This is a genomic window from Alteromonas sp. CyTr2 (genome assembly GCF_947311905.1).
GTDB classification, from domain to species: Bacteria; Pseudomonadota; Gammaproteobacteria; order Enterobacterales; family Alteromonadaceae; genus Alteromonas; species Alteromonas macleodii.
In genome coordinates this window covers 1-47,775 of sequence record NZ_CAMZMZ010000035.1, presented here as the reverse complement: position 1 = coordinate 47,775, position 47,775 = coordinate 1, and the positions used below count along the sequence as shown (strand labels likewise).

Here is a 47,775-nt window from a genome sequence, read left to right as displayed (position 1 = left end):
GCCTGAGTCCGATACAATATCGAAATCAGACCTTGGTTGCCGCTTAGAAATGAGTCCAACTTAATGGGGTCACTTCATTTCGGCGGTTTTTTTAAAGCGTTATCTATCAGTAATAGTTAACTTTTCATTTTGATTAGCGTATCAGCTTCTACGGTGAAACGATTAAAGAAATCGTCTTCTAGTTCGCCAGTGATGCGTACGCGCTCGCCTTTCATTAGCGTTAGGTAACCATCCGCATCAACAGGTGCGTCCTCTAACTCATCAAGATCTACCGTGAGGGTGGTATCGCCCACGTCAATTTGTAACGCTTCTTTGCCAATTGATTTAACGGTACCTACAAGCACCATTTCTTCATCGTCAAACTCAATGTTACTTGCTGTACTTAAATAAAGGTCTGCCGAAGCCTGATTAACCGACTCAGCTAAGTAAACAGTATCCATACCATCAACAATCACACTCTGAGCAACTAACCTTTCGCTCGAAAACATGCCATCATCAAGACGCGCCGTTACCATGACTTCTTCGCCTTTAATTTTTTCATAGGCATTACTGTCAAGGTCGGTGTCTCTTAACTCAACAAAGATATTCCCGTCACCGTAATCTAACGTAAAGAATTTTGAATCTACAGCAGACACCTCACCAGTCAACGTAATCCACGTATCACCAGACTCAGATGTTCTGGACTCAGGTTGCACTGACGCTGAAGCTGCTTGCATTTGCGCAGTTTTCATCTCGTCAACGTTAGCTTGTGCCATTGCAGATGAGCCCATCATAGCGAATGAAACCAGAGTTGCTGTAATCGTTCGTTTTGAGTTAAACATCGTAACCTCCTTAAAGGCATCATTGTTATCCATTCGATAATCTCTGATGCAAACCCAATGCCGCGCATATAAATCAACAACTTAAGTGGAACACACTTAAATTATCTATTTGCTAAAAAGAAAAATATTCCGACTATTGAAGAGATTACACTGTATCCTGCATGCGTATTTGTGGGGTGCTTGTCCTTCAGATAAAAGAGTTAAAATAACACGCCTTACTGTGTAAAGTAGTGTTATGGAATTAGGTTAAGCACAGTGGACGGCAAATGTCTCACCCTCATCAACATATTGATACGCCACCTCTTAGTAGTGATGTCGAAAATAATACTGCAGATAAATTAGAAACCGTTGAAACAAAGGATATAGTCACGCCCTATGCGTTTGGCGTGGCTAGCTCGCTGTTGGGCAAGCGTCTGGCTACACCTTTTCAACGAGGGTTGGCTCAGTGTATTGACCTACTATTTGTCGTCATTTTGAGCTCACTGGATGCACTGTTTTTGGCGATTATTGCTACAGTGACGTTTTATAAAGCTAGCCGCAACGTAGCCAATCAAAGCCATAAAAAAACGACGCGTTCATTTCTTCGAATAGGTGGAGCGTTCATGCTCTTTTGGACAGTGTTGCTTACGTTAGATGCTGCCAATGAGGCTAATTACTTTCGTGACGATGCAACTGTCAGCAACGTGATCGACTCGCCTAATCGCCAAGGTGAGAAAAATGGTGCGAATGATGATATTGGAGTAAATGAGCAAGTTCAAAATAAAGGTGTGCATGAAAATGGCCTACAGGAAGCTGAAGGTATTGAAAGTGACCTAGCAGATTTCGATGACGCAACTTCAGAGCCCTCAGCAAATACATACAGCATTGTCGCGTGGATTAAAGGTTTAATTACTGAGCTTGGCTTAGGCTTTGGTTGGGCCACGCTTTATTACAGCGTGTTTACCGCATGGTTTAACGGAAAAACTCCAGGTAAACGACTGCTAAATATACAAGTACTCAAACTCGATGGTTCTGGACTGTCGCTATGGGAGAGCTTTGGTCGTTATGGAGGTTATGGTGCGGGTTTAGCAACTGGCTTGTTGGGATTTGTGCAAATTTACTGGGATCCTAACCGACAAGCTATCCAAGATAAAATTTCAGAGACTCTGGTCATCAGCACCCACGATTAGCGCGCTCTGGTACTTGCGTTTAACATTGAATGGCTGTGTGCACGTTCTACTGAAAAAACGCTTCTTTATAAGCGCATCAATCAAGATTAATGCAAAAATCAAGAAGCGCGTCTCGACACTGCAAGTACGCGCTTCGTTCTTATCTATTCGCCATCTCCACCATTAACAATGAGCGCAATATTGTATAGACGGTTTACGGCATGGTAATTGATTGAATTTTTGGGGTAACGACCTTTACTACTTATTTTACCCGCTTCCTGTTCCATCAAAATAGATAGCGCATCATCAACGGTCTCTACAGTGTAAATATGGAACAGCCCTTTTTTCACTGCGTCGATAACGGTGGCATCTAATACCAAATTAATCGCATTTGATTTAGGAATAATCACGCCCTGCGTACCGGTAAGGCCGCGGTGTTGACACAAGTCGAAAAAGCCTTCTATCTTTTCGTTCACACCGCCAACCGCTTGCACTTCACCATACTGGTTTATGGAACCCGTGATAGCCAAGGTTTGTAAGCAAGGGATTTCAGTCAACGCAGAGATAAGCGCAACCAGTTCACCAAGGGATGCACTATCGCCATCAATATGTCCGTATGACTGCTCTAGCGCTATATTTGCCGATAGGGTTAACGGGAAATGCTGGGCATACTTGTTGCCCAAGTAGCCGTTTAGCAACATAACGCCTTTTGAGTGAATAGGCTGTCCAAGCTCTACCTCACGCTCAATATCAACGACACCACTTGCGCCGGCAAATACAGTAGACGTAATGCGTGCAGGCGTACCAAATGCAGTGTCACCAATATCCAATACCGTTAACCCGTTTACTTTGCCTACCGCTTTTCCTTCAGTGGCAATAAGCACGTGCCCTTCTTTAATATCGTTTAATAGTGTTTGGCTGACACGGCCGGTACGACGCTTCTTGGCACTTAATGCTGTTTTTAAATGATCAAGTTCTAGTGTGTCGGCATTAGATTTCTGACAGAAATAATAGGCTTCATTAACTAGCTCGATAACTTCAGCGAAGTGCGCAGATAGCTTTTCTTTGTGTTCAGCCATTCTTAACGAGTACTCAACTAGCCTGCACATCGCGTTAGCGGTAATGCCTTTAAGTCCTAACTGAATAAGATGCGCACGTACTTTGCCCACGAAATCAAAAAGCGCCTGTCTGGTGACGGGAATTTCCAAATCAAAATCCACCAACACTCTAAACAGTTCATCAAACTCGTCATCGTAATCTTGCAGCGTGTAGTATAAATCACGCGAGCCTAACAGAACGATTTTCACATTTAAGTCGATGGGCTGTGGATTGAGCGTAATATTGTTCACCATACCCACATCTTGCTGGGGTAAGTCCATGCGCAAGCGCTGTGACTTGATGGCAAGCTTAAGAGTATCCCACACGAAAGGTTGTTCAATAAGTTGGTCGACATCCAACAACAAATAACCGCCATTTGCACGATGGAGCGCACCGGGCTGAATCATGCGATAGTTGGTAAACACGCTGCCGTGAATGTTGGTGTACTCTATTTTGCCAAACAAATTTTGATAAGTAGGGTTCGGCTCATAAATAACAGGGGCTGCGTCATCGAGTTTATTCGACACCAAAACGTTAGGAAGAAATTGCTCTTCTAAAAATATCTTCTTGTCGAAGTCATCACTCTTCTCTTCTTTCTGCTCTTCACTGTGAATGACTAAGATAGCGTTGACCAATGCAGTTTTAAGCTGCTTGAGGTACTTCATTACCCCTAGCTCAGACGCGTATTTGTGCTCAAGCACTTTTAGCAGCGGCTTAATTCCCTGCTCTGCGGTCTTTTTGTCAAGCTCACGAAGACGCTCAGAGTTTTCGCGTTTCCACGTAGGCAGGCTTAACAGGCCTTCGCTTAACCTATTTTCTAGTTCGTCAATAAGAGTATAAAACCCTTCCCGTTGTGCGTCAGTTAATGACGCAAACTCTGTGTCACTTATTGGCTTGCCGTTAACGATAGGTGAAAACGTAATAGAGCCCCCCTCTTCGTACAGCGCAACATCATTCGCTTGTGCGTAACGCTCTACCGCATCGATAGCCGCATCGTACTTTTGCTCGAACTCTCTGGAAATTGACGCGCGACGGCGTTGATATCCCGGGTTATCAAAGGCAATGGGCAGTGAGTCTATGACATCGTCAATAAGCGCAGCCATATCCTTGTGGAATGCCTTTCCACCACCGGGAGGAAATTTTAGCGCAACAGGTTCGCGCTCTTCGTCAAAATTGTTGATATAACAACAATCATCAGGCGCTGGTAGCTGGGCAACTTGGCGTTCAATGTAATCCTTCACTAGAGTGAAGCGCCCCGTAGCAGGCTCACCCATCACGTAAAGATTGTAGCCTTTGGTGTTAATACCTAACCCAAACGTAAGTGCTTCACGCGCGCGCTCTTGCCCAATGAAGGTCGCATTTAGCGCTTCATCATCTTTTAAGGCACTGTTTATCGCTCGGCGATTTATGGTAGGTGAAAGCGCGTCTACATCTAACGCATATAATTTACTGTCTACAGACATGTCTGTTCTATCTTTGTTTCTTTACTTAAGTGAAACCCTAATTAACATTAGTGTCAAACGCTTATCCTGAATAAGGCAGCTTTGCATCGCTAATTGCACAACAAACAACCACCTTCATGATTTTAGAAAGAAATTGGCAAGCACTACGAGCTTTTTTGGCCTTCACTAGAACTGATACCTTGCGACACAGGGTGTAGCGTTTAATTAAAGCCGAAAAGGAGTTAAGTACGAAAGAACTTACTTCAATTTAACCGCTGCATTTATTTCTGCCACATAATTTGGATCAGAGCATTAAAATCACAGCGTTAAGAGAAGCGCGCCAAGGTCAGAGCCGTAAGGACAATGTGGTCAAGACAAAGCTCTGAAGAATCCTGTAACAGTAAGGCTTTAAAGTAGGTAGCAACGCAAGCTGCTTTCAATTACCTTAGAAAACACAAAAACCGAAATTCGTTTGGCGACGAGACCAGGTTTCGCGCGCAATAACCAATGAACAAAAACAGGGTAATAACAATGACAAAAAAATTGAAAACTCGCTCAACCCTTCTGCTCACCTCCTCTTTCCTTGCTACCTTTCTGGGTACGGCATTTTCTGCAATGAGTATCGCTAACGTAAACTATGCAGATAACTCAGGGTTTTCTATTACCAATGAGAGTGAAAGCTATGCGCCAGTTGAAGTCGTGTACTCTCATTTTATTCAACATGTGGATATGTGGTGGCCGAAAGACCACACATGGTGGAAAGGTGCTTTGCGCATAGATGAGCAGGCTGGTGGCTGTTTCTGTGAAACGACAGACACGGCGAGTGCAGCGCATATGCAGGTAAGCTATGTTGAACCGAACAAAAAAGTGGTGATGACAGGTGGCTTAGGCCCGCTTCAAGAGATGGGTATGTCAGGTGCACTGACATGGGAATTCAGCACAATAGCATCGAGCACTTCATCGGATGCAAACACACAAGACGGTCGCATACCGAAAACTAAAGTCACCCTTACCTACCACGCCTCAGGCAATATTCACTTTAATGGGCAAAAAGCATCTAACGAAGACGCCGCCAATTTAGTTCGAGTAGTAGACAAAGTGCAGGCGCAACAACTAAATGCGCTAACCGCGTTTAGCGACAATAATTAGATGCGACACCGGGGCCTGTTTATCGACAAGATAAGATGGCGCTAAGAGAAAGTAAGATGAGCAAATGGGGCGTATTCTGGTGTTCAATCGACGAAAACCGTGTCATTAATGCTCACTTTTCAAGCAAGCAACAATAAATATTGCCAAGTTCGGTGTTAAGCTATTGAGGCATGGCTTAGCGCTGGGTTATTCTATTGGGCTATATGTATGTTAAGTGGGTGAATCCCACGCGCGGTTAGTTGGCGTTGCTACAAACTCGCCTTATGCCGCCCCATAAACGTTTTAACTTTTAATGCGGAAGCCTAAGTTTCATGGCCGATAATCAGTACAATCCGAAAGACATTGAACAACGCGTTCAGCAATACTGGGAAGAAAACCAATCGTTTAAAGCAAATGACGACGTAGAAAAAGAAAAGTTCTACTGCCTGTCTATGTTCCCATACCCTAGTGGCCGACTTCACATGGGCCACGTGCGCAACTACACCATTGGTGACGTGATCAGCCGTTTCCAGCGCATGCAGGGTAAAAATGTATTGCAGCCTATGGGTTGGGATGCTTTTGGTCTTCCGGCTGAAAACGCAGCAATTAACAACAACACTGCACCTGCGAAATGGACATACTCAAATATTGATTACATGAAAAACCAACTTCGCTCGTTGGGTTTCGGTTACGACTGGGATCGCGAAGTAACCACATGTAAATCAGATTACTATCGCTGGGAACAGTGGTTCTTCACACGCCTTTACGAAAAAGGTCTTGTTTACAAGAAAAACTCTACTGTCAACTGGGACCCTGTAGACCAAACTGTTTTGGCTAACGAGCAGGTAATCGATGGTCGCGGATGGCGCTCTGGTGCGCTGGTTGAGCAAAAAGAGATCCCTCAGTGGTTTATTAAAATTACTGACTACGCCGAAGAACTTTTACAAGACTTAGAACAGCTTGAAGAATGGCCAGACCAAGTACGCGCAATGCAGGCAAACTGGATTGGCCGCTCTGAAGGTGTTGAAATTACCTTCGATTTAGCGTCAGCGGTTAACGACATTGCCGATTTAACGGTGTATACGACGCGCCCAGATACCTTCTACGGCGTTACTTACGTTGCAGTGGCTGCGCAGCACCCTCTTGCCGAATTCGCAGCAAAATCGAACCCAGATTTAGCGGCCTTTATCGACGAATGTAAAAACACCAAAGTTGCTGAAGCTGAATTAGCAACCATGGAGAAGAAAGGTTTCGCCACGGGTTTTGAGGTTGTTCACCCACTAACCGGTGAAAAGCTTCCAATTTGGGTCGCTAACTTCGTGTTGATGGACTATGGTTCAGGCGCGGTAATGGCTGTTCCTGGCCACGACCAGCGCGATTGGGAGTTTGCGACTAAATACAACCTACCTATTCAACAAGTCATTGCACCAAACGCAGGTGATGAAGATAAGTGCGACCTTACCGCGTCTGCATTTACTGAAAAAGGTAGCTTGATCAATTCAGATAAGTTCGACGGTCTTGAGTTCGATGCCGCATTTAATGGTATTGCTGATGAACTTGAAAGCAAAGGCTGTGGAAAGCGCAAAGTAAATTACCGTCTTCGTGACTGGGGCGTAAGCCGTCAGCGCTACTGGGGCGCACCTATTCCAATGCTAAATTTGGAAAACGGTGAATCTGTTCCGGTTCCTGCTGACCAACTACCGGTTGTTTTGCCTGAAGACGTAGAAATGAATGGCGTTACCTCGCCAATTAAAGCTGACCCTGAGTGGGCAAAAACCACATACAATGGCGAAGCCGCGTTACGTGAAACGGATACCTTCGACACCTTTATGGAGTCATCGTGGTACTACGCGCGCTATGCCTGTGCTACTAACAACGACGCCATGCTTGATCCAACATCAGCTAACTACTGGTTACCAGTAGATCAGTACATTGGTGGTATCGAGCACGCTATCTTGCACTTACTTTACTCGCGTTTCTTCCACAAGTTGTTACGCGATGAAGGCTTGGTAAACTCTGATGAGCCGTTCAAGCGTTTGCTGTGTCAAGGCATGGTATTAGCTGACTCGTACTATCGTGAAGACGCGTCTGGTAAGAAAACCTGGTTCTCGCCTACCGAAGTAAGCACTGAAAAGGACGATAAAGGCCGTATTGTTAAAGCATGGCTAACCGCTGACGGTGAAGAAGTTATTCACGGCGGTATGACGAAAATGTCTAAGTCGAAGAATAACGGTATCGACCCTCAGGAAGTTATTGATCAGTACGGTGCCGATACGGTGCGTTTATTTACCATGTTTGCTGCGCCACCGGAGCAAACCCTTGAGTGGGTAGACTCTGGTGTTGAAGGTGCAAACCGTTTCTTACGTCGTATCTGGAAATTAGTGACCGAACACGTTGAAAAAGGCACGCCAGAAGCGATTGATGTTAAGGCACTGTCGAAAGACCAACAGGCACTTCGCCGTGAGGTACATAAGACCATTGAAAAGGTGTCTGATGACTTAGGCCGTCGTCAAACCTTTAACACTGCGGTTGCAGCAGTGATGGAATTGTTAAACCACCTTCAAAAAGCGCCACAAGACAACGCGCAGGACATCGCAATTATGCGCGAAGCCTGTGAATCTATCTTGTTGCTTCTAAATCCTATTACGCCGCACATCGCTCACGAGCTATGGAAAGTGTTGGGTCACAGTGAAGATATCGATTTAGCACCATGGCCACAGGCTGATAAAGCCGCATTGGTTGAAGACGAAAAGCTAATCATCGTTCAGGTTAACGGTAAGGTTCGCGCTAAGATGACAATTGCTGCTGATGCAAGCAAAGAGAGCATTGAAGCATCTGCGAAAGAACAGCCTAACGTTCAGCAATTCATCGAAGGTAAAACCATTCGTAAAGTGATTGTTGTGCCTGGCAAGCTTGTAAATATTGTAGCTAACTAGGTCAGATACTGATGAAAAAGCACTTACAATTCGCAGTCGCTGTGTTGGGAACCGTATTGGTTACTGGCTGTGGCTTTCATTTGCGAAGTAGCCCTAGCCTACCTGACGACATAAACACCGTTGCTATTGAAAGTGCCCGAGCACACGCGCCCTTGGCGCGTGCGCTTGATAAACGCTTAAACGTTTACGGTTTATCCAGTGTTAGCGTAGATAAAACATCGCGCTCTAACCAAAACGTAAACATCTATTTGCTTCCAGAGAAATTAGAACGTCAGCTGCTGTCGGTTTACCCTTCGGGTCAAGTTGCTGAATATGAACTGATATATGTTGTGCGTTACCGCGTGCAGTTTCCTGGTAAGGAAGCGGTAATGGTGCAATTTGAAGTAGTACGTGACTATCAAGACGACCCTGACCAAGTGTTGGCAAAGTCTCGCGAACTTGAATTGATGCTAAGTGAAATGCGCGATGAAGCCGCTGATATCATGATCAGACGCCTTTCCAGTCAGGCAGCCGCTGCACCAAATGCATCAACTTCCGTTAGTCAGTAAACATCAGAATTTTTCATGCAGATTTATCCAAACCAATTTAGCCAAGATATCACCAAGGCACTTCGCCCGTGCTATCTGGTGTTTGGAGATGAACCCCAGCAGAAGTTTGATGTCATTGAGCAAATACGCGCTAAAGCAAAAGCCAATGGCTTTGAAGAGCGTACAGTACTTGTTGCTGAAACGGGCTTTAACTGGAATCAGTTGATTGAAGCCACGCAAAGCATGTCGCTTTTCTCAAGCCAACAGTTTATTGAATTAGAGCTACCTACGGGAAAACCGGGCACTGAAGGCAGTAAAATGCTGCAAGAAGTCGCGGCATCATTAAACCCCGATATTTTGCTGCTGGTTCACGGCCCCAAAATTGGCAAAGACGTGCAGCGCGGCAAATGGTTTAAAGTGCTTGATGATTTGGGCGCGTCGGTGTTGTGTTACCCGTTGGAAGGCAAGCAGCTCAATGCATGGCTAAACCAGCAGTTAAATGCCCACCAACTCTCCGTATCAGCGTCGGGTGCTAAGATGATTGCTGATTTCTGCGAAGGGAACATGCTTGCTGCTAAGCAAGAAATTGATAAGCTCGCCCTACTCTATCCACACCAGTCTATTTCAGACGAACAAATTGAAAAGGCGATGGTCGATCAGTCGCGTTTCAACGTGTTTCAACTGGTTGACGTTATGCTTAGCGGCGACAGTACCCGCTGCATAAAAATGCTATACCGATTAGAGAGTGAGGGTCTGGAGCCTAACATCATTATTTGGGCGCTTATTCGAGAGTGGGAGCAGTTATGGAAACTAAAACTAGCGCAGCAAAGCGGTGCCCCCATTCAGTGGCAAAAATTCGGTATTTGGCGTAATAGACAAGGTTTTTATCAAAGTGCCTTGAATCGTCTGAGCGTCGCGCAGCTAGAAGACATCCAAAAAGCGTTGACTCAGTCAGATCACGCATTCAAACAAAATGTCATTGCCCGCCCTTACGTTGAAATGTGTCACCTGTGCATGATGTTCATGGGTATGGACCTTCGCGAAATTCCTTTGTTACAGGCATAATGGGCAATTCTAAGTGAGTCTTTCCGGCGCTTCTCGAGCAAACCCAACGGTGAAAGCCATTCTTGGTGGTACGTTTAATCCGCCGCATAAAGGCCATATTGGTGCGGCACTAAAAGCGGCAGATGAAATTGGCGTAAACCACGTTCATCTCATGCCTTGTAAATTAGCTCCGCATAAGTCAGTAGGTGTGTCAGAAAGCCATCGGGTAAAAATGATTGAACTTTGCGCCCAAAACAATGACAGACTTATTCCAGAGTTAATTGAACTGACGCTTCCGTCACCCTCTTATACAGTTAAAACACTGCGTGCACTTAAAGAGAAAAGCGATGACACAATCTGTTTTTTCATTGGCGCAGATTCACTGTATAATCTGGACAAATGGTACGAGTGGGAACACCTGCTCGATTATTGTCACTTAGTGGTTATGCGCAGAGACGATGAGAAATTTTCGCCTCCTCCCGCAATACAAGCTTGGTTAGATTGTCATGTGGCTAACGATAAAAGTGTTATTCACGCAAAGCCTGCAGGCCATGTAGTGTTAACCAACACACCGCTTTTTAGTGTTTCATCTACTGAAATTCGTGACGTACTAGCAAGTGCTGCCACGTCCGAGAAATCGGGTACGCCAAACAGTTCAAATGCTGACCTATCTAACTTATGGTTAGAAGAAAGCGTTTTAGATTACATAAACGAACATCAGTTATATAAAAGTTAAGTAAGTGAGGAAAACTCTTGGAGAGTCAACAGCTCAAACAGTTTGTTAAAGACAAAATTGACGATATGAAAGGCCGTGATGTTATTGAACTAGACGTTCGCGGCAAATCAAGTATTACAGATACCATGATCATTTGTTCAGGTAACTCAAAGCGCCACGTTTCATCTATTGCAGAAAATGTCATGGTAGAAGCGAAGAAAGCGGGTCACGCACCTGGAAGTGTGGAAGGTAAGGAAACCGGCGAATGGGTTCTGGTTGATTTTGGTGATGTTATTTTGCACGTTATGCAAGATGAAACCCGTGATTTCTACCAGCTAGAGAAACTGTGGTCGTAGTGGCGTAAACGCTTGCTATAAACATGCAGTAACACGGTCAATAAAGGCCATACTCAAATGTGTATGGCCTTTATTGTATAAGTGAAATACTAATTCCTGCAGTAAGGGTAAAAGAAGTGCGTATACAAATCGTCGCGGTCGGAACAAAAATGCCAAGCTGGGTAAGTACAGGCGTGGATGAGTTTATTCGTCGTTTCCCTAGCGACATGCCAGTGTCCTTTACTGAAATACCCGCCGGAAAGCGAGGCAAAAACGCCGATATTAAGCGCATTTTGGAAAAAGAAGGCGAGCAAATGCTAGCCGCTATTCCCAAAGGAAATCGCATTGTTACGTTAGAAGTAACAGGTAAACCCTGGAACACTCCCACGCTTGCTAAACAACTCGACAATTGGAAAATGGACGGGCGCGACGTAAGCCTGCTTATTGGTGGTCCAGAAGGGCTAGCACCAGAATGTATTGCTGCGTCGGAACAAAAGTGGTCCTTATCAGCCCTAACTCTACCCCATCCACTTGTTAGGATCATTCTTACAGAAAGCTTATACCGCGCGTGGTCGGTGACGCAAAATCACCCTTATCACCGTGAGTAATTGGTCGCTTTATTAATGCAAAGGAAGTCAATGCAACGAAAACGTCAAGCAATACGGGACCACTCCGCTGAAGCGAACTTGTTCGCGCGCCGAGCGACCATTGCTTTTATTATTGTTGTGGCCATGTTGGGCATTGTACTTAACAACCTCTATTCTTTGCAGGTCACCCAGTTTGAAGATTATCAAACCCGGTCTAACGGTAACCGAATTAAAGTGCTGCCCGTACCGCCTAACCGCGGTCTCATTTATGACCGTAACGGCGTGCTTTTAGCCGAGAACCGTCCAGTTTTCAGTTTGGAAGTTATTCCAGAGCAAGTGGATGATATTGAGCAAACCCTTGCAGATCTGACCGAATTAATGAGCATCACCAGCGATGAAATTGAACGCTTTCAATCTACGCTAAAAGGAACGCGAAGATTTAAACCCGTTGCGCTTCGCACTCAGCTAAGCGAAGAAGAAGTAGCGTTGTTCTCTGCCAGTAAACACAAGTTTCCGGGTGTTCAAATTGAAGCGCGTTTAGCTCGTCATTACCCTTATAAAGAAACGCTTACCCATGCACTGGGTTATGTTGCACGCATTAACAAGCGAGACTTACAAAAACTCGTTGAAGCAGGTCAAGAAGATAATTACGCCGCAACCCACGATATCGGTAAGCTAGGCATAGAGAAATATCACGAAGAGCTGCTTCATGGAAAAGTGGGTTATCAGCAGGTCGAAGTAAACAACCAAGGCCGAATTATTCGTGTACTCAGTGTTGAGCCACCAACACCGGGCAAAGACATCGTACTTAACTTGGATTTAGAGCTTCAGTTAGAAGCCCAGCGAATAATAGAAGGCATGCGCGGCGCTGTAGTGGTTACCGATGTTAAAACAGGTGGCGTACTGGCACTTTATTCTAACCCTAGTTACGACCCCAATTTATTCGTGCACGGTATCAGCAGCAAGAATTACTCTGCGCTACTGAATTCACCGGACCGCCCGCTAATTAACAGGGCGACACAAGGACAATACCCTCCCGCTTCTACCATTAAACCGCACCTTGGTTTTGTTGGACTAGAAGAAGGCATCATCACCAAAGACTACACCATTAACGATACAGGACGCTATCAATTGCCAAATGTGTCGCACGTGTGGCGCGATTGGCGTCGATGGGGACATGGCAAAGTTAACGTATCAAAAGCAATAGAAGTGTCGTGCGATACTTATTATTACGAGCTAGCGTATAAATTGGGTATCGATAAAATCAGTGAATCTATGTACGAATTCGGATTTGGAGATTTCACGGGTATCGATCTTTACGAAGAGTCAGATGCCAACATGCCTAGCCGAGGCTGGAAACGCGCTCGCTTTAATCAACCTTGGTATATTGGTGACACCATCCCCGTTGGTATAGGACAGAGCTATTGGACCACCACGCCGGTCCAGTTAAATACATCGGTTAACACGCTGATCAATGCTGGGGAACGCTATATTCCACAAATCATTCGCGGTTATATGAACACCGATAGTTCTGTCGAACTTATCCCGCTTAAGTCGCTGCGGCCTATAGAAATTAAGAACCGTAACAATTTAGATGTGGTGTTAAACGCCATGCGCGATGTTGTGAGTGGCGAAGAAGGCGGCGCGCGTCATGCATTTGCAGATACCCCTTACGACTCTGCGGGTAAGACAGGAACAGCGCAGTTGTTTACCGTTGGCCAAAATGAAAAATATGACGCTACTAAAATTGATGAGCGTCTTCGAGACAATGCCATGTATGTTGGCTTTGCCCCTTTCAATGATCCAGAGATATCTGTAACCGTGGTCCTTGAAAACGTAGGCGGAGGTAGTAAGAACGCAGCACCCGTCGCCCGTCAAATCATGGATTTCTATTTCAGGGACCGAGTTTTTGAAACTGCCGAAGCTGACTCGGCAAACACTGATAATGAATTAGGGACAAACTAGTGAAGAGAACCACCATTAACCCTAATAAAATAAGTTTTCTTCAGCGCATTCATATCGATGGCTGGCTGTTAGTCGGGCTACTCGTGCTAAGTTGTGTTGGGCTATTTACTCTGTACTCGGCGTCAGGTCAGGATATGGAGCAAATGGAGCGCCAGTTTATCAGGCTGGGATTTAGCTTTATCGTTATGTTCGGATTAGCCCAAGCCCCTTTGGGCGTGTTTAGGTTTTTCTCAACCTATGCCTATGGTGCAGGCCTGCTCATGCTAATTGCCGTATTATTATTTGGTGATATGGGCAAAGGCGCACAGCGCTGGCTAGACCTGGGCTTTATCCGTTTTCAGCCCTCTGAACTGATGAAGCTTGCCGTGCCTATGATGGTTGCATGGTATATCAGTAAATTCACTATGCCGCCGCGCACCACCCACATTATCGTTGGGTTTTGTTTGGTGGTCGTGCCCACCATTCTCATTGCAAAGCAGCCTGATTTAGGGACCTCGTTGCTCATCGCCAGTTCAGGTATCTTTGCCATATTCCTGGCAGGTATGAGCTGGCGTCTTATTTCAGTAGTGGGCGGCCTCATTGGCGCGTTTGCGCCTGTGATGTGGTTCTTTTTAATGAAGGATTATCAAAAGCAGCGGGTTCTTACTTTTTTGAACCCGGAAAGCGATCCACTAGGTTCTGGCTACCACATAATCCAATCTAAAATTGCCATTGGTTCCGGTGGTGTAGACGGCAAAGGCTGGCTGCAAGGCACGCAATCACAACTCGAGTTTTTACCCGAACGTCACACCGACTTTATCTTTTCAGTATTCAGCGAAGAGTTTGGTCTTACCGGTGTAATGTGTTTAATGGCAATATACATTTTTATAATTATGCGCGGCCTTATAATTTCTAGCCGGGCACAAGACGCCTATGCAAAATTGCTTGGTGGCAGTATTACCCTTACCTTTTTTGTTTATGTATTTGTAAACATGGGCATGGTGTCCGGATTACTTCCCGTGGTGGGTGTTCCCCTTCCTCTAGTGAGCTTTGGAGGAACATCTATGGTGACTTTAATGGCAGGTTTTGGCATTCTTATGGCCATTGCCACTCAGAAACGTTTAATGTCTAGATAACTTGTATGTTGCAACGCCTTTTTTCGGTACTTGATTTTGTAAAAGCGGGTTTAGTTAATGCGGGTCTTGTTGCCCAAAATCTGGCAAACGGACAGTTCTTTCGCTATGGCTCAGCTGTTTTTATAGTTTTGGCATTAGTGGGATGCCAAAGTGCACCTACACAATCTGGTCGTTATACTCAAAAGCAAGACTCAGCGCCTAAGCACGTTGCCAAGAAACCAGAAACACTTGATGCTGTACCAAAATACGAAGCCTACCGCATGTTTAACAGCAGGCCTTACAAGGTACTGGGCAAGCACTACACGCCAATGGATAGTGGTAAAGGCTATGAGGAGGTTGGTTATGCCAGTTGGTATGGTCAGAAGTTTCACGGTCACTTAACCTCAAATGGCGAAACTTACAATATGTTTGCCATGAGCGCGGCTCACAAAACATTGCCACTGCCCTCTTACGTGCGTGTTACTAACTTGGAAAATAACAAACAAGCGATCGTCCGCGTTAACGACCGCGGCCCTTTTCACGATGATAGAATTATCGATTTGTCGTATGCAGCCGCAGTAAAACTAGGCTACCACAGCAAAGGCACAGCGCGAGTCAAACTTGAAGTTATCCACTTTGATGAACAAAACAATGTGACGGTGGGAAACAGTCCAACCGTTACTTACGATGAATACTTGGGTATTGCAGTAGTACCCGCACCGGCCTTGGCAGCAACTTCACCCACCCCGCCATTAGCCCCCTCTTCGAACACCGCGGATACCAACACAAGCAGCAGTGAGAAAAGTACCAACGCGGTAAGTGATGCGATCTATATTCAAGTTGCTGCGCTTTCAAACGCCGAGAAGGCAAAATCTATCTCTAACGTGCTATCGGCGTTATATCAAATTCCCGCTCATCTACCAGTAGCAGATAACATTTATAAACTACAGTTAGGCCCTATCCACGATGAAGCAGTCGTCGCGGAGGTTCTTGAACAATTAAAGCAAAATGGCTATCCCAACGCTTACGCGATTACGCAGACCATGTAGTTAGTTGGGTTGTCGCACGCTCATAAAAACAACGACATTGTGGCAGCATTGTGTCATTCAGCAGGCAATATCACGGTTTCTTCGCCTAATACCTACAATCACGTAAACTTTTTTGATAAAACCTAGTCTTATAAGCAGCCTTTCGTTAAGATCTCTCGTCACCTCAGCTAATAAGTAGGTGAAACAACAGAATTCGGTTACGAACTGGACAAAAGCTAAAATTGGGTAGCCATGTTTTGCGGTCATCGTTTCGCGGTCATCGCAACAATAGGGTAAGCTTTAACTCACACGGATAAAACGGTCAAAGAAATTAGAACCATGCTCAGAATAATTCAACGCGCTAAACCGTCATTACTTTCATTTGCCTTTTTGGTGATAGGCACTTTACTACACACAGCAAATGCTGCCGTAGTCACTCCGCCTGCTCCTTCAGTTGCCGCAGAAGGTTTTCTTCTAACCGACTTTGAAACGGGTCATGTGATTGCATCTAAAAATGCGGACATGCAGCTTGCTCCTGCGAGCTTAACGAAAATAATGACTATTTATGTTATTGGCAAAGAATTACAGGCCGGTAACATCAGCTTAGACGACGAAGTGACTATCTCGGAAAACGCATGGGCGAAGAAATTCCCTGACTCGTCAAAAATGTTTATTGAAGTAGGTACACAAGTTTCAGTACGTGACTTACTGCGTGGCATTGTTGTGCAGTCAGGTAACGACGCCTGTGTTGCTATGGCAGAACACGTAGCAGGTTCAGAATCTGCTTTTGCCAGCATGATGAATGCACACACGGCATCACTTGGCATGAGTGGTTCTCACTGGGTTAATGCTCACGGTCTTCACGACCCAGACCACTACACTACCCCTCGTGACATGGCGATTCTGTCTCGCGCGCTTATCGCAGAAACGCCAGAAATGTACAAGATTTATAGCGAGAAGGAATTCACCTACAATGGCATTAAGCAATACAACCGCAATAGCCTGTTGTGGGACAAAAGCTTAAACGTTGATGGCATTAAAACTGGCCATACGTCTGATGCGGGCTACAGCCTAATCACTTCTGCAGAGCAAGGCGGTATGCGTCTAATCTCTGTAGTCATGGGGACTGATAGCGAACGTGCACGTAAAGTTGAAAACAAAAAGCTACTTAAGTATGGCTTCCGTTTTTACGAGACACTTACGCCATACCAAGCCGGTCATAGTTTCGTTGCTCACCGCATCTATATGGGTGATAGAGAGACAGTAGACCTTGGAATTAATCAATCTACCCCCATTACTATTCCACGCGGTCAGGCGGCTAATTTAGAAGCTAACTTCGAACTTGATGACAAGCTTGAAGCACCACTTGCAAAAGGTCAGGTTGTTGGAAAACTTTATCTACAACTAGACGGTGAAGATGTGGCTAGCTATCCCCTAGTTACCCTTCAAGAAGTAAAAGAAGGCAGCTTCTTTAATCGCATGAAAGACTACATTATGCTTCAGCTAGGATTTGACGACGAGTAAACACCTTTACTGAATACGTTAAAAAGCTAGTTGTGAAGCGGCCAGATTTGTTACAATCTGGCCGTTTTTTTATATGATATTTTAAGTACCAAGGATATCGCATGGATACCCGTTTCGACGAATTACTAGATTTTCCAACAAACCAAACGTTTAAAGTCATGGGCGTTGCTCATGAAGACCTACCTCAACAGGTAGTGAGCTGCCTTCAGCAACATGCGCCAGGCGATTACTCGCCTAACGTAAAACCAAGTAGTAAAGGTACTTACCACTCGGTGTCTATCAGTGTGCGTGTAACCAGCAAAGAGCACATGGAAACCATTTACACTGAACTTGCCAAATTAGAGCTGGTTAGGGTTGTACTTTAAGTGAATGAGCAGTCGATAGCGTCTGACGCAAACGGCGTTATAGTACGTCAGTTAGGGCGTCAGCCGTATGAGCCTATCTTCGAGGCAATGAAGCGCTTCACCGATGAACGCGACCAAAACACCCAGGATGAAATTTGGCTTGTTGAGCACGATGCCGTCTTTACGCAAGGACAAGCAGGCAAAGCTGAACATATACTTATGCCTGGTGATATTCCTGTTGTTCAGGTTGACCGGGGCGGCCAAGTGACCTATCACGGTCCAGGCCAACAAGTAATTTATCTGATGCTAAACATAAAGCGCAGAAAGCTAGGTGTTCGCCATTTAGTCACTGCTATGGAAGAAGCGGTGGTCGGACTACTTGGAAAATACGGCGTAACCGCGTATCCAAAGCCCGATGCGCCTGGCGTATACGTCGATGAGAAGAAAGTTTGTTCATTAGGTTTAAGAATACGTAATGGCTGCTCGTTTCATGGCTTAGCTTTAAATGTTAATATGGACTTATCACCGTTTCAGCGTATTAATCCTTGCGGTTATGCCGGTATGGAAATGATCGATACCGCGCGCCTCAATGGTCCAACTACGCTTGAGACCGCTGGTAATGAATTAACGCATTTGCTGCTAGAAGCGCTTTCCATTGCACAGCCAACATACAAAGAAGGTTTTGATGAGTAATGCACGACCTCAAGCGGGGATAAAACTCCGTGATGATGAAAAAGTAAAACACATTCCCGTCACTATTATTCCTACTGAAAAGGAAGAAATGCTGCGCAAGCCGGAGTGGATTAAAATCAAGCTTCCTCGTACTACCGAGAAAATTGATCACATCAAACAGACACTTCGCAAAAACAATCTTCACTCTGTGTGTGAAGAAGCGAGTTGTCCTAACCTTGCCGAGTGTTTCAACCACGGTACAGCCACCTTTATGATTCTAGGTGATATTTGTACTCGTCGTTGTCCTTTCTGTGACGTAGCCCACGGTAAACCTCTGCCTCCTAGTGCAGAAGAGCCTGAGAAGCTGGCTAAAACCATTGCAGAAATGAATTTGCGCTATGTGGTTATTACTTCTGTTGACCGCGATGACCTTCGCGACGGTGGCGCTCAGCATTTCGTAGATTGTATTAACGCCATTCGCGAACACAGTCCAACAACGACAATCGAAGTATTAGTACCCGATTTTCGTGGACGTATGGATCGTGCACTTGAGATTTTCAAAGACGGCGTGCCTGATGTGTTCAACCACAACTTAGAGACGATCCCGCGTTTATACCGTGAATGTCGCCCTGGCGCGAATTACCAATGGTCGTTGGATTTGCTTAAGAAGTTTAAAGCGCAACACCCTGACGTGATGACCAAATCTGGTCTGATGATGGGTATGGGCGAAGAGAACGAAGAAATTCAAGGCGTACTTGATGATCTGCGCGCTCACAATGTGGACATGCTTACGCTGGGTCAATACCTTCAGCCAAGCCGTCACCACTACCCGGTTAAGCGCTACGTACATCCTAAGGAATTCGACGCCCTTGGTGACTACGCAAAAGAAATTGGCTTCACGCATGCAGCATGTGGCCCAATGGTCCGCTCGAGCTACCATGCAGACCAACAAGCAGCGGGTAAAGAAGTTAAGTAGTACCGAACTTCAGCATAGGGCTCAGCCTAACGTTGCTAAAAAGTTGATACAGAATAAAAGCGGTGATCTTCACCGCTTTTTTGTGCCTTCGTATTTCAGGGTGACAAACCCGTGGGTATTGTTAGAATGCCCGTCAAATTACGCTATCCCCTTTTGAAAAGTATTCCCAAATTAAGGGTAAGGTCATTTCATGCGCAAACATATATATATTGCCTATACAGGTGGAACTATTGGTATGAAGCCGTCTAAACAAGGCTACGTACCCGCTGCAGGCTTCTTGTCAGACACACTGAAAAAGATGCCGGAGTTTCACCGTTCTGAAATGCCCCTTTTTACCCTGCATGAATACGATAACCTTATCGATTCATCAGACATGGACCCGTCTGACTGGCAGCGTATTGCCGATGATATCGCCGACAACTACGACAAGTACGATGGCTTCATTATTTTGCACGGTACAGACACCATGGCATACACCGCCTCGGCGTTGAGTTTCATGCTTGAGGATTTGTCAAAACCTGTCATTGTTACCGGTTCTCAAATTCCACTGGCAGAGCTTCGCTCAGATGGTCAAGTCAACCTTCTAAACGCGTTATATGTTGCCGCGAACTTCCCCATTGCCGAAGTCGGACTGTTCTTCAACAACAGACTACTTCGTGGCAACCGCAGCCGCAAAGTAGATGCAGATGGATTCAGTGCCTTTGACTCCCCTAACTTTCCTCCACTGTTAGAAGCTGGCATTAACATTCGTCTGAAAGCCGGTGAATTAGCGAAGACACCAAATAACACCTTAACGGTATCGAACGTCAAAGCCCAACCGATCGGCATGGTAAGTTTGTATCCCGGTATTGCGCCAGAGGTGATTAAAAACACGCTACAGCAACCTGTGAACGCGTTGATTTTACTGAGTTATGGTGTGGGCAATGCACCTCAGAACCCTGAGCTTATTGCACAGTTAAAATACGCAAAAGCCAGAGAAATTCCTGTTTTGAATTGTACCCAGTGTATGCGCGGTCGCGTAAACATGGGTGGCTATGCCACCGGCCATGGCCTACAAGAAGTAGGAGTTTTATCGGGTAGCGATATGACACCCGAGGCTGCCCTCGCGAAACTGCACTACTTATTAAGTAAAGGGCTTCCTTTTGAGGAAATAAGCCATCTATTAACGCAAAACTTGCGTGGCGAATTAAGCGACTAGCAGCGTTACAAATAAAGTTTTTAAGAAAAAGGTTTCAACAAGTGATAACAACATATTCGGGTATGCTTAAAAAAATGCGTACCTCCGCCGATGAAAACAATACCGTGCACTACTCGCTTCCAATTGGTGATGAGCTGGTAGATATCAATTCTCTTATCGGCAAGGAAGTAACGGTAACCTACTCTGGTGACATCAACTGTGTTCACTGCAACCGCAAAACCAAAAAAAGCTTCAACCAAGGATACTGCTACCCGTGTTTGATATCGCTGGCACAATGCGATAGCTGCATTATTAAGCCAGAAAAGTGCCATTACCACGAAGGGACGTGCAGAGAACCTCAGTGGGGTGAAGAACATTGCTTTAGTGAGCATTTTGTTTATTTGGCTAACACAGGTACGGTAAAAGTGGGCATCACTCGTCAAGTCACCGAAGGCGTGTCTACGCGGTGGATGGATCAAGGAGCTACGCAGGCTACCGTAATGCTGCGAGTTCCTGACAGGCTTACCAGTGGTTTGGTTGAAACGTTATGCAAAGATCACATTGCAGATAAAACCAATTGGCGAACAATGTTAAAGGGCAAACCTGACGAGGTTGATTTAGAACAGGTCAAAACCGAATTAATGGGTAAAATTGAAAGTGAGCTAGAAGCGCTGAAGCAAGAAAAAGGGCTTCAAGCAGTATCAGAAGTGACTACGCCTATCCATGATATTCATTACCCTGTTGAAGATTATCCGGTAAAGATAAAATCTTTAAACTTAGATAAGACACCGTCATTTACTGGTGTGTTGCAAGGTATCAAAGGGCAATACTGGATGCTAGATGGCGATCGCGTTATTAATATCAGGAAGTTCGCTGGTTATAACGTAGACCTATCTTTCTAGGTTAAATGTTAGGGTCTTATTTTAACTTACTTATAAAAATAAGACCCTTCTTACCCGCCGCTAGCTATCTAATGCGGCAGTTTATTCGAATAGGTATCAACTACTGCCAGAATTCAAAGTAGTCGTTACTATTTCTTTGCGGTTTAGGTGCAGGCTCAAACGCTGGTGTTCCTAAATATAAGAAACCTACCAGCTCGTCTTCTTCACTTAAGCCTAATCCGTTTCTTACCGTCTCACAGTGTGCGTAGCCACCGGTGCGCCACATGCCGTTAAACCCTTGTGCTACTGCTGCCATTTGCATCGCCATAACGCCACAGCTTGCCGACGCTATCTGCTCAACACGCGGTACCTTTTCATGTTCCACATGCTTTGCGATGGCTACGATAACCATAGGTGCGCGGTGAGGAAGCTGCACGGCACGTTCAATTTCTTTCTGCGACTTTTCATTTTCAATAGCGGATTGCTCATAGAGTGCACCTAGCTTATCAAGCCCTTTTCCTGTGCACACGATAAAACGCCACGGAGTAAGACAAGCATGGTCTGGGGCACGTAGTGCAGCCTGCATAATATTCTCTAAGGCATCTCCACTAGGTGCTGGCGCTTCCAATCGAGGCTGAGAACTTCTGTTGAGTAACAATGTTAATGCGTCCATTTACGTCCCTACTTTATTTTTTCGCGTTGCTGTTATCACGCTTCGATTTTCATAATCGAGAAAAGCGTGCCAACAACAATAATTTACCTAACCTGATTGCTAGATCCTACGGTTCATAAACGAAAAAGACCAGAAAATTCCGGCCTTTTGTACAGGAAATGGAGCGTCCCTAATTACTTTTAGAACGCATGGCTTTATTCACATAGTAATCGACACTAAAGAAGCGTCCACCACCATAGATAAACAAAACTAAAAGCATAATAAAATAGGTCGCAGCGAATTCGATGCCGTTGTTAAGTACCACAAAGTTACCGCTGGATGTAAGCCAGTCATAATGGCCATGCTCTTGTAACAATGATTTAGCTGCCGCAAGCTTTTCTGGCGCAGCCATAATGTTTTCATTCAGTAAGATAGTACCGTCGGCTAACCATGAAGACGCATCAGCAATAGCGAGCCATCCATTCTTAGCGTGAACACTCACCATAGCGACTATCATGGTTACCATTAATGGAATACTCACCAAGCGCGTCAATGCACCCAATAACAATAGAACACCGCCCACGAGTTCTGCGGCTGTAGCTAAGAACGCCATTACCAAAGGTATTGGTAAACCAAGCCCATAATCATCGTTACCAAACCAATCTACAATACTGTCGAAACTGGATGCTTTATTCCAACCAGCCTGTATCATCACTGGTGCTAAATACAAGCGTAATAAAAGTAAAGGAATGCCATCTGCCACTTGCAGTCGGGCTACGATTTGTTGGTAAATGTGTGTCATTGTTTTGCCTACTTTGTGTGATTAAGAAATAAGAACGGCACTTTATGAAAAAAATTTCATCGCGCGAAAATAAGCCCTCACCGTTTTTACGACTAATGAAAAAGGGCCATGGAAAAACCGGCTATAAAGCAAAGAATGGAAAATTTCTTATGACGATGAGCGAGGATAGTCACAAACGTATTGCCTCCCTCATTCGAAAGTGGCTGGAACAAGACGAAAAAAAGAACGCAGAATAAAAGTCATCGTAAGTCGCCGAAAACAAAGACACTCACAAAAAATTACAATTAAGTTCGCGATCTTACTCGATTTAGGTAACATAATAGAATGCAGTACGTGAGTAAGGTATGCCTGATCTATCTTGCTCTGGTTAGTTAATTCAAAAAAAGGTAGTGATTAAAATGGCAGCCAAAGGAAATTGGACTAAATCCTTGTTTATTGGCTTGTGGACGGTGCTTAACTTCACCCGCAAACTTTTCTTTAATTTGATATTCATTGTTATTTTTGTTGGATTGATAATCGCAATAACTGGTCAGGACGATGAACAGTTTACCGTAAACAAAGACAGTGCTTTGTTTCTTACGCTTAACGGCAAGCTAGTTATAGAAAAAGAAAGCATTGATCCTTTCGAACAGTTCTTACAAGAATCGCTAGGCAGTGAACCTGAAAACCCAGAAGTACTGGTACGCGATGTAGTGAAAGTGCTTGAAAATGCGCAAAAAGATCGCCGTATTAAAGCTTTGGTTCTTGACCTTCAAGGTCTTACCGGCGGTGGTTTAGACAAGTTACGCACCGTAGCTAATGCTATTGACGCATTTAAAGAATCTGAAAAGCCCGTTTATGCCATTGGCGATTACTTTTCCCAAGACCAATATTACTTGGCAGCACACGCTGATAGCATCTATCTGAACCCAATGGGCGGGTTAATGTTTGAAGGCTACGGCCGTTATGGCATGTACTTCAAAGACATGCTAGAAAAGTTAAAAGTAACCACGCATATCTTCCGGGTTGGTACTTATAAATCTGCTGTTGAGCCTATCATGCGAAATGATATGTCTGAAGAAGCAAAAGAAGCGGAGAAACAGTGGTTAGATGGTTACTGGGCGCAATACAAAGCGGATGTAGCAGCAGCTCGCGGTATCGATGAAGCAAACTTTGACGAGACCCTTGAAGGTTTATTAGCAAAGTTTGAAGCGGCAGGCGGCGATTTCGCACAGTATGCGCTTGAGAATAATTGGGTAGACGCATTGAAGACCCGCGAAGAAGTAAGATTGGAGCTTACTGAGTTAGTCGGTGAAGATGAAAACAATCACGGCGTTAACCTCACTTCGTTCAATACCTATCTTAAAGTTGTTAACCCGCCTATGCCGGTTATCGAGTCAGACATGGATAAAGTGGCGATTGTAGTTGCCAAGGGCACCATCTTAGACGGTAATCAAAAAGCCGGTACCATAGGTGGCGACAGCACTGCGCGTCTTCTGCGTAAGGCTCGTCTTGATGACAACGTAAAAGCAGTGGTTCTCCAGATTGATTCTCCTGGAGGCAGCGCATTCGCCTCTGAAATTATCCGTCAGGAAGTGTTGCAGCTACAACAAGCAGGTAAGCCCGTTATTGCTTCTATGAGCACCTATGCAGCTTCAGGCGGTTATTGGATTGCAGCAAGTACCGATAGAATAATTGCAAGCCCTAGCACAATTACAGGCTCGATTGGCGTGTTTGGTATGTTTATGACCTACGAGAATTCACTGGATTATTTAGGTATTCACAGTGATGGTGTGGGCTCTACAGAGCTTGCAGGCTTCTCTACTGTGCGTCCACTAGCACCAGAATTCGGTCAGATTCTTCAGCGCAACGTTGAAAACACTTACGGAAACTTCTTGTCGTTGGTTTCAAATGCTCGTGGTATGTCGGTAGAAGAAGTGGATAGTGTTGCCCAAGGACGCGTGTGGATTGGCGAAGATGCCATTGAACTTGGTCTAGTAGACCAGCTTGGTACGGTTGACGATGCTGTAGTTGCTGCAGCCGAGCTCGCCGAGCTAGAAAATTATGATACGTTCTACGTACAACGTACGCTGAGTGCCCAGGAAATTTTCTGGAAGGAATTCTTTGGCCAGGCAATGACGTTTGTGGGCAAATGGCAATTTGCCCATGCCGACTCTGCACTGGTAAATGAATTTAAGCGCGTACTTAAAGAGTTCAGTTTAGTAAACCAACTAAACGACCCTAAGGGTACCTACGTGCTATGTTTACCTTGTGACGTTAAATAATACGCGCAGCAAATAAGTAGAAACAGTAAAAAGACAGAGGCAGCAACATCGCTTCAAATGACTTAACTCAAGAACAGCGTCGCGTTATTACCGACGCTGTTTTTTATTGCTATGAGCAAGCAGAGCAATACTTCAAGCAAACGTTCAAGCGCCCTACCATCACTTTTAGACGGTCGGGGAAAAATGCGGGCACTGCGTTTTTACAGCAAAACCGCGTGAATTTTCACCCACTTCTGTTTAAAGATAATATCGATGCCTTTTTAAGTGACGTGGTACCACACGAAGTCAGCCATTTGTTGGTATGGGTTCTGTTTGGCAGAGTTCAGCCCCACGGCAAAGAATGGCAGTCGGTAATGCGCAGCGTATTTAACTGCACGCCTAGTGCTACCCATCAATTTGACGTGAAACGGGTAGCCCGCACTTTTCATTATGTGTGTGACTGTGACACTTATGCGCTAAGTACACGCAGGCACAATAATATTTTAAAAGGGGCACAATACAAATGTAGGAAGTGTCAGGCCTTGCTTCGCGCACCAGCCGTTGGCAGCCTAAAAGCCAATTGACCCAAGACGCTGTCTGACGAGCGGTATTTACAGGATACGTGCTGTTAATTAAACCAGTGTTTAGTAAATGCGTTGTCTAAATCGTTAAACGCTGTCTTAAGAAGTTGCGCTAGCTCTTTATATTTTGGTTTTGATTTAGCATTGGTCATAGCCACACCTTGCGAGCGCATTTTTGAGTGGATTTCTTGGTACCAGCTTTTCAGTTGTGGTGGAAGGTATTGGTCAGAGCGATGTCCTAGCCAAAGCAAACCTTGCATAGGCAGACTTAAGAAGAAAGCACCTATGGTAATGGTTTGAGGTAGATAATCGGCGCCTAAACTCTGATAGAGCAGCGCGCATGAAACCATAGCCACTGGCGGCATGGTTTTAATTGCAAACTTAGTCGCTGCTACAACTCTACACTCTGGGAAAAAGGCATAGAGTTCTTTTCTTACAGGCCATGTCTTCATGTACTGCTGACCGTTTTTCAACATTGTCATTATTGATTGAGACATGCCTCACCTCTTTGATAAACCTTACTATCAGCATTAATACTGATATCACTCACGTCATTATTCGATAGTTATAATTAAATTGTAATCCGCTTTTTGGCTAATACAAACTGGTTCTTCTAAATCAGTACGTAATTACAGCGATAAACTATCAACATCGATCTTATCAAATACGATTGCACTGTAGTTAATTAAGTTTCGTTGATGTGGCGGCTGCCTTATGGTCTGCTGTGAAGATCGGCGTTGTGTAACTAACACACCGTACGTTAATAATTAAAAGGTATAAGTTCAATCTATCTTTAAGTGACATTTTTCTCGCTTAAAGGCATCATATAGAGCTTAAGCCTAAACATTGTGCTGCATGGCTTTGTTGTTACTTTTGTTAAAGCAAGTGAATAACGACCTGCAGATGTTGCGCTGGCAAATTACTATAATAAAAGTAACTAGGTGTTGAGCTTGATTTACAGATTTTCGCCCCTACCTAGCTTTCTAAGAGAAATTTTATAAGTAACCCTATTGGGTGAATTATTTGGAGAGGAAAATGGCAGAAAGCAGACACGTCCGTCTACTTATCTTGGGTTCAGGCCCTGCAGGTTATTCAGCAGCGGTTTATGCTGCACGTGCAAACCTTAAACCTGTACTGTTAACTGGTATTCAACAAGGCGGACAGCTTACTACCACGACAGAAGTAGAAAACTGGCCGGGCGATCCTGAAGGCCTTACTGGTCCTGATCTAATGGTTCGTATGCAAAAGCATGCTGAAAAGTTCGATACTGAAATTATTTTCGATCACATCAATAAGACCGACTTTTCGAAGCGCCCTTTCACGCTTTACGGAGATAGCGGTACTTATACGTGTGACGCACTAATCATTGCTACAGGTGCTTCGGCTAAATACCTTGGTCTTGAATCAGAGCAAGCGTTTATGGGTAAAGGTGTATCTGCTTGTGCAACCTGTGACGGTTTCTTCTACCGCAATCAAAAAGTAGCGGTAATTGGTGGTGGTAACACCGCTGTTGAAGAGGCGCTTTACCTTTCAAACATTGCATCAGAAGTACATGTTATTCACAGAAGAGATAGCTTTAGAAGTGAAAAAATTCTTGAGCAACGCCTTCGTGATAAAGCAGAAAACGGTAACGTGGTATTACACTTAAACCGTACACTAGATGAAGTGCTCGGTGACGAAATGGGTGTAACCAAAGTCCGTATTAAAGATACGAACAGTGATGCCACTGAAGAGCTTGATGTTATGGGTCTATTCGTTGCTATCGGTCACAAACCGAATACCGATATCTTTGATGGGCAGCTTGAAATGAAAGATGGCTATATCGTTGTAAACAGCGGTACAAACGGCAATGCGACGCAAACAAGCGTTGAAGGTGTGTTTGCTGCAGGTGACGTGAGCGATCATATTTATCGTCAGGCCATTACATCAGCAGGTACAGGATGTATGGCGGCGCTAGATGCTGAAAAATACTTAGACGGTACGATGCCTGAACAAGGTTAATACTGTTTCCCAAGCCCTGCTGTTCAGTGGGGCTTTTTTCTGGCCCGATTATGATAGCGTTACATTACATCGAAGAAGGCGCGCCCTTCCCTCCAGTCGACACTGCATTAGACGAACCTAACGGCCTGCTAGCATTTGGTGGCGACCTCAGCCCTGCACGTTTATTTTCTGCCTACTCACAGGGCATTTTCCCTTGGTTCAGTGATGACGAACCCCTGTTGTGGTGGTCACCCGACCCCAGAGCCATTATTGAACTCGACAATTTTGTCGCATCGAAAAGCCTTAAGAAGCTTGCTCGAAAACAAAAATACACGGTAACGTTAAATTACGCGTTCGACCGAGTAATTGAAGCCTGTTCATCAACCCCTCGTAAAAATCCAAACACAGGTGAACTCAATAGCGAAACATGGATTACCGATGACATGATTGGGGCTTACCGGCAGCTCAATGGTTTGGGTTTAGCACACTCTGTGGAAGTTTGGGACGGCGAAACACTGGTGGGTGGACTATATGGCGTTGGAATTGGCAAGGTATATTGCGGTGAATCGATGTTTCACCGGGAAAGTAATACGTCAAAACTTGCTATGATGGCGTTGGTTGAGCACATGAAGTCTCACGATATGGCCTTTATTGATTGCCAGCTTCCTACCGATCATTTGGCATCCCTTGGTGCGAATGTGTTATCCCGTGAAAACTTTATTGAAAAACTGGAAAACAACAACCACACTTTAACTGAAGACGGTAGGCTGTCAGCAGACTACCTTAATCGTTGGAAGCCAAGAGTGATTACTCCGTGAAGTTTGGTATAACCCAATCATTTTCATGTAGCTATTTGCCCGATGAGCAAGAGCAATTATTAGTATACGCCGAAAACAATGATTTTCAGGCGTGGCGATACTCGCAACTTATTCAAGTGGGATTTCGACGAAGCGGTGAACAAATTTACCGTCCACACTGCCCAGCCTGCAAGGCGTGTAAGTCGGTGCGAATTCCGGTGAATGCTTATACCCCCTCTCGCAGTCAAAAAAGGCTGTTAAAGGCCAACCAAGGGTTTCGCGTTCAGCTAGTTAGTGAAACTAAAAGCACATACTACCCGTTGTATGAACGTTACATTACGGAGCGACATGCCGACGGTAGTATGTATCCGCCTTCACGAACCCAGTTCGACAATTTCGTTTTGTGTGATTGGATGACAACCCATTACCTAGAGGCCTATGATGGCGACAAGCTCATTGCAGTGGCTGTAACTGACGTTTTCGATGCTAACGAACATATGGGTGCACTCTCTGCGCTCTACACGTTTTTCGACCCTGACTATAGCTCTGCGTCTTTAGGTACATGGATGATACTCATGCAAATTGAGGAAGCGAGGCGTTTAAGTCACCACTATGTTTATTTGGGCTATTACGTAGAGGGTTGTCAAAAAATGTCTTATAAACACAAATTTTTGCCATTTGAGCAGTTTAGTGACAATGAATGGCATCTATTTAGCAAAAATAGTAAAATACCCACTTAATTGCTTTACACCGAACCCAAGATTGGGTAAGGTCTGCGCGGCAAAAATTTTGAATTACTGAGGTAACTGCTTTACATGGCAAAAGAAGATTGTATTGAAATGGAAGGTACTGTGTTAGACACGCTACCTAACACTATGTTCCGCGTTGAACTAGAAAACGGTCACGTAGTGACTGCACACATCTCTGGTAAAATGCGTAAGAACTATATCCGTATTCTTACTGGCGATAAGGTCACCGTTGAGATGACTCCTTACGATTTGACCAAAGGTCGTATCGTTTATCGCGCAAGATAATGAGCCATTTAAGCGGTAACGCATAAAAAAAGCCCGATTAAGATCGGGCTTTTTCGTATCTGGGTTTTAGCTATTTCATCCTCGAAGCACTATCGCTTAGAACCAAAATTGCTAACGAAGATATAGCGCTTGATAGACGACATTAGTCTTTCTACCTAGCGCTACATGCTTTCTTACATTAGCTTGGCTCTGCTTCTTCAGACGTTGCACCTACACCTGTGTACTCAAAGGTAAGTTTGTCATCAACGCAGTCTACTTTAACGTTTCCGCCTTTAGATAACTCGCCAAACAATAGCTCGTTCGCTAACTCTTTCTTCAGGTCATCTTTAATGACGCGCGCCATAGGACGTGCTCCCATTGCCTTATCATAGCCTTTCTCAGCCATGTAAGCGCAGGCTGCACTGGTGACCTCTAGCGACACGCCTTTAACGTCAAGCTGTGCCTGAAGCTCAATAATGAACTTATCTACCACCTGCAAGATGATTTCAGGATCAAGATGATTAAACCAAATAATACCATCTAGGCGGTTTCTGAATTCAGGTGTAAACACCTTATTGATTTCAGACATCGCATCGTGACTGTGATCTTGCTGCTTAAAGCCAATAGATTTACGTACGGTTTCTTGAACACCTGCGTTGGTGGTCATCACTAACACTACGTTTCTAAAGTCAACCTTACGTCCATTGTTATCAGTCAGCGTACCGTGGTCCATAACCTGAAGAAGAATATTGTAGATATCGCTATGCGCTTTCTCAATTTCATCTAACAGCACTACTGAGTACGGGTTTTTGATTACCGCATCTGTTAACAGACCGCCTTGATCAAAACCAACGTAACCAGGAGGCGCACCAATGAGGCGGCTAACTGCATGACGTTCCATGTACTCAGACATATCAAAACGTACAAGCTCAACACCCATGATTTTGGCCAGCTGTTGGGTTACTTCTGTTTTACCAACACCAGTTGGACCGGCGAATAAGAAACTACCAATTGGTTTTGCTTCAGCACCAAGTCCAGAACGTGATAGCAATATAGCGTCATTAAGCGTCTCTATCGCCTTATCCTGACCAAACACGACCATTTTAAGGTTGCGGCCAAGGTTCTTAAGCACCTCTTTGTCAGAAGCCGATACAGACTTCTCAGGGATACGCGCCATTTTTGCAATAATTTGCTCTATGTCGCCCACACCAATCGTTTTTTTGCGCTTAGAAGGCGGCAATAAGCGCTGGCTTGCGCCTGCCTCATCCATTACATCAATGGCTTTATCTGGAAGATGACGTTCGTTGATGTATTTAGCCGACAATTCCGCCGCAGCTTGAATCGCCTTTTGAGTGAAACGCACATTGTGGTGCTCTTCGTAGCGACTCTTAAGGCCAAGCAGTATCTTTGTGGTATCGCTGACGCTAGGTTCAGTAACGTCAACTTTCTGGAAACGACGTGCAAGGGCGCGGTCTTTCTCGAAAATACCTTGATATTCTTGATATGTGGTTGAGCCGATACAGCGAAGTTCACCACTTGATAGCTTAGGCTTAAGTAAATTTGACGCATCCATTACACCGCCCGACGCAGCGCCAGCACCAATAATGGTATGAATTTCATCAATAAACAAAATGGCATTCTTGTCTTTGCCAAGCTCTTTCAGAATTGCTTTCAAACGCTTCTCAAAGTCACCACGGTATTTGGTACCAGCAAGAAGGCCACCTAAATCCAGTGAATAAACGGTACTTTCAGCAATAACATCCGGCACGTCTTCGTTAACGATTCTGTATGCAAGACCTTCTGCGATCGCCGTTTTACCTACGCCCGCTTCACCCACAAGCAGCGGGTTGTTTTTGCGACGACGACATAGAATTTGAATAGTGCGCTCTACTTCCGAATCGCGGCCAATCAACGGGTCTATTTTGCCGTCTTTCGCATGACGATTTAGATCAGTTGCGTATTTGCTTAATGCTGAGCCACCTTCTTCGCCTGCTTCAGCCTCTTCCGACGCTTCAGGGTTTACAGGCTCATCATCATCCGCTTTGCTTACGCCATGGCTAATGAAGTTCACCACATCCAAGCGCGTTACATCCGCCTTTTTGAGAATATAAACGGCCTGAGACTCTTGCTCGCTGAATATAGCAACAAGTACGTTGGCGCCAGTAACTTCGTCCTTACCAGACGACTGAACGTGGAATACCGCACGCTGCAGCACGCGCTGGAAACCGAGCGTGGGCTGAGTTTCGCGTTCGTTTAACTGGTCATCTAAAATGAGAGGCGTAGTATCTTTAACAAAAGCTAACAGTTCGCTTTTAATTGCCTCAATATCGGCACCACATGCTTTGAGCGCATCGCGAGCAGCTGAGTTATCAAGCAATGCCAACAACAAGTGCTCAACCGTCATAAACTCATGACGATGCTCTCTGGCAAATACAAACGCGTTATTTAACGTTTGTTCTAATTCTTTATTTAACATATTGCTCGCCCTCTACAAAAAACCTTATGCCTGCTCCATCGTGCACATCAACGGGTGCTGATGTTTGCGTGCGTACTGATTAACCTGCATCACTTTTGTCTCTGCTATCTCAGCAGTAAAAATGCCACACACGGCTTTTCCTTGATAATGAACGGTCAGCATAAGTTGGTTGGCTTTCTCAGCGTCCATATTGAAAAACTGCATGAGTACCTCAATGACAAAATCCATCGGTGTATAGTCGTCATTGTTCAACAACACTTTATACATGGGAGGCGGCTGCGGCTTCTGTCGCTGCGCGTCTTTCTGTTTTTCCTTTTCGATACTAATAGCGTTGTCTTTACTCATAACTTAATAATAGTGGTTTAATGGCACATATGTGTACAAACTTTTGGATAAATTTATTCACATTTGCCCTTGACATAATATGGTTAAAAAATCTACATTTTGTATAGTGGTTTTGAGTATTGCACGTTAGCTACGACATAACTTACTGCGTAGCAGCTACAATCAATACTCTTTCCACCGTGTCTCCGGATCTATAATGGGGGCATATACTCGTGAGTTCAAGGATTAAGAGGAAGTCGAAGTATGGCGGTTGGCAAAGTTAAATGGTTTAACAACGCAAAGGGTTTTGGATTTATCGTTCCTGAGGACGGCGGTGAAGATATTTTCGCGCATTACTCTACGATTCAGATGGAAGGCTACCGTTCGCTAAAAGCGGGTCAAGAAGTAACGTTCGAAGTTCAGCAAGGGCCTAAAGGTCTTCACGCTGAGAACATTGGCTTCAAAGAAGAACCAGAGCGTTAAGAAAAGAATTTTCAAAGCCTGACCTTTTGCGTCGGGCTTTTGCTTTTCTTGCCATTCAAAATGTGTAGGTGCAGTAAAGCGCCTGTGCGGATAAGTGCGTTTTAATTTTCCCCACAACAATAAGCATTACGTTATCTTAACGTTGTGATTAAAGTTGCGTAATAGTTCAAATTAGACAATCAACGAGCTTTTTTCCTGTTCCTTTTATCTCCCGCTTATACATTCGTTTCCATAACATAAGGTATATCGCCCTACCCCTTATTACCCCTTATACCCGTCCGCGTAGACCATTGCCTACTCAGCTAGGTTTAAAATGTTCGTAATCGCCGCGTGTTAGCGCAGGTATAGTGGTTCTACATAAAAAAAGCCCTCTCGTTTGAAGAGAGGGCTTTTAAACCTTGTTTTGAAATAGCTTCTCAGGTTTGAGAGTACTATCCTATGCGCTAGACCTATAAGCCTAACGCATATACACAAAATACTATGCGCCTAAGATAGCTTTTAATGTCTTACTTGGAGACATGGTTGCGAAAAGCTTGTCTTCGTCAGGGTAGTAGTAACCACCAATTTCTTGCGCGCTACCTTGCGTTGCATCAATCTCAGCCAAGATGTCGTCAATTTTCGCAGACAACTCTTCATACACTGGCTTAAATTGCGCAGCTAGATCTGCGTCTTCCGTTTGGTTCGCTACTTCTTCAGCCCAGTATAGACCTAGGTAAACATGGCTACCACGGTTGTCCAACTGACCTGCTTTACGAAGCGGAGACTTACCGTTGTTTAGTAGTTTTTCCGTTGCTTTATCAAGTGCAGTAGCAATAACTTTTGCTTTGGTGTTGCTGTGCTTAATAGCAACATCTTCTAGCGATACAGCAAGTGCCAGGAATTCACCGAGTGAGTCCCAACGCAAGTGACCTTCTTCAACGAACTGTTGCACGTGCTTAGGTGCACTGCCGCCCGCGCCCGTTTCATAAAGGCCACCACCAGCCATCAACGGAACAATTGATAGCATTTTAGCACTGGTACCAAGCTCTAGGATTGGGAACAAATCAGTAAGGTAATCACGAAGTACGTTACCCGTTACTGAAATGGTATCCAGACCGCGAATTGCACGTTCCATGCTGTAGCGAATAGCGCGTACTGGAGACATAATTTGAATGTCTAGACCGTTGGTATCATGGTCTTGTAGGTACTTTTCAACTTTCTTGATAAGTTGCGCATCGTGAGCACGTTCGTCATCTAGCCAGAATACCGCAGGCATACCAGATTGACGTGAACGCGTTACCGCTAGCTTAACCCAATCTTGAATAGGTGCGTCTTTCACCTGACACATACGCCAGATATCACCTTCTTCAACATCGTGAGAGATAAGAACATTGCCGTCTTGGTCAATAATCGACACCGTACCGTCTGCTTCTAGTTCAAACGTTTTGTCGTGTGAACCGTACTCTTCTGCTTTTTGCGCCATTAGACCAACGTTAGGCACTGTACCCATCGTTGTCGGGTCGAATGCACCATGCGTTTTACAGAAGTTGATAACTTCCTGGTAAATGGTTGCATAAGTACTTTCTGGAATCACCGCTTTCGTGTCGTGCGCCTTTCCATCTGGTCCCCACATTTGACCAGAGTTACGAATCATGGCTGGCATAGAAGCATCAACGATTACATCACTTGGCACGTGAAGGTTCGAGATACCTTTGTCAGAGTTCACCATCGCCATTGGAGGGCGGTCGGCATAACATGCGTTGATATCTTTTTGAATTTCTGAGCGCTGGCTTTCAGGTAGGCTTGCAATTTTGTCGTAAACGCTACCAAGACCGTTGTTAGGGTTAACACCTAGCTCTTCAAACAGGTCACCCCATTTGTTGAATAGATCTTTGTAAAATACTTTTACACAGTGACCGAATACGATTGGGTGAGACACCTTCATCATGGTCGCTTTTACGTGTAGTGAGAAAAGAATGCCTGTGTTTTTCGCATCTTCAATTTGCTCTTCGAAGAATTCACACAGCGCTTTTTTGCTCATAAACATGCCGTCGATAACTTCGCCAGCTAGCAAATCTACACGCGGTTTAAGGGTTTTCTTGCTGCCATCTTTACCCGTAAATTCGATGCTAACGTGACCGTCTTTCTCAACTGTCACTGATTTCTCACCAGAGTAGAAATCGCCACCGCGCATGTGCGCTACGTGCGAACGAGAAGCTTGAGACCACTCACCCATTGAATGCGGGTGCTTGCGTGCATAATTTTTAACTGCAGTTGGGGCACGGCGATCTGAGTTACCTTCACGTAATACAGGGTTTACTGCACTACCTAGCACCTTACCGTAACGTTCGCGAATGTCTTCTTCTTCAGCAGTTTTTGGTGAATCAGGGAACGCTGGTACGTTAAAGCCTTTTGCGTTTAATTCTTTGATAGTTGCACGAAGCTGTGGAATTGAGGCACTGATGTTTGGAAGCTTGATGATGTTAGCGTTCGGGTCTTGGGTCATCTCACCCAGTTCAGCTAACGCGTCTGGCACTCTTTGTTCTTCTGAAAGATACTCAGGGAAATTTGCCAAAACACGTGCAGCAAGTGAAATATCGCTTAGCTCAACGTCGATATCTGCAGCCGCAGCAAACTTCTGGATGATTGGAAGAAGTGAGTAAGTCGCCAGCATTGGCGCTTCATCAGTCTTCGTGTAGATGATCTTAGACTTGGTCATTATATACCTCAATTTTCTCGACAGGGTACTGTCGTCTTTAGTCCATTAGGTCGCAACAACCCGCAACATGTTCATGTCACGCCCACAGTCATTGCGAAACGTATTTGATGTTTTCCACCTTTTGCTTTTATTAAGCACTAGGTCACTTGCTGTTTTCTTCCCTACATATTATTCAATTCCCTATGTTAGCAATATGCATCTCATGGCTTTGCACTCGACTACCTAGTCGTACGCAATTTCGAGATACGATGTATAAGCAAGCCCGCTTATCACTGCTAAAACTGTCTAATAATTATGCAGATGCGCTCTCTTATAAAAATGGGAGCGACCATTAGTATAGGGTCGAAAGTTTGAGTTACAAGTCATACCATTGTCTTAACTCATAAGATCACCGAATTTATCGACAAACTTCATTGAGCAAACCACTATTTGCGGTTGATTTTCCCATGCGAAGCATCGTCATTTGTCGTAAAATCCCCCCCGAAATTTTGAATTTAAACAAGCGGAAGTAATATGTCTTCAAACGCTAAAGTGGTGCTTTTTAATAAGCCCTTTCAAGTTCTTTCTCAATTTACTGATGCAGACGGTAGAGAAACCCTAAAGGACTATATTGATGTTCCCGGTGTGTATGCCGCAGGACGACTCGACAGAGATTCGGAAGGTCTTCTCGTACTCACCAATGACGGAAAGCTTCAGCATAAACTTGCTAACCCAAAAGCTAAAACCAGCAAAACCTATTGGGTGCAAGTTGAAGGTATTATGGACGAAAAAGCAATGCAGGCGCTGCGTGACGGCGTGGAATTAAAAGATGGAATGACTCGCCCCGCTAAAGTAAAGGCCATGGAAGCACCTAGCGTGTGGCCGCGGAATCCGCCCGTACGCTTTAGACAGTCGATCCCTACTAGCTGGGTAGAAATTACCATTACAGAAGGCAGAAACAGACAAGTGCGACGTATGACAGCGCACGTCGGCTACCCCACCCTTCGGCTCATCAGATATCGCGTGGGTAATTGGACCATTGATGGTATTGATAATGGCAGCTACGTTCACTTTTAAAGGCAATTCAATTTCTAATACTTGAAATCACCTTCCTTGACCACACTAAAAGAGGCACCGAAACGTCACGGATTTTTAGCGCTGTTAAAGGTTGCTGTTCATCTTTGCATATAGACAATTTTTTACAGCAAAGGCCAACGGCCGCTTGGCACATATTTAATTACTTAATCAGATAAGGATTAAATGTGAATTAGCTATCGGAATCTGATAAAATCCGCGACCTCGAAAACGGGCCGATTTGTAAATGGCTGATTAGTGGTACAGCCCACTAAGTGGGTAAGCGCCTTAGCATATTTATCAACATGTTAATTGGTGACTGATTTAACAAATACGGTTTCTTTTTATTAATCAAATGAGTGTGCAATCCATAGTGAGTGATATTGAATCTAACGCCAGCAAAAAAGTGATCGTCGGAATGTCCGGCGGTGTCGATTCGTCTGTTTCAGCCTACCTACTCCAACAACAGGGTTATCAGGTTGAAGGTCTCTTCATGAAAAACTGGGAAGAAGACGACAACGATGAATACTGTGCCGCAGCGGAAGATTTAAAAGATGCACAAGCGGTTGCTGACAAACTAGGCATTGAACTGCACACCATTAACTTTGCAGCAGAATACTGGGATAACGTGTTTGAGTATTTCTTAGAGGAATACAAAGCGGGCCGTACGCCAAACCCAGATATTATGTGCAACAAAGAAATTAAGTTTAAAGCGTTTCTTGAATTTGCAGCAGAAGACCTTGGCGCTGACTACATTGCTACTGGTCACTATGTTCGTCGCCGAGAAGTTGACGGTAAATGGCAAATGCTACGCGGTCTTGATAACAACAAAGACCAGAGCTACTTTCTTTACACGTTAGGCGAAGAGCATGTTGCAAAAACGCTCTTCCCTGTGGGCGACATCGAAAAGCCATTAGTTCGCAAAATTGCCGAGGAGCAAGGTCTTATCACTCACGATAAGAAAGACTCTACCGGGATTTGCTTTATTGGTGAACGCAAATTTAAAGACTTCCTTGCTCGTTACCTTCCAGCTCAGCCTGGCGTTATTGAAACAGCAGAAGGCGAAGAAATTGGCCAACACGAAGGCTTGATGTATCACACGCTAGGTCAACGTAAAGGCTTACACATTGGTGGATTAGCCAAATACGGTGACGACCCTTGGTATGTGGTAGATAAAGATGTTGCTCGCAACGTGCTTATTGTGGGCCAAGGTGCCGACCACCCTCGCCTATACTCGAAAGGCTTGGTAGCAAAGCAGCTACACTGGGTGGATAGAAAAACAATTACAGAACCTGTGCGCGCGGTAGTTAAAACCCGTTATCGTCAGGCCGATATCCCATGTACAATAACGCCAACTCAAGACGACACCATTGAAGTGATGTTTGATGAGCCGCAGAAGGCGGTAACGCCGGGGCAGTCAGCGGTGTTCTATAGTGACGAAGTTTGCCTTGGCGGCGGTATTATTGAGAGTTATATTCGCTGATGTTAGATACCGACATAGAAAATAACCTAGCACTTGCAGGTGTATGTCAAGCTGCTGCGCTGGTTCAACAGCTTGCCAGACGAGGTTCTGCCGATAACGAGGCTATAGAGGCCAGCTTATCGAGCATACTGGTTACTGACCCAGAAACACCTCAACAGGTTTTCGGCCAGCTCGCTAACTTAAAAACCGGTTACACCACACTCGCAGCACAGCTATCTGACAAACAAGCAACAAAAGATACGGAATTAACCCGCTATATAGCTAGTATTCTAGGCCTTGAAAGAAAGCTAGCGAGAAAGCCTAAAGCAATGCAGGAACTGGGCGAACGTATTTCCCATGTTCAGCGCCAGCTTGCTCACATCGATTTCCAAAACCCACAAATAGTCTCCTCTTTAGCGAGCATTTACAGCGATATCATCAGTCCGCTAGCACCGCGTATTCAGGTAGCTGGTAACCCAGATTATTTAAGCCAACCTGCTACTCAGCATAAAGTGCGTGCGCTTTTGCTTGCAGGTGTTAGGGCTGCAGTAATGTGGCGTCAGATGGGTGGAAAACGAAGAAACATTTTATTTAAACGCAAACACATTCTTAACAGTGCTGTTAAAGCACTACGATTAATAAACTAGTGAGGAGCTTAAGGTGGAACTGAGTCAGTTAACTGCAATTTCCCCTGTCGATGGTCGATATGCTGGCAAAAGCGTAGAATTACGCAGTATTTTCAGTGAGTACGGCTTATTAAAATACCGTGTAGAAGTAGAAGTACGTTGGTTACAAATGCTGTCTACTAACCCACAAATTGAAGAAGTTCCCGCTTTTACAGACACGTCAAATGCACTACTAGACAAAATAGTAGCTGAATTTAGTGTTGAAGATGCCATGCGCATCAAAGAAATCGAGCGCACAACAAACCACGATGTGAAAGCGGTTGAATACTTTCTTAAAGAGAAGGTTGCCGACAATAGTGAGCTTTCAGCAGTAAATGAGTTTATCCACTTTGCGTGTACGTCTGAAGACATCAACAACCTTTCACATGGCTTAATGCTTCGCGAAGCCCGCGAGACCGTTATTCTTCCTTACTGTGACAAATTAATTGAAGCGCTAGTAGAGCTTGCTAAGCGCTACCAGAACGTACCTATGATGGCACGTACTCACGGTCAGCCTGCTTCACCTACCACCATGGGTAAAGAAATGGCAAACGTGGCTATTCGCCTAAAGCGTCAGCGTAGCCAAATCGCAGGTGTTGAGTTACTTGGTAAGATTAACGGTGCAGTGGGTAACTACAATGCACACTTGTCAGCGTATAAAGATGTAGATTGGCACGAAGTTTCAGAGAAGTTTGTTACCTCACTAGGTCTAACCTGGAACCCGTTCACTACGCAAATAGAGCCGCATGACTATATTGCAGAAATGTTTGATGCCATTGCGCGCTTTAACACCATTCTTATCGATTTCGACCGTGACGTTTGGGGTTACATTGCACTGGGTCACTTCAAGCAAAAAACGGTAGCTGGCGAAATCGGCTCTTCTACCATGCCACACAAAGTTAACCCTATCGATTTCGAAAATTCAGAAGGTAACTTAGGTCTGGCGAACGCTATTTTTGACCATTTAGCAGCTAAGCTTCCTATCTCTCGCTGGCAACGTGACCTTACTGACTCAACCGTACTACGTAACCTTGGCGTCGGTGTAGGTTATGCGGTTATTGCGTATCAGGCTACTTTGAAAGGTATCAGCAAGTTAGAAGTTAATGAGCAAAGCTTACTTAACGAGCTAAACAACAATTGGGAACTGCTTGCAGAGCCTATTCAAACTGTTATGCGTCGTTACGGTATTGAAAAGCCATACGAGAAGCTAAAAGAACTGACCCGTGGTAAGAAAGTAAACGCTGAGGTCATTGCTGAATTTATTGATAACCTAGATATGCCAGAAGCGGCCAAAGCAGAGCTTAAGGCATTAACGCCTGCTACATACATTGGCGATGCAATCAGGCTTGTAGATCAGTTATAAGCCCTTACGCTTTCCACTACACTGAAAAACGCGGTCATTAGTACCGCGTTTTTTTTATTCCTAAATTTCTCTACATTGAATTTTCACATACCCGTGGGAGCACGCAAATGGATTTACGCAACACGAACCACACTCTTTTCTCATTGCAGGAAAAACACTGTGTTGTACTTTCTCCCACCGTTTCGAAGGTCTTAAGTACAACGCAGGAAACCAAAAGTAGTGCCACGAATTTAAAAAGCTGTATAAAAAATGCCGTCGTCATTTTTTGTGACCTATCAGGCTTCCAACAACTCTCAGTTAAATATGGCGACATTACATGCGCCAGACTTGTAGATAGCCTGTTTTCTGAATTCGATGTGCTTGCCGCTGATTTACACCTTTCGCCATTAAAAACCAACGGCGATCAATATATTGCGGTTGGTTTTAGCGGCGAACATAGCAGTACAACACACTCGCTTTTGAACGCTCTGGTGAACGCCATCGAATTCGCATTTCGCGCTCGCGAGCTTGTAAATAGCAACGACCTTTTAGCTTCATCTTCAAGCCAACTGCGAGTTGGCATTGCGACAGGCTCTATACTTGCCGGCCAATCTTCTCGCCCGCTTGCAGGCTTTGATATTTGGGGGACTACGGTAAATAGGGCTGCAATGTTAGAGCAATACACAGCACCTAATACAATTGCTATTTGTGAGAAGTCTTACAGCCTGGTTAAACGACAGATTATTCATCACTCTAGCGCGAGTGCGAATAACCCTTGTTCCTTTAATACGTATTTCACTTGTGGTTCAAATATAAACGCTAACACTGAGCTTTCAACGCGTGAACACGACAAGCGGAAACTCAGTGAGTCAAAAATGTGTAGCGAAAATTGCAAAGAAACCACATTCCTACCAAAACAGCTGCACACGAAAACAATGCTAATGAGCGCATACGTTTGCTAACTCCTGTCTAGCGCATCTGATAACCACCCATGCCATGTAAACATTGAGCTAAAAAGCACGTGATTTCTAAGTTAGATGAATTACACCTGCAGTAACTCGCCGCGAGTACGAACATGTTAAGTTTCGCTGAGTGGGTAATTATCTATGCGAACCGTTATGAATTCGGCTCTCCCTACTGAATCAGGTGAAGCAAATGCAAGGTAGCAATAAATGTTTCAATAATCGATAATGCCCCCCATAAACTTCGACCTCGCTTTTGACAAAGTGCTAACGCTTACCGCATATTTGTAACGCCACGCACAATACTTAAATCAACAGATTAAGCCCATTTAATTGGCTTACTATAAGAGACACTATGCCCACTAACGACAATTCGTACATTATTGATGCACAATCTGGAAACGGCTTTAATGCAGAAACCTTTCTAAAAAACTACTGGCAGCAAAAGCCGGTAGTCATCAAACACTTCTTTGACAACTTTGTAGATCCTATCGATGAGAACGATCTTGCCGGTCTAGCACAAGAGTCGGAAGTGGATGCACGTATTATTAGCAACGTGAAAGGCAGCTGGCATGTCGAACAAGGGCCAATTACCGATTTTGACAATGCATGTCAGGGCAAATGGACATTACTAGTTCAAGGCGTAGATAAATATGTGCCCGACGTAACCCCTCTACTAGATCCCTTTTCTTTTATCCCTAATTGGCGATTGGACGACCTGATGGTGAGCTTCGCCACCAATGGTGCAGGCGTTGGTGCTCACATCGACCAATATGATGTATTTTTAGTTCAAGGTAAGGGCCGAAGACGCTGGCGTGTGGGCAAGCCGGCGGACTATAAAGAAGTTTTTCCACATCCAAAATTAAGACAAATTGAAGGCTTCGACCCTGTTATAGATGTTGTGGTTGAGCCTGGCGATGTGGTGTACGTACCACCGGGCTGGCCTCATGATGGAGCGACAATTGAAGATAGCCTCACCTACTCTGTGGGTTATCGTGCTCCGGACAATCTGCAACTAGCGGAAAGCCTGGCGATGATGTTGGATAAAGGCGCACATAATTATCGCTTTACCGATGCAAGCCGCTCTATGCAAAGTAATCGTGCTTGGGTAAATCCAAGCGATGTTGCCATTCTTAAGCAGCAGCTCATAGATGCGATAAACGGTGAAGACTTTACTTTGGCACTTCTAGAAGCCATGAGTGAACAAGGCATTCCTGAATATCCGCTAGAAGACGAAGTATCGCTAGAGCAAATTTCAAATGAGTTTGCCGCAGGCATTAGCTTTGTTCCTGCACCGGGTGTGCGTGCATTACTATGTGACGGTAAGCGTGGTCTTCCTCGCGCGCTCTTTGTAAATGGCAGTCAGTTCGAATTTGGCAAAAGTGACCAAGAATGGTTTGAAGTGCTGGCATCAGGAGGCGTTTTGAACGCAACGTGTTGCCAAGACGCGCCTTCTTTTACATTTTTAGAAACCTTAACTACACTTATCAATAATGGTTACTGGGAATGGTTCGAAGGTTAACAGGTAAGTATGGCGTTTACGATACAAAACGTCGATTGGGAAAAGGATAAACATCGACTGAAAGCACTAAGGGAACATGTATTTGTTTTAGAGTGGCGCGTCCCCGAGGCAAGCGAGTTCGACGAACACGACAGTTCGGCGTGCCATGTGCTTATCGTCAATGATGAAAACGAACCCATTGCCACTGGGCGCTTAACCAAACGAGGCGAACTAGGCCGAATTGCTGTTAAGCGCTGCCACAGAACATTGCCTGTTTATCGCGCTTTGTTTGAAGCGCTGATTAACACGGCAAAGCAAAACAACGTCCCCATTATCAAAGTAGTCTGCAATTTAGAAAGCGTGTCCTATCACCAATCCATTGGTTTTATTCCCGACGGGCAAGTATTTATGGACGCAGGCGTTCCAAGACAGCGCCTAAAATGTCCGGCAGAGCGATTTCCTCTTCCGGACGTGACTCAACTTCATTAAGCTATGTATTTACAAAACGTCTCACTAATACAGGCTATTGCCTGGAATTAGTTCCAAAGATCTGGCGCGTTCTGCATGGCAAACAAGCTTTCAGCACGATTAATTAGTAAAGCACCAAACGCCTTTTGAGTATCGTCTGCGCCCTCTGCATTAATGAGGTTTTCTGCTTTCAACTGCCAATGCATAGCAAAGTGACGCAGTACGTCCTTGGCGTCTTTGGCGTTATCGACTGATGTGTAATCAGAAGGTAAATCACCACTAATAACCCAATAGCGTTTACTGTCCATTGCTCTAATTTTCCAAACTGCAAGGTACGGCATTAAATAACGACTTTCTTCGGTAATAACAGAATCAAACAACACGCCATTTTCCGCTAAAAATTTGTTTGCCTTTTGAAACTGTTCTCGTACCCACGTTGCGCGTTCTTCATCACTGATTGGTTGGTTTTCTGGTTGTTCTGCCATTTTTACTCTCATTATTATCGTTATCTGTTCTTACTAGTACTGCTACTTGATACCCATGTCTCAGTTACCTTCTAGGCAGTTTTGCCACTAGTTCGTAGCGTACGCCTTTTTTATCTTTGTACTTTATTTCATCCCTGCTTTCCACCGCAATTAGGGCATTGTGCCCACCGAAGGTGTTAACCGCTTACTTATTCGACAATCTTTAAGAATACCCAACACCCAGTTATTCAAAGATCGGGCACAAACATTTACATTTTTCATATTGGCAAATGTGCATCTTTGGGCAAAACTGTGAGATGAAAACTTCACCAAGCCGAGTGTTTATACATGCGAATAGTAAGACTTACCCTTGGAGCAATCTTGTTTATCGGCGGTATTGTTCTAACATTACTTCCGGGCTCTATCTTGTTAGTGATAGGCGGTTTAGTGCTCTTAAGTTACGACTGGCCAAAAGCGCGAAGCTGGCTCAAATACAGCCAAAAAACAATGACGAGTGGTGCCCGTAGAATTGATCGTTTTCTTCTTATGCGAAAGCTGCGTTAATTGTTTTTGTTCTAACAGGTGTGCTTTTAGAAAGTTGAGCACGCCATAACGCATAGTGCGTTTCGCCCCCCTCTTCATCTCTCACCACTTTGTCGCAAAGTGTTAGCAATTAAACTTATGTAAATGCGTAATGATGCAATGCGTGTTAACGTAATCTAAAGTATAAATTGCGAAGCCTTTAACAATAATAATAGTGGCAATTATCTGAGCATGCTCAGCATCTTAGATAGTTCGTATCATCAGGCAATGTAACCGTATCGATATGAATTTGTGCAATGCGTTGACCCCGCATTGCGCTGCTTGGGTAGGCCAGATTTAAACAATCTGGTCCAAGTCATATCTTTCGCTTACCTATGGAGACAAGACCATGATCACGTTTACCGTTAATGGTAACAAACACGAATTTTCTGGTGACCCATCAACACCAGTGTTGTGGTACCTTCGTGACGAATTAAATCTTACAGGACCTAAGTTTGGCTGTGGTATGGCGCAATGTGGCGCTTGTACTGTTCATATTGATGGCATGGCACAACGCTCTTGCGTATTGCCTGTATCAGCCGTTCAAGGCAGAAAAATTACTACTATTGAAGGGCTAAGCGAAAATGGCGATCACCCTGTCCAAAAAGCGTGGGTAGAACATAAAGTACCACAATGTGGTTTCTGTCAATGTGGGCAAATCATGCAAGCTGCCAGTCTATTATCAACCAACCCAACGCCAAGTGACGAAGAAATTGTTCAGAATATGTCGGGCAACATCTGTCGTTGCGGCACGTACCCTCGCATTCACAAGGCCATTAAGTCTGCGTCGAAATCAATAAGCAGCAACGCTGGCGTTAGCTACTTTGACCCAACCCAAGCGGGAGAAGAAGCATGAGTGAGAATACCTATTTTGATATGAATCGCCGCAGTTTCTTAAAATCGACAGCAGCGGCGGGTGCACTGGTTCTTGGTACCTATTTTATGGGTGGTGCACCTCGCGCCATGGCTGGCGTATTAGCAAAGCCGGCGGAAAACGCAAAGCGCGCAAACTTGTTCATTGCACTTCGCCCTGACGGCATGGTTGAAGTAACGTGTCACCGCAGCGAAATGGGTCAACAGATCCGAACCGCCATTGCGCAAATTGTAGCTGACGAGATGGAAGCGGCGTGGGACAAAGTCATTGTTATTCAAGGCAAAGGCGACCCCAAATACGGTGACCAAAACACCGATGGCTCGCGTAGTATCCGCTTCAATATGCAGCGTCTTCGAGAAATGGGCGCAAGCGTGCGTTATATGATGCAACATGCAGCAGCTAAGCGTTGGGGTGTTGAGCCAAGTACCTGTGTTGCCGAGCAGCATGTGGTAACACACACTTCAGGTAAAACGCTTGCTTATAAAGACTTAATAGACGATGCATTAACCATTACGCCGCCAGAAGCAGATAAGCTTAAGCTTAAAGAAAGGAAAGAATGGCGTTACATCAATACCGGTATGGCGCATATCGACCTTCAAGATATCGTCACCGGTAAAGCAACCTTCGCCGCCGACGTGCGCGAACCAAAAGCACTTGTTGCTATAATCGAACGCCCACCTGTAGTTGGCGGTAAGGTGAAAAGCTTTAATGCAGATAAAGCAAAAGCGGTTAATGGCGTTGTTGATGTAATTGAAATTCCAGCGCCAAAAGGTGCGCCTCAGTTCCAACCAAAAGGTGGGCTAGCCATTATAGCTAACAACACATGGGCAGCATGGCAAGGCCGCAAAGCATTAGACGTCACCTGGGACGATGGCGCAAATGGCGACTATAACTCAGCGAACTTTAAAGAGCTGTTGCTTAACACAGTAAATGCACCTCAAGCGCTTGTTAGAGAAAAAGGCGATGCGTTGAGCGTTTTAGAAAAAGCCAGCGACAAGCTGGTTGCTGACTATTACGTGCCGCATTTAGCACAAGCCCCAATGGAGCCACCATGTGCTACTGCCATGTACTATAAAGATCGCGTTGACGTATGGGCAGCAACACAAAATCCGCAGGCTGATATGGAAACCGTGGGCGCTATGGTTGGCATGGACAAAGAAAAAATCAATGTTCACGTTACCATGCTAGGTGGTGCTTTCGGGCGTAAGTCTAAGCCTGACTTTTCAGCGGAAGCAGCATTCCTATCAATGAAAACGGGCAAGCCAATTCGCGTTCAATGGACACGTGAAGATGATATTCAGCACGGTTTCTATCACGCGGTTTCTGCTCAACATGTTGAAGCTGCACTTGATGAAAACGGTAAAATTGACGCTTATCTTCACAGAACCGCGTTTTCACCTATTGCCTCTACGTTCCAAGAGGGCGCGAACGCACCCTTTAGCTTTGAGTTAGATTTGGGCTTTACGGATAACCCTATTCTTACGCCCAACATGAAGTTAGAGCGCGGTGAAGCGCCAGCCAAAGCCCGTATTGGATGGATGCGTTCAGTATCGAACATCTTCCACGCGTTTGCTGTACAGTCGTTTATTAATGAAGCAGCCCACAAAGCAGGCAAAGACGCTAAAGATTACCTATTGGAAGTAATTGGTCCTGATAGAATTATTGATGTGACGGATCAAAAAGCCGAATATCAAAACTATTGGGGTGATAAGTCGGTTTATCCTTTGGATACAGGCCGTCTTCGTAATGTAATTGAGAAAGTATCTGACATGGCAGGCTGGGGCCGCAACATGCCTAAAGGCCGCGGACTGGGTATTGCTGCGCACCGTAGCTTTTTAACTTATGTTGCTACTGTGGTTGAAGTTGAGGTGTCTGACGCTGGCGATCTTAGCGTGATTAAATCATGGGTAGCTATTGATGCAGGTACTGTAGTTAACACCGATACGGTTAAAAACCAAACCCAAGGCGGCTCGGTTTACGGTATAACAACAGCAATCAGTGACGGTATAACGTTTGATAAAGGGCGTGTACAGCAGAGTAACTTCCACAACTACCGTGTACCGCGCATGAGCGATTCACCACTAGAGGTAGAAGTTGAAGTAATTGAAAGCGATGCGCCGCCAGCAGGTGTAGGTGAACCTGCAACCCCCGTGTATGCGCCAGCGCTGTGCAATGCCATTTTTGCTGCATGCGGTAAGCGTATTCGCCAGCTACCTATTGGTAACCAGCTTAAAGCGTAAGCATTCTATAGATTCGGCTTAATCGCTGGTTTGATGAATAAATACTAACGCTATTTAAGACAAGCAATCATATCAAAAAGGGTTAACACACACTGTGTTAACCCTTTTTTTATGCATGTATTCGGTAGTGTCTCAATAGTGGCGGGGCAATTATCTTCGCGGATTAGTTCAATAGAAAAGACTATATAAGTTATAGATACTTAGGCAAAAACACGCTATCGAGATAACAACGCAAGCAACAAAAAGGTGAATAAAAACACCATAACTTGCATAGGCGAAAACTGCACATATCAGACCAATCGTGAATTCAACCAGCGCAGCTTCACAGAACGTTCTGATGTTACTGATTACAGGTTGTGCAAAAAACTTAAATTTATAAGCCATCTTAGTTTCCCTCCCTGCCTCATGCATACTGTTAGCCAAACGTTATTTACAATAGCACACTAATCCAACCGGACATAATTTAACCAAGTAATATAAGAAGGTCTTGAGTTTTGTTGCACATCAAAAAGGCGAAAAAACCTAGTCATTAGCATATTCGCCATTTCCAACTAACTAAGCCATTGCTTAAGAGCGGCAAACAACCATTAGAGACATCGAGTAGGGTGAGGCGTCACCGCCTCATCCCTCTCACAGAACCGTACATACGGGCCTCGTATACGGCTCATGTA

43 protein-coding genes and 1 pseudogene are annotated in these 47,775 nt (G+C 44.8%); 35 read left to right on the top strand and 9 right to left on the bottom strand.

The window, feature by feature from the left end; genetic code table 11:
• Positions 1 to 116: 116 nt before the first annotated feature.
• Positions 117 to 821 (bottom strand): hypothetical protein, encoded by a 705-nt coding sequence (locus tag QME20_RS16015; protein ID WP_281716251.1) that lies wholly within the window; start codon positions 819 to 821, stop codon positions 117 to 119.
• Positions 822 to 1,087: 266 nt separating this feature from the next.
• On the opposite strand from QME20_RS16015, the gene QME20_RS16010 reads away from it, so the two are divergent.
• A complete protein-coding gene (locus QME20_RS16010) occupies positions 1,088 to 1,990 on the top strand; it encodes an RDD family protein (protein WP_281716250.1) in 903 nt (300 codons plus the stop codon).
• Positions 1,991 to 2,133: 143 nt separating this feature from the next.
• On the opposite strand, the gene QME20_RS16005 is transcribed toward QME20_RS16010, so the two are convergent.
• Positions 2,134 to 4,530 (bottom strand): ATP-binding protein, encoded by a 2,397-nt coding sequence (locus tag QME20_RS16005; RefSeq protein WP_049588705.1) that lies wholly within the window; start codon positions 4,528 to 4,530, stop codon positions 2,134 to 2,136.
• A gap of 510 nt (positions 4,531 to 5,040) precedes the next feature.
• Here QME20_RS16005 and QME20_RS16000 point away from each other — a divergent pair.
• The 16 genes from QME20_RS16000 (at position 5,041) to QME20_RS15925 (ending at position 21,463) form a co-directional block, all read left to right on the top strand.
• Positions 5,041 to 5,658 carry a hypothetical protein gene (locus QME20_RS16000; RefSeq protein ID WP_281716249.1) on the top strand — a complete coding sequence of 206 codons (618 nt, stop codon included), beginning with the start codon at positions 5,041 to 5,043 and terminating at the stop codon, positions 5,656 to 5,658.
• Between the two features lie 311 nt (positions 5,659 to 5,969).
• Positions 5,970 to 8,573: a leucine--tRNA ligase gene (gene leuS / locus QME20_RS15995; RefSeq protein WP_281716248.1), complete on the top strand. Its 2,604-nt coding sequence runs from the start codon at positions 5,970 to 5,972 to the stop codon at positions 8,571 to 8,573.
• 11 nt (positions 8,574 to 8,584) lie between these two features.
• Complete coding sequence (lptE, locus tag QME20_RS15990; protein ID WP_014976413.1) at positions 8,585 to 9,121, top strand: LPS assembly lipoprotein LptE; 537 nt, start codon at positions 8,585 to 8,587, stop codon at positions 9,119 to 9,121.
• A 15-nt stretch (positions 9,122 to 9,136) separates the two neighbouring features.
• A complete protein-coding gene (gene holA, locus QME20_RS15985) occupies positions 9,137 to 10,165 on the top strand; it encodes a DNA polymerase III subunit delta (RefSeq protein WP_014949355.1) in 1,029 nt (342 codons plus the stop codon).
• A gap of 13 nt (positions 10,166 to 10,178) precedes the next feature.
• Complete coding sequence (gene nadD / locus QME20_RS15980) at positions 10,179 to 10,880, top strand: nicotinate (nicotinamide) nucleotide adenylyltransferase (RefSeq protein WP_231514279.1); 702 nt, start codon at positions 10,179 to 10,181, stop codon at positions 10,878 to 10,880.
• A gap of 17 nt (positions 10,881 to 10,897) precedes the next feature.
• The gene (gene rsfS / locus QME20_RS15975; protein WP_014949353.1) at positions 10,898 to 11,215 is read left to right on the top strand and encodes a ribosome silencing factor; all 318 of its coding nucleotides are present in this window, start codon (positions 10,898 to 10,900) and stop codon (positions 11,213 to 11,215) included.
• A gap of 116 nt (positions 11,216 to 11,331) precedes the next feature.
• A complete protein-coding gene (gene rlmH / locus QME20_RS15970) occupies positions 11,332 to 11,802 on the top strand; it encodes a 23S rRNA (pseudouridine(1915)-N(3))-methyltransferase RlmH (RefSeq protein WP_281716247.1) in 471 nt (156 codons plus the stop codon).
• A gap of 30 nt (positions 11,803 to 11,832) precedes the next feature.
• Entirely contained in the window at positions 11,833 to 13,746 is a 1,914-nt protein-coding gene (mrdA, locus tag QME20_RS15965) for a penicillin-binding protein 2 (RefSeq protein WP_281716246.1), read from the top strand.
• On the top strand, positions 13,746 to 14,861 hold the full coding sequence (gene rodA, locus QME20_RS15960; RefSeq protein WP_281716245.1) for a rod shape-determining protein RodA: 1,116 nt from the start codon (positions 13,746 to 13,748) through the stop codon (positions 14,859 to 14,861). The genes mrdA and rodA overlap by 1 nt, the downstream gene beginning before the upstream one ends.
• A gap of 5 nt (positions 14,862 to 14,866) precedes the next feature.
• Positions 14,867 to 15,889, top strand: coding sequence for a septal ring lytic transglycosylase RlpA family protein (locus QME20_RS15955; protein WP_281716244.1), 1,023 nt, complete (start codon positions 14,867 to 14,869; stop codon positions 15,887 to 15,889).
• Between the two features lie 318 nt (positions 15,890 to 16,207).
• The gene (locus QME20_RS15950) at positions 16,208 to 17,392 is read left to right on the top strand and encodes a D-alanyl-D-alanine carboxypeptidase family protein (RefSeq protein ID WP_014949348.1); all 1,185 of its coding nucleotides are present in this window, start codon (positions 16,208 to 16,210) and stop codon (positions 17,390 to 17,392) included.
• Positions 17,393 to 17,493: 101 nt separating this feature from the next.
• The gene (ybeD, locus tag QME20_RS15945) at positions 17,494 to 17,757 is read left to right on the top strand and encodes a DUF493 family protein YbeD (protein ID WP_014949347.1); all 264 of its coding nucleotides are present in this window, start codon (positions 17,494 to 17,496) and stop codon (positions 17,755 to 17,757) included.
• Positions 17,758 to 18,429 (top strand): lipoyl(octanoyl) transferase LipB, encoded by a 672-nt coding sequence (gene lipB, locus QME20_RS15940; RefSeq protein ID WP_014949346.1) that lies wholly within the window; start codon positions 17,758 to 17,760, stop codon positions 18,427 to 18,429.
• Complete coding sequence (gene lipA / locus QME20_RS15935; protein WP_049588697.1) at positions 18,422 to 19,384, top strand: lipoyl synthase; 963 nt, start codon at positions 18,422 to 18,424, stop codon at positions 19,382 to 19,384. The genes lipB and lipA overlap by 8 nt, the downstream gene beginning before the upstream one ends.
• A 190-nt stretch (positions 19,385 to 19,574) precedes the next feature.
• On the top strand, positions 19,575 to 20,582 hold the full coding sequence (ansA, locus tag QME20_RS15930) for an asparaginase (protein WP_014976407.1): 1,008 nt from the start codon (positions 19,575 to 19,577) through the stop codon (positions 20,580 to 20,582).
• Between the two features lie 41 nt (positions 20,583 to 20,623).
• A complete protein-coding gene (locus tag QME20_RS15925) occupies positions 20,624 to 21,463 on the top strand; it encodes a DUF2797 domain-containing protein (RefSeq protein ID WP_101564466.1) in 840 nt (279 codons plus the stop codon).
• Positions 21,464 to 21,563: 100 nt separating this feature from the next.
• Here QME20_RS15925 and QME20_RS15920 read toward each other — a convergent pair whose 3' ends face one another.
• Both QME20_RS15920 and QME20_RS15915 read right to left on the bottom strand, forming a co-directional pair.
• A complete protein-coding gene (locus QME20_RS15920) occupies positions 21,564 to 22,115 on the bottom strand; it encodes an NAD(P)H nitroreductase (protein ID WP_014949342.1) in 552 nt (183 codons plus the stop codon).
• Between the two features lie 169 nt (positions 22,116 to 22,284).
• Positions 22,285 to 22,896 carry a DoxX family protein gene (locus tag QME20_RS15915; protein WP_281716243.1) on the bottom strand — a complete coding sequence of 204 codons (612 nt, stop codon included), beginning with the start codon at positions 22,894 to 22,896 and terminating at the stop codon, positions 22,285 to 22,287.
• 44 nt (positions 22,897 to 22,940) lie between these two features.
• On the opposite strand from QME20_RS15915, the gene QME20_RS15910 reads away from it, so the two are divergent.
• From QME20_RS15910 to QME20_RS15900, 3 genes are all read left to right on the top strand, one after another.
• Positions 22,941 to 23,132 (top strand): hypothetical protein, encoded by a 192-nt coding sequence (locus QME20_RS15910; protein ID WP_014949340.1) that lies wholly within the window; start codon positions 22,941 to 22,943, stop codon positions 23,130 to 23,132.
• A 162-nt stretch (positions 23,133 to 23,294) separates the two neighbouring features.
• Positions 23,295 to 25,160, top strand: coding sequence for a signal peptide peptidase SppA (gene sppA, locus QME20_RS15905; RefSeq protein WP_014949339.1), 1,866 nt, complete (start codon positions 23,295 to 23,297; stop codon positions 25,158 to 25,160).
• Between the two features lie 47 nt (positions 25,161 to 25,207).
• Positions 25,208 to 25,723 (top strand): SprT family zinc-dependent metalloprotease, encoded by a 516-nt coding sequence (locus QME20_RS15900; protein ID WP_348648759.1) that lies wholly within the window; start codon positions 25,208 to 25,210, stop codon positions 25,721 to 25,723.
• Positions 25,724 to 25,767: 44 nt separating this feature from the next.
• Here the strand turns inward: QME20_RS15900 and yfbV are convergent, their stop codons facing one another.
• Positions 25,768 to 26,217 carry a terminus macrodomain insulation protein YfbV gene (gene yfbV / locus QME20_RS15895; RefSeq protein WP_014979203.1) on the bottom strand — a complete coding sequence of 150 codons (450 nt, stop codon included), beginning with the start codon at positions 26,215 to 26,217 and terminating at the stop codon, positions 25,768 to 25,770.
• A 538-nt stretch (positions 26,218 to 26,755) separates the two neighbouring features.
• Here yfbV and trxB point away from each other — a divergent pair.
• The 4 genes from trxB to infA all read left to right on the top strand — a co-directional run bounded on the left by trxB (position 26,756) and on the right by infA (position 29,531).
• Positions 26,756 to 27,721: a thioredoxin-disulfide reductase gene (gene trxB, locus QME20_RS15890; protein ID WP_014949336.1), complete on the top strand. Its 966-nt coding sequence runs from the start codon at positions 26,756 to 26,758 to the stop codon at positions 27,719 to 27,721.
• Between the two features lie 50 nt (positions 27,722 to 27,771).
• Positions 27,772 to 28,518 (top strand): leucyl/phenylalanyl-tRNA--protein transferase, encoded by a 747-nt coding sequence (gene aat / locus QME20_RS15885; RefSeq protein ID WP_281716242.1) that lies wholly within the window; start codon positions 27,772 to 27,774, stop codon positions 28,516 to 28,518.
• Positions 28,515 to 29,237, top strand: coding sequence for an arginyltransferase (locus tag QME20_RS15880; RefSeq protein WP_281716241.1), 723 nt, complete (start codon positions 28,515 to 28,517; stop codon positions 29,235 to 29,237). The genes aat and QME20_RS15880 overlap by 4 nt, the downstream gene beginning before the upstream one ends.
• Before the next feature lie 75 nt (positions 29,238 to 29,312).
• On the top strand, positions 29,313 to 29,531 hold the full coding sequence (infA, locus tag QME20_RS15875; protein WP_014949333.1) for a translation initiation factor IF-1: 219 nt from the start codon (positions 29,313 to 29,315) through the stop codon (positions 29,529 to 29,531).
• Between the two features lie 178 nt (positions 29,532 to 29,709).
• On the opposite strand, the gene clpA is transcribed toward infA, so the two are convergent.
• Together clpA and clpS are read right to left on the bottom strand one after the other, a co-directional pair.
• Complete coding sequence (gene clpA, locus QME20_RS15870; protein ID WP_281716240.1) at positions 29,710 to 31,986, bottom strand: ATP-dependent Clp protease ATP-binding subunit ClpA; 2,277 nt, start codon at positions 31,984 to 31,986, stop codon at positions 29,710 to 29,712.
• A 24-nt stretch (positions 31,987 to 32,010) separates the two neighbouring features.
• Complete coding sequence (gene clpS / locus QME20_RS15865) at positions 32,011 to 32,331, bottom strand: ATP-dependent Clp protease adapter ClpS (protein ID WP_014949331.1); 321 nt, start codon at positions 32,329 to 32,331, stop codon at positions 32,011 to 32,013.
• Positions 32,332 to 32,574: 243 nt separating this feature from the next.
• Between clpS and cspD the strand changes: the two genes are divergently transcribed.
• A complete protein-coding gene (gene cspD / locus QME20_RS15860; RefSeq protein WP_014949330.1) occupies positions 32,575 to 32,793 on the top strand; it encodes a cold shock domain-containing protein CspD in 219 nt (72 codons plus the stop codon).
• A 478-nt stretch (positions 32,794 to 33,271) separates the two neighbouring features.
• Here cspD and QME20_RS15855 read toward each other — a convergent pair whose 3' ends face one another.
• A complete protein-coding gene (locus QME20_RS15855; RefSeq protein ID WP_281716239.1) occupies positions 33,272 to 35,491 on the bottom strand; it encodes an NADP-dependent isocitrate dehydrogenase in 2,220 nt (739 codons plus the stop codon).
• Between the two features lie 513 nt (positions 35,492 to 36,004).
• Between QME20_RS15855 and QME20_RS15850 the strand changes: the two genes are divergently transcribed.
• The 7 genes and pseudogenes from QME20_RS15850 to QME20_RS15820 all read left to right on the top strand — a co-directional run bounded on the left by QME20_RS15850 (position 36,005) and on the right by QME20_RS15820 (position 42,965).
• Entirely contained in the window at positions 36,005 to 36,547 is a 543-nt protein-coding gene (locus tag QME20_RS15850; RefSeq protein ID WP_014976399.1) for an rRNA large subunit pseudouridine synthase E, read from the top strand.
• Between the two features lie 370 nt (positions 36,548 to 36,917).
• Positions 36,918 to 38,024, top strand: a pseudogene (mnmA, locus tag QME20_RS15845) (tRNA 2-thiouridine(34) synthase MnmA); the annotation flags it as partial.
• A gap of 2 nt (positions 38,025 to 38,026) precedes the next feature.
• Positions 38,027 to 38,653 (top strand): high frequency lysogenization protein HflD, encoded by a 627-nt coding sequence (hflD, locus tag QME20_RS15840; RefSeq protein WP_014949326.1) that lies wholly within the window; start codon positions 38,027 to 38,029, stop codon positions 38,651 to 38,653.
• 13 nt (positions 38,654 to 38,666) lie between these two features.
• Positions 38,667 to 40,034, top strand: coding sequence for an adenylosuccinate lyase (gene purB, locus QME20_RS15835; RefSeq protein WP_039229483.1), 1,368 nt, complete (start codon positions 38,667 to 38,669; stop codon positions 40,032 to 40,034).
• 107 nt (positions 40,035 to 40,141) lie between these two features.
• Complete coding sequence (locus tag QME20_RS15830) at positions 40,142 to 40,975, top strand: adenylate/guanylate cyclase domain-containing protein (protein WP_239239953.1); 834 nt, start codon at positions 40,142 to 40,144, stop codon at positions 40,973 to 40,975.
• A gap of 355 nt (positions 40,976 to 41,330) precedes the next feature.
• Complete coding sequence (locus tag QME20_RS15825; RefSeq protein ID WP_281716238.1) at positions 41,331 to 42,497, top strand: cupin domain-containing protein; 1,167 nt, start codon at positions 41,331 to 41,333, stop codon at positions 42,495 to 42,497.
• A gap of 9 nt (positions 42,498 to 42,506) precedes the next feature.
• Positions 42,507 to 42,965, top strand: a complete 459-nt coding sequence (locus QME20_RS15820; RefSeq protein ID WP_014949322.1) for a GNAT family N-acetyltransferase — start codon at positions 42,507 to 42,509, stop codon at positions 42,963 to 42,965.
• Positions 42,966 to 43,012: 47 nt separating this feature from the next.
• Here QME20_RS15820 and QME20_RS15815 read toward each other — a convergent pair whose 3' ends face one another.
• Complete coding sequence (locus QME20_RS15815) at positions 43,013 to 43,429, bottom strand: DUF4826 family protein (protein WP_014949321.1); 417 nt, start codon at positions 43,427 to 43,429, stop codon at positions 43,013 to 43,015.
• 327 nt (positions 43,430 to 43,756) lie between these two features.
• On the opposite strand from QME20_RS15815, the gene QME20_RS15810 reads away from it, so the two are divergent.
• From QME20_RS15810 to QME20_RS15800, 3 genes are all read left to right on the top strand, one after another.
• Positions 43,757 to 43,972, top strand: a complete 216-nt coding sequence (locus QME20_RS15810) for a PGPGW domain-containing protein (protein WP_049586700.1) — start codon at positions 43,757 to 43,759, stop codon at positions 43,970 to 43,972.
• Between the two features lie 367 nt (positions 43,973 to 44,339).
• Positions 44,340 to 44,846, top strand: a complete 507-nt coding sequence (locus tag QME20_RS15805; protein ID WP_014976393.1) for a (2Fe-2S)-binding protein — start codon at positions 44,340 to 44,342, stop codon at positions 44,844 to 44,846.
• Positions 44,843 to 47,104 carry a molybdopterin cofactor-binding domain-containing protein gene (locus QME20_RS15800; protein ID WP_281716237.1) on the top strand — a complete coding sequence of 754 codons (2,262 nt, stop codon included), beginning with the start codon at positions 44,843 to 44,845 and terminating at the stop codon, positions 47,102 to 47,104. The genes QME20_RS15805 and QME20_RS15800 overlap by 4 nt, the downstream gene beginning before the upstream one ends.
• The last annotated feature ends 671 nt before the right edge of the window (positions 47,105 to 47,775 follow it).

Bases quoted from the DNA above. Each gene is read 5' to 3' on its own strand.
- QME20_RS16015 (WP_281716251.1), bottom strand. From the start codon at position 821: ATGTTTAACTCAAAACGAACGATTACAGCAACTCTGGTTTCATTCGCT.
- QME20_RS16010 (WP_281716250.1), top strand. From the start codon at position 1,088: ATGTCTCACCCTCATCAACATATTGATACGCCACCTCTTAGTAGTGAT.
- QME20_RS16005 (WP_049588705.1), bottom strand. From the start codon at position 4,530: ATGTCTGTAGACAGTAAATTATATGCGTTAGATGTAGACGCGCTTTCA.
- QME20_RS16000 (WP_281716249.1), top strand. From the start codon at position 5,041: ATGACAAAAAAATTGAAAACTCGCTCAACCCTTCTGCTCACCTCCTCT.
- leuS (WP_281716248.1), top strand. From the start codon at position 5,970: ATGGCCGATAATCAGTACAATCCGAAAGACATTGAACAACGCGTTCAG.
- lptE (WP_014976413.1), top strand. From the start codon at position 8,585: ATGAAAAAGCACTTACAATTCGCAGTCGCTGTGTTGGGAACCGTATTG.
- holA (WP_014949355.1), top strand. From the start codon at position 9,137: ATGCAGATTTATCCAAACCAATTTAGCCAAGATATCACCAAGGCACTT.
- mrdA (WP_281716246.1), top strand. From the start codon at position 11,833: ATGCAACGAAAACGTCAAGCAATACGGGACCACTCCGCTGAAGCGAAC.
- QME20_RS15955 (WP_281716244.1), top strand. From the start codon at position 14,867: ATGTTGCAACGCCTTTTTTCGGTACTTGATTTTGTAAAAGCGGGTTTA.
- QME20_RS15950 (WP_014949348.1), top strand. From the start codon at position 16,208: ATGCTCAGAATAATTCAACGCGCTAAACCGTCATTACTTTCATTTGCC.
- ybeD (WP_014949347.1), top strand. From the start codon at position 17,494: ATGGATACCCGTTTCGACGAATTACTAGATTTTCCAACAAACCAAACG.
- lipA (WP_049588697.1), top strand. From the start codon at position 18,422: ATGAGTAATGCACGACCTCAAGCGGGGATAAAACTCCGTGATGATGAA.
- ansA (WP_014976407.1), top strand. From the start codon at position 19,575: ATGCGCAAACATATATATATTGCCTATACAGGTGGAACTATTGGTATG.
- QME20_RS15920 (WP_014949342.1), bottom strand. From the start codon at position 22,115: ATGGACGCATTAACATTGTTACTCAACAGAAGTTCTCAGCCTCGATTG.
- QME20_RS15915 (WP_281716243.1), bottom strand. From the start codon at position 22,896: ATGACACACATTTACCAACAAATCGTAGCCCGACTGCAAGTGGCAGAT.
- QME20_RS15910 (WP_014949340.1), top strand. From the start codon at position 22,941: ATGAAAAAAATTTCATCGCGCGAAAATAAGCCCTCACCGTTTTTACGA.
- sppA (WP_014949339.1), top strand. From the start codon at position 23,295: ATGGCAGCCAAAGGAAATTGGACTAAATCCTTGTTTATTGGCTTGTGG.
- yfbV (WP_014979203.1), bottom strand. From the start codon at position 26,217: ATGTCTCAATCAATAATGACAATGTTGAAAAACGGTCAGCAGTACATG.
- trxB (WP_014949336.1), top strand. From the start codon at position 26,756: ATGGCAGAAAGCAGACACGTCCGTCTACTTATCTTGGGTTCAGGCCCT.
- aat (WP_281716242.1), top strand. From the start codon at position 27,772: ATGATAGCGTTACATTACATCGAAGAAGGCGCGCCCTTCCCTCCAGTC.
- infA (WP_014949333.1), top strand. From the start codon at position 29,313: ATGGCAAAAGAAGATTGTATTGAAATGGAAGGTACTGTGTTAGACACG.
- clpA (WP_281716240.1), bottom strand. From the start codon at position 31,986: ATGTTAAATAAAGAATTAGAACAAACGTTAAATAACGCGTTTGTATTT.
- clpS (WP_014949331.1), bottom strand. From the start codon at position 32,331: ATGAGTAAAGACAACGCTATTAGTATCGAAAAGGAAAAACAGAAAGAC.
- cspD (WP_014949330.1), top strand. From the start codon at position 32,575: ATGGCGGTTGGCAAAGTTAAATGGTTTAACAACGCAAAGGGTTTTGGA.
- QME20_RS15855 (WP_281716239.1), bottom strand. From the start codon at position 35,491: ATGACCAAGTCTAAGATCATCTACACGAAGACTGATGAAGCGCCAATG.
- QME20_RS15850 (WP_014976399.1), top strand. From the start codon at position 36,005: ATGTCTTCAAACGCTAAAGTGGTGCTTTTTAATAAGCCCTTTCAAGTT.
- hflD (WP_014949326.1), top strand. From the start codon at position 38,027: ATGTTAGATACCGACATAGAAAATAACCTAGCACTTGCAGGTGTATGT.
- QME20_RS15830 (WP_239239953.1), top strand. From the start codon at position 40,142: ATGGATTTACGCAACACGAACCACACTCTTTTCTCATTGCAGGAAAAA.
- QME20_RS15825 (WP_281716238.1), top strand. From the start codon at position 41,331: ATGCCCACTAACGACAATTCGTACATTATTGATGCACAATCTGGAAAC.
- QME20_RS15820 (WP_014949322.1), top strand. From the start codon at position 42,507: ATGGCGTTTACGATACAAAACGTCGATTGGGAAAAGGATAAACATCGA.
- QME20_RS15815 (WP_014949321.1), bottom strand. From the start codon at position 43,429: ATGGCAGAACAACCAGAAAACCAACCAATCAGTGATGAAGAACGCGCA.
- QME20_RS15810 (WP_049586700.1), top strand. From the start codon at position 43,757: ATGCGAATAGTAAGACTTACCCTTGGAGCAATCTTGTTTATCGGCGGT.
- QME20_RS15805 (WP_014976393.1), top strand. From the start codon at position 44,340: ATGATCACGTTTACCGTTAATGGTAACAAACACGAATTTTCTGGTGAC.
- QME20_RS15800 (WP_281716237.1), top strand. From the start codon at position 44,843: ATGAGTGAGAATACCTATTTTGATATGAATCGCCGCAGTTTCTTAAAA.